This window comes from Citrobacter sp. C13, assembly GCF_014596815.2.
GTDB classification, from domain to species: Bacteria; Pseudomonadota; Gammaproteobacteria; order Enterobacterales; family Enterobacteriaceae; genus Citrobacter; species Citrobacter portucalensis.
Genome location: NZ_CP115024.1, coordinates 114,959 through 172,246 on the forward strand (window position 1 = coordinate 114,959; position 57,288 = coordinate 172,246).

Consider the following 57,288-nt stretch of genomic DNA (forward strand, 5'->3'; position numbering starts at 1 on the left):
ATAAGCCTGTTCAACGCGATCCCAACGGTTGTCGCGGTCCATCGCGTAGTAACGACCGATGATGGACGCTACGCGGCCTTTGCCCAGCGCAGCAAATTTCTCTTCGAATTTTTGCAGTGAATGTTCAGCGCTGCGTGGCGGAGTATCACGGCCATCAAGGAAAGCGTGCAGATAGATTTTCTCAGCCCCGCGTTCAGCAGCCATTTCTACCATCGCCATGATGTGATCTTCGTGGCTGTGAACACCGCCCGCAGAGAGCAGACCCATGATGTGTACCGCTTTGCCGCTATTTTTTGCCTGGTCGACCGCATTGGTCAGCACCGGGTTAGCGAAGAAAGTACGCTCTTTAATTTCTACATCCAGACGGGTCAGGTCCTGATACACGATGCGGCCCGCGCCCAGGTTGACGTGACCGACTTCGGAGTTGCCCATCTGGCGATCGGGCAGGCCAACTTCCAGGCCAGACGCATCAATCAGGGTATGCGGACGTTTTGCCCACAGGGCATCCATTACCGGGGTTTTGGCATTAAAGATGGCGTTATCCTGGCTGTCTTCGCGATAGCCATAGCCATCCAGAATCACCAGTACCATAGGTTTTTTAGAAACCGACATTGCGACAACCTCACACTTAATAGATAAAAAATAATTGCGTAATTTTACTACAGCTGAATCGATAAAGTAGCCCCGGAAGATCAAATAATCGACCAGAGCGCGCCGCAGAGGGCGTGGTTTTAGGTTTTTTTTTCCGTAGCGCCCCGCAAAAATGCAATCCAATGCACGCTCTGGCTGTATTTGCGCCAACGCGCAGGTATACTCCTTTCCTGGTTTTTTTAATCACTGAGTCGGGAGTTGTTACCCCCCATGCAAGAAATTATGCAATTTGTTAGTCGCCACCCTGTATTGAGTATCGCCTGGATTGCGTTACTGGCGGCTGTATTATTTACCACGTTTAAGAGCCTGACTTCCAAAGTGAAGGTGATTACGCGCGGAGAAGCCACACGTCTCATCAATAAAGAAGACGCCGTTGTCGTGGATTTACGTCAGCGCGACGACTTCCGCAAAGGTCATATCGCTGGCTCCACTAACCTGCTGCCGAGCGAAATCAAAGCCAACAACTTTGGCGAACTGGAAAAACACAAAAACAAACCTGTTATTGTGGTTGATGGCTCAGGCATGCAGTGCCAGGATTCAGCAACTGCGCTGATCAAAGCCGGTTTTGAGCAGGTGTCTGTACTGAAAGATGGCGTAGCGGGCTGGAGTGGTGAGAATCTGCCACTGGTTCGCGGCAAGTAATTTACCCGTCTTCTTTCATGCCGCAGGGTAAAAAGAACACTGGAGATAAGTCATGGCCAATATTGAGATCTATACCAAAGCAACCTGCCCGTTTTGCCATCGCGCAAAGGCGCTGTTAAACAGCAAGGGTGTGAGTTTCCAGGAGCTTCCGATTGACGGTGATGCCGTGAAGCGTGAAGAGATGATCAAGCGCAGTGGCCGTACTACGGTTCCGCAGATTTTTATTGATGCACAGCACATTGGTGGTTGTGACGACTTGTATGCGTTGGATGCGCGTGGTGGACTGGATCCGCTGCTGCGTTAAGGCGTACCGAAGTATTTAAAGGACAACACTAAAGGGTTTTCTCAACATGTCAGAACAAAATAACACTGAAATGGCTTTCCAGATCCAACGTATTTATACCAAGGATGTGTCTTTCGAAGCGCCAAATGCACCGCATGTTTTCCAGAAAGATTGGCAGCCAGAGGTTAAACTGGATCTTGATACCGCATCTACCCAACTGGCAGATGACGTGTATGAAGTAGTGCTGCGTGTCACCGTAACGGCTTCCCTGGGTGAAGAAACTGCGTTCCTGTGCGAAGTTCAGCAGGGCGGTATTTTCTCCATCAGTGGTATCGAAGGGACTCAAATGGCGCATTGCCTGGGCGCATACTGCCCGAACATTCTGTTCCCGTATGCCCGCGAATGCATCACCAGCCTGGTTTCACGCGGTACGTTCCCGCAACTGAACCTTGCGCCGGTCAACTTTGATGCGCTGTTCATGAACTATTTACAGCAGCAGGCTGGCGAAGGTACTGAAGAACATCAGGATGCCTGATGAACCAAAGTAATGCTTCAATGACTGTGATTGGTGCCGGCTCGTACGGCACCGCTCTTGCCATCACCCTGGCAAGAAATGGCCATCAGGTTGTCCTGTGGGGCCATGATCCTAAACATATCGCGACTCTCGAGCACGATCGCTGCAACGTCGCGTTCCTTCCTGATGTGCCTTTTCCCGACACGCTGCGCCTGGAAAGTGATTTAGCCACAGCGCTGGCCGCCAGTCGTAATATTCTGGTGGTGGTGCCGAGCCACGTCTTTGGCGAAGTGCTGCGTAACATCAAACCATTGATGCGTTCTGACGCACGACTGGTCTGGGCGACAAAAGGTCTGGAAGCGGAAACAGGGCGTCTGCTGCAGGATGTCGCGCGTGAAGCGCTGGGGGACTCAATTCCACTGGCGGTTATTTCCGGCCCGACGTTCGCCAAAGAGCTGGCTGCGGGCATGCCGACGGCGATTTCTCTGGCCTCGACGGACGACACCTTTGCTGACGATCTCCAGCAGTTGCTGCACTGCGGCAAAAGCTTCCGCGTATACAGCAACCCGGATTTCATTGGCGTACAGCTTGGCGGTGCGGTGAAAAACGTCATTGCCATTGGCGCAGGGATGTCTGACGGCATCGGTTTCGGCGCGAATGCACGAACCGCATTGATCACCCGTGGGCTGACCGAAATGTCTCGTCTTGGTGCGGCGCTGGGGGCCGATCCTGCCACCTTTATGGGGATGGCGGGTTTAGGCGATCTGGTGCTGACCTGTACCGACAACCAGTCGCGCAACCGTCGTTTTGGCATGATGCTCGGCCAGGGGATGGACGTGCAGGGTGCGCAGGACAAAATTGGCCAAGTGGTTGAAGGCTATCGCAATACGAAAGAAGTTCGTGAATTGGCGCACCGTTTTGGTGTTGAGATGCCAATAACCGAGGAAATTTATCAAGTATTGTATTGCGGAAAAAACGCGCGCGAGGCAGCATTGACGTTATTAGGCCGTGCACGCAAGGACGAGCTGAGTCGCCACTAGCTGTAAGGAACTGTTGAATATAACGACCCGATCCGCGAAGAACGGATCGGTCGTTTTGCTACCTTCTGGAGTACGCAATGCCGTGTGAAGAACTGGATATCGTCTGGAAAAACATTAAAGCGGAAGCCCGGGCACTGGCGGAATGTGAGCCAATGCTGGCCAGTTTTTACCACGCAACGCTGCTCAAGCATGAAAATCTCGGCAGTGCGCTAAGCTATATGCTGGCGAATAAACTCGCTTCTCCAATCATGCCCGCCATTGCGATTCGCGAAGTCGTAGAAGAGGCCTACGCGGCCGATCCTGAAATGATTGCCTCAGCGGCCTGCGATATTCAGGCAGTACGCACGCGTGACCCGGCTGTCGATAAATATTCCACTCCACTGCTGTATCTGAAGGGCTTTCATGCGCTTCAGGCCTACCGTATCGGTCACTGGCTGTGGCATCAGGGGCGTCAGGCGCTGGCGATATTCCTGCAAAATCAGGTGTCCGTTACCTTCCAGGTAGACATTCATCCGGCGGCAAAAATTGGTCGTGGGATTATGCTCGATCACGCCACCGGCATTGTGGTCGGTGAAACCGCGGTGATTGAAAATGACGTCTCTATTCTGCAATCCGTCACGCTGGGCGGGACCGGTAAAGCCGGCGGTGACCGCCACCCGAAAATTCGTGAAGGCGTGATGATCGGCGCGGGAGCAAAAATTCTCGGCAACATTGAAGTCGGGCGCGGCGCGAAGATTGGCGCAGGTTCGGTCGTGCTACAGCCCGTACCGCCGCATACCACCGCCGCAGGCGTACCGGCGCGCATCGTCGGCAAGCCTGACAGCGATAAACCGTCTATGGATATGGATCAGCATTTCAACGGGATACATCATACGTTCGAATACGGCGATGGAATCTGATTTCGAGCTATCTTACTTGTCATCTTGAACCCGGGCTGTGCTCGCCATCCTCACGTACTACGTGTACGCGAAGGTCGGCAAGCGCAGTCCGTGTCCAACCTGACTGCTCCGATAACGCTCGAAAAATAATGGTAAATTCTTTCGTAGGTCGGATAAGGCGTCAGCCGCCATCCGACAAAAATCAACTACGCAATACCGCGCCGGGATAACCTAACTGGCGCCAGGCCTCATACACCACCACCGACACCGCATTCGACAGGTTCATGCTGCGACTGTCCGGCATCATCGGAATACGAATTTTTTGTTCAGCTGGTAGTGCGTCGAGGATGCTGGCTGGCAGACCGCGAGTTTCCGGGCCAAACATCAGATAATCCCCATCCTGATAGCTTACCGCGCTATGCGCTGGCGTACCTTTGGTGGTCAGGGCAAACAGACGTTGCGGATTTTCTGCGGCGACGAAGGCGGCGTAATCAGGGTGGCGCCGCACGGCGGCAAATTCATGGTAATCCAGCCCCGCGCGGCGCAGGCGCTTGTCGTCCCAGGTAAAGCCCATTGGCTCAATAATATGCAGACGAAAGCCGGTGTTGGCGCAAAGACGGATAATATTGCCGGTATTTGGCGGGATTTCTGGTTCGAATAATACGATGTTTAGCATGCTGCCCCCTTAAGTACGGGGCAGCATAGCAAATTAACGTTTACGCCGCATTTCCACGTTTGGGCTGCATCGGGTAGTCAGCCACCTGTTTGCCCAGTTCTTGTACCAGTGAATCACGGCTGATTTCGCTAATCGATTTTGCACCGGTCAGGGTCATTGCCACCCTCATCTCTTTCTCGATCAGATTTAGCAGATTCGCCACCCCGGCCTGACCGTGGGTGGCCAGTGCGTACAGATAAGCACGTCCCAGCAGAACACTATCCGCGCCCAGCGCAATCATACGTACGACGTCCAGGCCGTTGCGGATCCCACTGTCTGCCAGAATGGTGATATCGCCTTTTACCGCATCGGCAATGGCGGGCAGCGCGCGAGCTGAAGACAGCACGCCGTCTAACTGGCGACCACCGTGGTTAGAGACAACAATACCATCCGCGCCAAAGCGTACGGCGTCTCGGGCATCTTCGGGATCGAGGATCCCTTTGATCACCATCGGACCATCCCAAAATTCGCGGATCCACTCGAGGTCTTTCCAGGAAATCGACGGGTCGAAGTTATTCGCCAGCCAGCCGATGTAATCCTCAAGACCGGTAGGTTTACCAAGATAAGTCGAGATATTACCTAAATCATGTGGGCGACCGTTCAGGCCAACGTCCCATGCCCACTGTGGATGGGTGACTGCCTGCCAGTAGCGGCGTAGTGCGGCATTTGGGCCGCTCATCCCGGAATGGGCGTCACGGTAGCGTGCGCCCGGTGTTGGCATATCGACGGTAAAGACCAGCGTGGAGCAACCCGCCGCTTTGGCGCGCTCCAGCGCGTTGCGCATAAAGCCGCGATCGCGCAGAACATATAGCTGAAACCACATCGGACGTTTGATGGTTGGGGCGACTTCTTCAATCGGACATACGGATACCGTGGAAAGCGTAAACGGAATGCCTTTGGCATCAGCGGCGGCGGCGGCCTGAACTTCGCCCCGGCGCGCGTACATTCCACACAGACCGACAGGTGCAAGGGCCACCGGCATGGAGAGCGTTTCGTTGAACAGCTTTGTCTCCAGGCTCAGGTCGGACATATTCTTCAGCACGCGCTGGCGCAGCGCCACCTCCGACAGGTCTGCCACGTTACGGCGCAGAGTGTGCTCTGCATACGCCCCACCGTCTATATAGTGGAACAAGAAGGGGGGTAGGATGCGCTGGGCTGCGGCGCGATAGTCGCTGGCTGCTGAAATAATCATGCGTTGTTCTCCCTGCTATTCTCACCAGGGTCACCGGGCAGGCGGGTGATACGCGCCTGGCGGGCCTGATCTTCATCAAATCGTTTAATCGTAGTGTGGACAAAACTGAGGTGCGCCATCATTGCTTTACGCGCTCCGTCGGCATCTCCGGCAACAATCGCATCCAGGACAGCCTGATGCTGCGCCGTCAGTTGCGAAAATACAGGCGGCACAAGGTACATACGCTGGCGGCTCTGTTTCACCGAAGACTGCAATACGTCGAAGAAACCGCGCATGGTCTGTAACAGCACCACGTTGTGCGAGGCTTCCGCAATGGCGAGGTGAAAGCGAACGTCTGCCTGCGAGGCGAGATCTGGATCTTCGCTTTGTGTGGCCTCGAAACAGAGTCTGATCTTCTCTTTGTCGGCAGCAGTGGCACGCATAGCTGCATGCCACGCGGTGCTGGCTTCGATGGCGTGGCGGGCTTCCAGAATATCGAAACTGTAATCAGGATCGTCCGCCAGCAGGGTTTTCAGCGGCTGAACGATGTTTTGTTCAGACCATGCTTCATGCTGCCAGCGGATAAACGTCCCGCCGCCACGACGGCTAATCAACACACCTTCACTCACCAGCTTGGCTAACGCCTCGCGCAGCGAGTTGCGCGATACGCCGAGCTGTACGGCCAGTTGGCGCTCAGCGGGCAACTTCATGCCCGCCTCCAGCTGTTGTTCTTCAATCAGCGCCCGCACACGAGATGCGACTTCGTCTGACAGGCGTCTGGGCATCACTATCATGGAATCATCCAGGTTAAGACATAGGCCTGCAGCGTGGTAATCACACCCACCATGCAGGTGAAAATCAGGCTGTGCTTCACGGTAAAGCGGAACAGATCAGACTCTTTCCCCACTAATCCCACTGCCGCACAGGCGATAGCGATAGATTGCGGAGAGATCATCTTGCCGGTCACGCCGCCGGTGGTATTTGCGGCCACCATCAGCACATCCGAAACGCCGATTTGCTGAGCGGCCGTGGCCTGCAGGGCGGCGAACAATGCGTTTGATGAGGTGTCGGACCCGGTCAGGAATACCCCCAGCCAGCCGAGGAACGGCGAGAAGAAGGTAAATGCGCTGCCGGTGTGTGCCAGGGCCAGCGCCAGGGTTGATGAAAGCCCGGAGTAGTTAGAGATAAACGCGAATGCCAGCACCATCCCGATGGAGTAGATCGGCAGCGCCAGATCTTTCAGCGTGCTGCCAAAGGTCTGCAGCGCAGCAGAGGGCTTCATCTTCAGCCAGACGATAGACAGCAGAGCGGCAAACAGGATCGCGGTACCGGTCGCAGAGAACCAGTCAAATTTGTACACCGCCGCGTAGGCTGTGGCTTCGTGTACGACCGGCGGCATACGGGCAACCAGCTTGTCGAGGAACGGAACCGGAATATTGACCACCCAGTGGTACATCGCGCCGCCGGGCGCAAACAGCGCTTTAAACGGCGGTATGCTCCACAGCGTGACGGTGGCGGTCAGGAACAGGAACGGTGACCAGGCGCGTACCACCTGCCCAGCGGTGTAGCGGGTGCGTGACAGGTCCATATCGACCTGCGAAGCGCCCATATCGCCAAAGCGGAAGATGCGTACCGGCTGCCAGCGCTTCAGGAACAGTGTCAGGCAGACCAGCGAAACCAGAGAGGAGATGATGTCCGGCAGTTCCGGCCCGATAAAGTTAGAGCTGAGGTACTGCGCGATAGCAAATGAGCCGCCGGCGACCATCACCGCAGGCCAGGTTTCTTTGACACCGCGCCAGCCATCCATAATCGCCATAATCCAGAACAGCACGATAATGGTCAGGAACGGCAGCTGACGCCCTACCATCTGGCCAATCTCGAAGCTGTCCAGTCCGGTAACCTGACCGGCAACCAGAATCGGAATGCCCATTGCGCCAAAAGCGACCGGCGCGGTATTTACGATCAGGCACAAACCTGCCGCATACAGCGGGTTAAAGCCAAGACCAACCAGCAGTGCGGCGGTAATCGCTACCGGAGCGCCAAAGCCTGCCGCTCCTTCGAGGAATGCCCCAAAGGAGAAACCAACAATCAGCATTTGCAGACGCTGGTCTGGGGTAATCGAGAGTATCGAGGAGCGGATAATGTCGAACTGCCCGGTCTTCACCGAGATTTTATAGACGAATACCGCGGCGATAATGATCCAGGCAATCGGCCACAGACCATAGAAGAAACCGTACACTACGGATGCCAGAGCGTGATCGACCGGCATTTTGTAAAACAGCAGGGCGACCGACAAAGCGATCACCACCGTCCATGACGCCGCAACATAGCCTTTGAGCTTGAGCTTAATCAGGGCGAAGAAAAAGAACAGGATAGGGAGCGATGCGATCAGACTGGAAAGCCAGATGTTACCGGCCGGGTCGTAGTTCTGTTGCCAGAGATTCATTGCAGGTCTCCTGGGGGCCGCCGACATAATGGAATGAGTCTGTGCTCATCTCCAGGTCACATTATGTGTAAAAGTGGCCCTGCCAATATTGTTGTGTAGGGGTAATGACAATGAATGGTTAATCAAATGTTATTTATTGGCAACGGTATTGTACGCACATTTTAATGAAATGTGAGGTGCTGGTAGGATCTGGTTAAAATTGGTAGGGCCAATTGCGAGGGGAAATGAAGGACCGGGCAAGCGGATGTTGCCCGGTGGGAGATTAGAACTCGCTCTTCGCGAAGCCCGTCATCTCTTTCAGGCCCATTTCACGGCCAAGCTCGGTCATCGGGTGGACGACGATCAGGCCGCGCACGCTCTTCTTCAGTTTGCCCATGTCAGCCTGCTCTTTTTTGGTGATGGCCCGACGGAACGGAAGTTTTGTCAGCTTTTGCGCTTCTTTGCTCAGCTTCTGGCTGTGAACTTCACGCAGGCGTGCGATCTCGGCTTCCAGAGTTTCTTTCTCTTTTTCCAGCTCGGCGTATTTGTCGGCGGCTTCAACCAGGGACAGGTCTGCCTGCTGGTGGCGAATAGCGTCCAGACGATCGCTCAGGCGTTTAATTTCGTTTTTTTCGACTTCTTTCATAGGATAGCTTCTGATAAAAATAGGATGAATATCCTATAGTATGCGCGCAGAGCGGGATTATTCACAACTGCTCGAAGATAAATAATCAAATACCGTAAATATTAATTAGCTAATGATAATGTTACTGCATTGATTAACAAGGAATTTTAAGCGATAAGATCGGCCGTGGTGCTTTTTATTGGCATGTTCGTGGTGAAGCACGTTTTCCTCAATATAAACACCCAACTGATCCTAAACTTAAATGATCAACCGCACAGGCTGAGCGCGGTTAATACATGGAGGAGGGAAGATTATGGCGAAAATAGGTGAGAACGTTTCGGTCCTGATTGATAAAACTGTCGATTTTATGGCTTCAAGCCAGGCTTTTCGCGAATATTTGAATAAAACACCGCCGCGCAACGTTGTCCCTTCAGAAATACCGCAGGAAAACGCGCAGCTGTATCTGCAACGTCTGGCGTACTATCGGCAGCTGTATCGACCGCAGCAGGAAGAGAAATAAGCAAACATCGTCTTATTTTTGAAAGGCTTTTTTTAAGCTGATTTTAGAAATCAGCTCGGTCAGGGAAAGGACCATGGTGGATCGTACCATCTGCTGGTAACGCTGGATCTGCATGGCATGCAAACCAGAGTCTGAGGTATCAAACTGGGGTGGCGGCGGGAGTGCCGTCACGCAGTGAAGTTCACCAAACGGTCCAAGAATTTCGTCGTCAGTAAACGCGTATTCATTGCCGTCGTGGTTTAACTCTTCCCGCAGCGCCATCAGGAGCTCTGCATCTTCGTACTCCGGGCGACTGAGTACGCCCAGACCGTAGATTAACTTCAAACGAACGGAAAGATCGCCCAGCGGCCCATCGCCGTCTAGCAGCGGTTCTACGGCGTATTTCACCGCATAGTCGTCTTTGCGAAATACCTGAAGCACAAGGATATTCACCGCCTCGGTGAGCAGTTCTACGGCGGTGATGAGGAAGCTGCGTACGGTTTTGCCAGCATTCAGACGCTCAAGCACACGATTTTCAAAGGCCTGCGTTTGTTCCATTATTGCCTGCATATCTGACAATCTATTATTCAGGCGCAGGATATCCTGCGCCAGGTCCTGCATCATTTCTTTGCGTTATACGCGTTAACAGCCTCAAGCACGACATCGCTGTTGGCATCCAGTCCGGAAACTTGCGCCAGCGCGGCCTGTGGACCTTTTTCGTCAATCAGCGCGGCCAGTTCCTGTGCCTGCGGATCTTCTTCGCTGCGATAGTGCATCGCTGCCGCAATACCGGTAACCAGATTCGCATGCGGCAAACCATATTCCAGCGTACCCAGCAGCGGTTTAATCAGGCGGTCGCCCGCGCTCAGCTTACGCAGCGGCTGACGGCCCACGCGCTCAACATCATCTTTCAGATACGGGTTTTCAAAGCGACCGAGGATTTTCTGAATGTATGCCGCATGTTTTGCTGCATCAAAGCCATAGCGTTTGATCAGTACCGCGCCGCTCTCTTCCATCGCACCTTTTACCACTGCGCGGATTTTCTCGTCGAGAATCGCGTCACGGATGGTCTGATGACCGGTCAATTTTCCGAGGTACGCGGTTATAGCATGCCCGGTGTTCAGCGTGAAGAGTTTACGTTCGACAAATGCCATCAGGTTATCAGTTAATTCCATTCCCGGGATATTTGGCAGTTCACCTTTGAACTGTGTTTTGTCGACAATCCACTCACTGAAGGTTTCTACGGTAACTTCCAGCGGATCGTTGGTTGCTGAAGCCGAAGGCGGAACAATGCGGTCCACGGCAGAATCGACAAAGCCAACATGTTCTTCAACCCAGGCTTTATCTTCATCTGCTAACGCGTTCATTACATGGCCTTTCAACTGAGTCGTTCCGCGCACCATGTTTTCACAAGCGATGATATTTAGTGGAGTAGTGATTCTCTGCGCCTTGCGTTTAACCAGCCCTTTGGCGATGGCCGGAGCGATACGCTCAAGCACGACCGGACCGACGGCGGTAGTGACTAAATCTACGTGGGCAATCAGTTCAACAACATCATCGCCGATGCTGCTCACGGCGTTGACACCGGAGACGGTATCAACCTGCTCGTTTTCACCCACGACATGAACCTGATAGCTATGACGGGCATTCAGGGCATCGAGCACGACCTGATTTACATCCGCGAACGTCAGCTGTATCCCCGCGTCCGCCAGCAGTTTGCCGATAAAGCCACGACCGATATTACCTGCGCCAAAATGTAATGCTTTCATAGTATTAACCTTCATTAATGTTTTTACCCAAGAGGGCTGGGGTGAGGCTTTTCCCTCAACCTAACCCTCTCCACAAGGGAGAGGATTTTGTAGACCCGGTAAGCGTGAGCGCCACCGGGCAATAACGCTTACTTACGACCTGCAAGCAGTTCCAGAACTTCATCCACGCTGGTGGTATGGGCCAGACGTTCGATCACGGATTCATCATCCAGAGCGTTGGTCAGGCTGGTAATCACCTGGATGTGCTCGTTGTTACGCGCTGCGATGCCAATCACCAGGCGGGCAATATCGTCTTCTTCTTCACCGAAGCGAACGCCTTCCGGGTACTGGCAGAACACCACACCGGTTTTCAGCACGCGGTCTTTGGCTTCAACCGTACCGTGCGGTACTGCGATGGACTCACCCAGGTAAGTCGGGGTCAGTTTTTCACGGTCCAGCATCGCCTCAACGTATTCTGGCTCAACGTAACCGCCTTTCACCAGTTGCTCACCAGCAAAGCGAATCGCTTCTTCTTTGTTAGCCGCTTTACGGCCAAGGAAGATGTTCTCCGCACCCAGTTTGAACAGGTGGGTATCACCCTCTTCAAAGCTGTCTTTCAGGTGGTCGCGAACTTTCTCCTCGTTCACGTTGTGGCGCTGCGCAGCGACCAGACGTTCGGTCAGGTTGGAGTACAGGCCACTGTCGAGGAAGTTGGTCAGCGAAATGTGCTGTGCCTGAGGCACCTGGCGCATCGCGCGTTCAGTCAGGTCACGGTGGGTAATGACCAGATCCACATCCGGCGGCAGATTGTTAATCGCGCTGTTAGTGACGGAAATCTGAGACAGCCCCGCATCCTGCACTTTCTTACGCAGTACGCCCGCACCCATGGCGCTGGAACCCATACCAGCATCGCAGGCAACGATGATTTTACGCACATGGCTCAGGTCGTTGGTTACATCGCCAGCCGCCAGCGGAGATGCGCCTTTGGATTCCGCTTTCATGTCGTGCATACGACGGGTTGCGGCATCAATGTCATCATCTTCTTTCACTTTGCTGGTTTTCAGCAGAATGGCTGAGACCACAAAAGAGACTGCCATAGCCGCGCAGATAGCAGCGATGTTAGCGAAGTAAGCACCCTTCGGCGTCATTGCCAGCACGGCCAGGATAGAACCCGGAGACGCCGGAGAAACCAGACCGCCGTTCAGGATAGTCAGGGTAAATACGCCAGTCATACCGCCGAGAATAACGGCCAGGATCAGGCGCGGGTTCATCAGCACGTACGGGAAGTAAATTTCGTGGATACCACCCAGGAAGTGGATGATAGCCGCGCCGCCTGCAGACTGCTTAGCGCTGCCGCGACCGAAGAACATGTACGCCAGCAGGACGCCCATACCCGGACCCGGGTTAGCTTCAATCAGGAAGAAGATGGATTTGCCCATCTCATGGGACTGCTGAATACCCAGCGGTGAGAAAATACCGTGGTTAATGGCGTTGTTGAGGAACAGGATTTTCGCCGGTTCAACGAAGATAGATGCCAGCGGCAGCATGTCATGGACAACCATGAAGTTAACGCCTGCCGCCAGAATTTTTGACAGCGCTTCAACCAATGGGCCAATGCCAAGGAATGCCAGAATGGCGAGGATCATACCGATGATGCCAGCGGAGAAGTTATTCACCAGCATCTCAAAACCGGATTTGATCTTACCGTCTACCCAGTTGTCGAAATGTTTGATAGCCCAGCCGCCCAGCGGACCTGCGATCATCGCGCCGAGGAACATTGGCATATCTGCACCGACGATAACGCCCATGGTGGTGATAGCGCCAACCACGCCGCCACGCTCGCCGCCAATCAGCTTACCACCGGTATAACCGATCAGCAGCGGCAGCAGATAGGTGATCATCGGGCCGACTAGCTTCGCCAGCGTTTCGTTCGGCAACCACCCTGTCGGAATGAATAATGCGGTGATAATACCCCACGCGATAAACGCGCCGATATTTGGCATCACCATGTTGCTGAGGAATCGACCAAAGCTTTGCACCTTGATCTTAATATCGGATGACATAAAAACACCCCTTCTTATGTTTGCTATCGCGCAGGCTGAAAGCCCGAGGTTTGTTAATGTAGCGGCAGGAGGTAGCCGGACCCTGTAGATACTGCGAAATCTGGCACTGAATCGTTCAACTGTCCAGTCGACGGCCTTTTATGTGACATTCGTCACGTAAATATAGGGTGTATGGCGTTAGTTAATGTGATTTGCATCACAAATTAACGGTACAAAAAAACATCACAGGGTTAGATTTAATGAAAAATGGGGATTAAATGTGAACTAATTCACATTTTTGGTTTTGCTGTTTGTTGAATCTTTGTGATGTGGATCGCAAAGTATTTTCATCTGGATTTGAGCAGATGTGATCTGCGGCAGATTCTACTCCTGACATTTTTATTGCAAAACAAAGCAACTTCTCGCCAGAAAAAATATTTTTTTTGTGATATGGCGAAAACCCCTAACTGCAGTTATGTTCAAAACATCAGCCAGGGTGCATACGGCTGCCGGCATAAAAAAACTCTAATTAGCGTGAATTCGAGGCAGGTATGTTTCTAAATTATTTCGCACTGGGCGTGCTGATCTTCGTTTTTCTGGTTCTGTTTTACGGAATCATCGCCATTCATGATATTCCCTATAACATGGCTAAAAAACGTAACCATCCCCATGCCGATGCCATCCATACTGCAGGATGGGTGAGCTTGTTCACTCTTCATGTTATTTGGCCGTTCCTGTGGATCTGGGCCACGCTCTACCAGCCTGAAAAGGGATGGGGAATGCAGTCACACATCACACCGACCGGAAAGGAGTCAGACCCTGAGATTGCCGCGCTGGCAGCGCGAATCACCCAGTTGGAAAAAAGACTGGATGGGGAGAAAAAAACCGATAACTCCACCTTTCCGGAGATTTAATCATGGATTTGTTGATAGTCCTGACCTATGTGGCCTTTGCCTGGGCCATCTTTAAAATATTCCGTATTCCGGTAAACCAATGGACGCTTGCTACCGCTGCATTAGGTGGGGTGTTCATTGTTGCGGGATTGATTTTATTAATGAACTATAACCACCCGTATACCTTTACGGCGCAAAAAGCGGTTATTTCAATTCCGGTCACTCCGCAAGTCACAGGAATTGTTAGTGAGGTAACGGATAAGAATAATCAGCTCATTAAAAAAGGCGATGTGCTGTTTAAGCTCGATCCGGTACGTTATCAGGCGCGTGTAGACAGACTGCAGGCCGACCTGGTAACCGCGACGCATAATATCGACAACCTAAAAGCGCAACTGTCGGAAGCGGTCGCTAATACTACCCGCGTGTCTGCGGAACGTGATCGCCTGTATAAGGATTATCAACGTTATTTGAAAGGCAGCCAGGCGAAGGTTAACCCGTTCTCTGAAAGCGATATCGATAACGCCCGGCAAAACTATCTGGCACAGGATGCGCTGGTCAAAGGCTCGGTGGCAGAACAGACGCAGATTCAGAGTCAATTAGACAGTATGGTCAACGGGGAGCAATCTCAGGTTGCATCCCTGCGTGCCCAGCTCGCCGAGGCTAAATATAATCTTGAACAGACGGTAGTTCGTGCCCCCAGCAACGGTTATGCCACGCAGATTTTAATTCGTCCGGGGACTTACGCAGCAGCATTACCTTTGCGTCCGGTAATGGTGTTTATTCCTGAACAAAAACGGCAAATCGTGGCGCAATTCCGCCAGAACTCGCTGCTGCGCCTTAAACCAGGCGATGAAGCGGAAGTGGTGTTTAACGCGCTGCCTGGCCAGGTTTTCACCGGCAAGCTAACCAGTATTCTTCCGGTCGTTCCGGGTGGTTCTTATCAGGCGCAGGGGGCGTTACAGTCCTTAACGGTGGTGCCGGGTACCGATGGCGTGCTGGCAACAATTGAGCTGGATCCGAATGCCGATGTGGATGCGCTGCCGGACGGTATCTATGCCCAGGTCGCGGTCTATTCTGACCATTTCGCCCACGTGTCGGTAATGCGTAAAGTGCTGCTGCGCATGACCAGTTGGATGCATTACCTTTATTTGGATCATTGAGACTGCCATCACCTGCCATTTTCAGTGACCTGAGCCATACTAAGCGGTGTCCCACTATCGTTGGGCACCGCTTTTTTGTTGGCAAAAAGGACCCGGCATGAAACTCATTGGCAGCTATACCAGCCCTTTTGTGCGTAAAATTTCGATTCTGTTACTGGAAAAGGGCATCACTTTCGAATTTGTGAATGAACTCCCCTACAACGCGGATAGCGGCGTGGCGCGCTATAACCCGTTAGGCAAAGTACCTGCGTTGGTCACCGATGAGGGCGAGTACTGGTTTGACTCTCCTGTCATCGCGGAATATATAGAGCTACTGGATATTGCACCAGCCATGCTGCCGCGTGATCCGCTGGCCGCACTGAAGGTACGCCAGTTGGAAGCGTTGGCAGACGGCATTATGGATGCTGGTTTAGTTTCGGTGCGCGAACAGGCTCGCCCTGCCGCGCAGCAGTCAGAAACTGAATTGTTACGTCAGCGTGAGAAGATCACCCGTAGTCTGGATGTGCTGGAAGGCTATCTGGTGGACGGTACACTGAAAACGGATACGGTTAACCTGGCAACCATTGCGATTGCCTGCGCCGTCGGTTATCTCAATTTCCGTCGGGTCGCACCTGGCTGGTGTGTGGACCGTCCGCGTCTGGTCAAACTGGTGGAAACGCTCTTTCAACGCGAAAGTTTTGCCCGTACTGAACCGCCAAAGGCTTGATACACATTTACACTTCATCCTTCAAGCTGCCTCTTTGTTGGCAGCGTTTTTTCGCCCCAGTTACGTACTATTCGTACGCTCCTGGGGACTCATTCTCTTGCCGCCTCGATGCATCTTGAATGATTTTGTGTATGTATGTCCGCCTGAGCAAAGTCACGGTACAATCCTTCCTATATCGATATCCCTCTCCACGGTGGAGAGGGCCACCAACAGCCAGGCCCTTTCATGACAACCGACATGCGTTCACTCTACAGCCAGCTTCCCGCTATCGATCGTTTATTGCGCGATAGCGCCTTCCCAGCCTTACGTGAGTCTCACGGTCATACCCGGGTGGTTGACCTGCTGCGTCACATGCTCGACGAAGCCAGAGAAGCTATTCGCGACACGCATGCGCTCCCGGCATGGTGTGAAGACTGGGCGCAAGAAGCCAGTGCCCGGTTGGAACGAGAATCACAAAGCGCACTGCGTCCAGTGATTAACCTGACCGGAACGGTGCTGCACACCAACCTTGGTCGCGCGTCGCAGGCCGAAGAAGCAATTGAGGCGGTGGTACAGGCGATGCGCACGCCGGTGACGCTGGAATACAGTCTGGATGATGCCGGTCGGGGACATCGGGATCGGGCCCTGGCGGATTTACTCTGCCGTCTGACGGGGGCGGAAGACGCCTGTATCGTCAATAACAATGCGGCAGCTGTTCTGCTTATGCTGGCTGCCACGGCGAACGGCAAAGAGGTGGTTGTGTCTCGCGGCGAGCTGGTGGAAATAGGCGGCGCGTTTCGTATTCCGGACGTTATGTGTCAGGCCGGATGCCTTCTACGCGAGGTGGGGACCACCAACCGGACGCATGCGAAAGATTACCGCCAGGCGGTGAATGAAAATACCGCTCTGCTGATGAAAGTGCATACCAGTAATTACAGCATTGAAGGCTTCACAAAGTCGGTGGATGAGGCGGAGCTGGCCGTCATTGGCCAGGAGCTGGATGTTCCGGTGGTGGCGGATTTGGGCAGCGGTTCGCTGGTCGATCTCAGCCAGTATGGCTTGCCGCAGGAGCCGATGCCGCAGCAACTGATTGCTGCTGGCGTCAGTCTGGTGAGTTTCTCCGGCGATAAACTGCTGGGCGGGCCGCAGGCCGGGATAATTGTCGGTAAAAAAGAGATGATCGCTCGTTTGCAGAGCCATCCGCTGAAACGCGCATTACGGGCAGATAAAATGACGCTGGCTGCTCTGGAAGCGACGCTACGGCTCTACCTGCACCCTGAAGCACTGGCGGCGAAGTTGCCGACGTTGCGCCAGCTCACCCGCTCACAAGAGGCAATCCACGCGCAGGCACAGCAATTACAGGCACAGCTTGCAGAACATTACGGTGATGAGTTCGCCCTGAATGTGATGCCTTGCCTGTCGCAGATTGGCAGCGGCTCACTACCTGTTGATAGGCTGCCCAGCGCGGCGCTAACCTTTACCCCACATGACGGGCGCGGGAGCCGCCTCGAAGCGTTGGCAGCCCGTTGGCGTACGCTGCCCGTGCCGATTATTGGGCGAATTTATGATGGCCGCTTATGGCTGGATCTGCGCTGCCTTGAAGACGAGACCCGGTTTATGGAGATGATGCTGAAATGATTATTGCAACCGCCGGACACGTTGACCACGGAAAAACAACGTTATTACAGGCGATTACTGGCGTAAATGCCGACCGTCTGCCGGAAGAAAAAAAGCGCGGCATGACCATCGATCTCGGTTATGCCTACTGGCCGCAGCCGGACGGGCGGGTGCTGGGGTTTATCGACGTTCCTGGACACGAAAAGTTTCTGTCCAACATGTTGGCGGGGGTCGGCGGCATCGATCACGCGTTGCTGGTGGTGGCGTGTGATGATGGCGTAATGGCGCAAACCCGTGAGCATTTGCAAATTCTGCAGCTGACGGGCAATCCGCAGATCACCGTGGCGCTCACGAAAGCCGACCGCGTAGACGAAGCAAGAATTGAAGAGGTGCGTGCGGAGATTCAGGCCACGCTGGGGAATTATGGTTTCGCGGAGTCGGTGCTTTTCGTCACTGCGGCCAGTGAAGGCCGTGGCATCGAGGAACTGCGTGACCATTTGTTGCAATTAACGTCGCGCGAGCATGCCCGCGATCACAGCTTCCGCCTGGCGATTGACCGCGCCTTTACGGTCAAAGGCGCAGGGCTGGTGGTGACCGGGACGGCGCTCAGCGGTGAAGTGAATGTCGGTGACACGCTGTGGCTCACGGGCGTCAACAAACCGATGCGCGTACGTAGCCTGCATGCACAAAATCAGGCCACCGACCGCGCGCAAGCGGGACAACGTATTGCGCTGAATATTGCCGGCGATGCGCAAAAAGAAGAACTAAACCGTGGCGACTGGCTGCTTTCCGATGCGCCGCCAGAGGCTTTTACCCGCGTGATTGTTTCTTTAGAACATGCCGCGCCGCTGATGCAGTGGCAACCGCTGCATATTCACCACGCGGCTAGCCATGTTACCGGGCGTATCTCGCTGCTTGAAGGGACACTGGCGGAACTGGTGTTTGATACACCACTCTGGCTCGCCGATAACGACCGTCTGGTGCTGCGCGATATTTCTGCCCGTACGACGCTGGCTGGCGCGCGCGTGGTCACGCTCAATCCGCCGCGTCGCGGAAAACGTAAGCCGGAGTATTTGCAGTGGCTGTCGGCGCTGGAAAACGCGCAGACTGACGGTGACGCTCTGGCGCTGCACCTGACGCGTGGGGCGGTGAATATTCCTGACTTTGCCTGGGCGCGTCAGCTCAATGGCAACGGTATGCGTCCGTTGATTGAGCAACATGGATTTATTCAGGCGGGATACAGCCTGTTGAATGCCCCCGTTGCCGCGCGCTGGCAGCGGAAAGTTCTCGATACGCTGGCGACCTACCATGAGCAGCACCGTGATGAACCAGGGCCCGGGCGCGAGCGCCTGCGCCGTATGGCTTTGCCGATGGAAGACGAAGCGCTGGTCTTGCTGCTGATTGAAAAGATGCGCGAGAGTGGCGCCATCCATAGCCATCATGGCTGGTTGCATTTGCCGGAACATAAGGCGGGTTTCAGCGATGAGCAGTTGGCACTCTGGCAAAAAGTAGAACCGCTTTTTGGCGATGAGCCGTGGTGGGTGCGCGATTTGGCAAAACAGACGGGCACGGATGAGCAGATGATGCGTGTGTCATTACGTCAGGCGGCGCAGCAAGGCATCATCACCGCGATCGTGAAAGATCGTTATTACCGTAACGATCGGATTGTGGCCTTTGCCAATATGATCCGCGAACTGGATCAGGAACGGGGATCGACCTGTGCAGCCGATTTTCGCGACAGACTTAACGTCGGGCGCAAATTGGCTATTCAGATTCTGGAATATTTTGACCGCATTGGTTTTACTCGTCGTCGGGGAAATGATCATTTATTACGCGATGCATTGCTGTTCCCTGAAAAATAATGAAACAATTAATTCATGGATTAAATGAATTAATACAAAATAGATGTTGATTGAAATAAGCACATTAGATTATGAACCTAATGTGCTTTTTAATTGTGAGTGTTATTAAAATAACAACCACGATCATATTTTGTTGGAAATTTCACTCGTATGCTTCCTACCTCTTTTGAGTAATTAAGGATCGTACAATGGCTGCTTCAACATTTTTTATTCCTTCTGTGAATGTAATTGGCGCTGGTTCATTAAAAGATGCAATGAATACAATGGCGGAATATGGTTTTCGCCGTACGCTGATTGTCACGGACGCCATGCTGGCGAAATTAGGTATGGCGAGTGAAATTCAAAAAGCGCTGCAGGAACGTGATATTTTCAGCGTAATTTATGATGGTACGCATCCTAACCCTACGACCAGTAACGTTGCTGCTGGCCTGAAAATGCTGAAAGAAAATGACTGTGATAGTGTTATTTCTCTCGGCGGCGGTTCCCCGCACGATTGTGCGAAGGGGATTGCGCTGGTGGCGGCTAACGGCGGCGATATTAGTGATTACGAAGGCGTTGACCGCTCTGCAAAACCGCAACTGCCGATGATTGCCATCAACACCACGGCGGGTACGGCATCTGAAATGACCCGCTTCTGCATCATTACCGATGAAGTACGCCACATTAAAATGGCGATTGTGGATAAGCATGTTACGCCGCTGCTGTCCGTCAATGACTCCTCGCTGATGGTCGGTATGCCGAAGTCTCTGACGGCGGCTACCGGTATGGATGCGCTGACTCACGCTATTGAAGCCTATGTTTCTATTGCCGCGACCCCTATTACCGATGCGTGCGCGCTTAAAGCCGTCACCATGATTGCGGAAAACCTGCCGGTCGCCGTGGAAGAGGGCAGCAATGCTCAGGCGCGCGAAGCCATGGCCTATGCGCAGTTCCTCGCAGGTATGGCCTTTAACAATGCCTCTCTGGGATACGTGCATGCGATGGCGCACCAGCTGGGTGGCTTCTACGATTTGCCACACGGAGTATGTAATGCCGTACTGCTGCCGCATGTACAGGTATTTAATAGCAAAGTGGCTGCCGCCCGCCTGCGCGATTGCGCCTCGGCAATGGGTGTGAACGTTGCTGGTCTGAGCGAAGAGCAAGGGGCAGAAGCCTGCATCGCGGCGATCCGCGAACTGGCGCAGAAAGTGAATATTCCAGCCGGGTTGCGTGAGCTGAACGTGAAAGAAGAAGATTTTGCCGTTCTGGCGACTAACGCCCTGAAAGATGCATGTGGTTTCACTAACCCGATTCAGGCGACACATGAAGAAATCATGGCGATTTATCGTGCTGCCATGTAATTCGTGATACCTGTCGTAAAGCAGTAAAAGGCTGGCGAATTATTCGCCAGTCCCGTCTACCCTTGTAGTACCCCTACAGCAAGGAGACGGTCATGACCAATAACCCCCCTTCAACGCGTATTTACCCCGGCGAGTATGGTTACCCTCTGAAGTTAAAAGCCCGATACGATAACTTTATCGGCGGTGACTGGGTCGCCCCGGCGGACGGTGAGTATTACCAAAACCTGACACCGGTGACCGGGCAACTACTGTGCGAAGTGGCCTCTTCCGGCAAAAAGGACATCGATCTGGCACTGGATGCCGCGCACAAAGTAAAAGACAAGTGGGCGCAGACATCCGTGCAGGACAGAGCGGCGATTCTGTTCAAAATCGCCGATCGTATGGAGCAAAACCTGGAACTGCTGGCGACGGCAGAAACCTGGGATAACGGTAAACCCATCCGTGAAACCAGCGCGGCAGATGTGCCGCTGGCGATTGACCATTTCCGCTATTTCGCGTCCTGTATTCGTGCACAGGAAGGGGGAATCAGCGAGGTTGATAGCGAAACCGTGGCTTATCACTTCCATGAACCTCTTGGCGTGGTAGGGCAAATTATCCCGTGGAACTTCCCGCTATTGATGGCCAGCTGGAAGATGGCACCCGCCCTGGCAGCCGGTAACTGCGTGGTGCTGAAACCCGCGCGCCTGACGCCACTGTCCGTACTGTTGCTGATGGAAGTCATCGGCGATCTGCTCCCGCCTGGCGTGGTGAACGTGGTCAACGGCGCAGGGGGGGAAATCGGTGAGTATCTGGCGACGTCAAAACGTATTGCGAAAGTGGCGTTTACCGGCTCAACGGAAGTCGGGCAGCAGATCATGCAGTACGCCACGCAGAACATTATCCCTGTTACGCTGGAGCTGGGCGGGAAATCACCCAATATCTTCTTCGCGGACGTGATGGATGAAGAAGATGCGTTCTTTGACAAAGCGCTGGAAGGTTTTGCATTGTTTGCCTTCAACCAGGGCGAAGTATGTACCTGTCCGAGTCGTGCGCTGGTACAAGAATCCATTTACGAACGTTTTATGGAAAGAGCCATTCGTCGGGTGGAAAGTATCCGTAGCGGCAACCCGTTAGACAGCGTGACGCAAATGGGCGCACAGGTGTCGCATGGTCAACTGGAAACCATTCTGAATTACATCGACATTGGTAAGAAAGAAGGAGCAGATGTTCTCACCGGCGGGCGGCGCAAGCAGCTGGATGGCGAGTTAAAAGAGGGGTACTACCTCGAACCGACCATTCTGTTTGGTAAGAACAACATGCGGGTTTTCCAGGAGGAGATCTTCGGGCCGGTGCTGGCCGTCACGACGTTTAAAACCATGGAAGAGGCGCTGGAAATCGCTAATGACACCCAATATGGGCTTGGCGCTGGCGTCTGGAGTCGTAATGGAAATCTGGCGTACAAAATGGGACGTGGGATTCAGGCGGGGCGAGTTTGGACCAACTGTTACCATGCTTACCCGGCACATGCGGCGTTCGGCGGCTACAAGCAGTCGGGTATCGGGCGCGAGACGCATAAGATGATGCTTGAGCATTATCAGCAAACCAAATGCCTGTTAGTGAGCTACTCTGATAAACCACTGGGGCTGTTTTAATAGAATATAAATAGGCAGTATTAATACTGCCTATTCTCTATTAGTTATATAATGCAGCTGTAGCTTGTAGCTCATTGCTGAATTTATAAATATCATCCAATGATTCAATTGGATGGCGAGTTTCATTTTTCTCTAGATCAAATATTCCAATGTATTTTTGATTTCGATTAAAATGAAGTCGACAAAGTGGTTTTCTATTATTGTCATCTATTAATATGCCAAAATAGCTTTTTGTATCTCTGTGCATTATCCTGGGAGCATCGATTACCGTCCGAGTTATCGCCTTAACAATGTGAAACCCTTCAAGTTCATCCATTGTTGTAATAATATCACTCTCATCTTTTATAATGTTAGTAGGAGTGTCAGTCTCGTTCTCCGTATTTGTTGACTCCTGAACCTGAATTATATTCCCACCGATGGCTGATTTTAACCTTTCATTTACTTGGGCATTGATATATTGAGTCGCTGCTTTTTTAGTTAGTATCGTAAACGTTTCTCTAACCTTCTGTGTCAACATGCCTTCATATATTCTTGATGCAAAGAATTTTACGAAATCCTCTTCAGGGTTATTCAATTGTGTATGAAGGTGTTTTTTTATTAAACTCACATACTTTAATTCACCAGCGGCATTCAGTATCGACTCGAGGTCAAATGCAGATTTGGTAAGTTTCTTTATTTCAGGGATGACCATTTCATCTAAATCAAGAAGGTTGATCTCGAGAAATGGTTTTTCATCCATTTTATTTGGAGCATCTAAGTCAGTGAAAAATTTATACTCCTGCCCATTTGTTAGTATTGAAATTCTGGCGTTAGTTACATGAAAGTAGCGGAAAAGTTGTGAGGCATGATTTATGTTGAGAGGTTCTCCAATTTTCTTGCACTCAATAAGAATTTGAACTTCACCATTTTTCAGAATGGCATAGTCTATTTTTTCGCCTTTTTTTGTACCTACGTCACATACGAATTCTGGAATAACTTCTGTAGGGTCAAAAACATCGTAGCCAAGTACATTATTAATAAATGGCATAACAAAAGCATTCTTTGTCGCTTCCTCAGTTTCAGTAGCTCCAGATTGCTGTTTTATTTTTGATGCTAGTTGATTTAGCTTTTCCATAAACTCAACGGACATAACAAACTCCTTGTACCTATTTGCCATAAAAAGTAGATAAAACATGGTAGAAAGGTAAGTAGTCTTATATTTGATATCATGCAAGAATATAAGTGATGAAAGTTTGAAGTTTGTCACATTATTGGTGTAAATGCAGTAAAATATGAAATTAAACATTTCAGATTCTTAATGAAAAAGAAATCACTATCTATATAAATAGTAAGGTTATATTATTGAATGTTATGTTTATGATTAAGCTATGGAGAAGGATGAATACATTTTTAATGGGAATAAAATGGAGCGATTTATATCATTTGAACTGTAAGTGAAGGGGCTATATAACACATCAAAAGAGTAAAAAATAGCAGTTATTGCAAGTAAATATAGTTAGTGTACACATCATTGCTTCAGTTAACCAACTGCAAACAATGCTAACATTTTGGTTGCAAAGTGGTTGGTTCACGTATAGAGACCAACATTTAGAGAGGTATATCCGCTGAGTAGTTCTGTGCCAAGGGTAGCTGGCCAGGTATTAACGTGCTCTATTTCTGGAAAACGTCATCATACTGTCATGCTTTAGGTGTTATATATATAAACCTATATATCGTTATATAAATAAGACAATTGCATCCAATCTGGTCATTCCAATACTATTATCAACTCTATTGTTTAAATCAAATTGCATCCGAATTCCTTAATTTAAATCCCTGAGGCAAATATGTTCCTTAATTATTTTGCATTAGGAGTGCTTATTTTTGTATTCCTGGTCATTTTTTACGGGATTATTATTCTGCATGATATTCCCTATCTAATTGCAAAGAAACGTAACCATCCTCATGCCGACGCAATACATGTTGCGGGTTGGGTTAGTTTGTTTACCTTACATGTTATTTGGCCCTTTTTATGGATCTGGGCAACGCTTTATCGCCCGGAGCGCGGATGGGGTATGCAGAGCGCGGATTCTTCCCTGATCCAGCTTCAGGCAAGGGTTGCGGATCTGGAAAAGAAACTGGGCGAGGCCAAGACCTCTCCGGCGGAGTAATATCGATGGATTTACTGATTGTTCTGACCTATGTGGCGTGTGCATGGTCAATATTTAAAATTTTTAAAATTCCTGTAAATAAATGGACAGTTCCTACCGCGGCATTAGGCGGTATATTCATTGTTTGCGGACTTATATTACTGATGAATTATAACCATCCGTATACATTTAAGGCACAAAAAGCGGTAATTTCTATTCCCGTGGTGCCGCAGGTAACGGGTGTAGTGACAGAAGTGACGGATAAGAAGAATACGCTAATCAAAAAAGGCGAGGTTCTGTTTAAGCTTAATCCAGGGCGTTATCAGGCGCGGGTCGATCGCCTGAAGGCTGATATTGTCACCGTACAGCATAAAGAGCAGGCTCTGGTTGCGCAGTTAGACGAAATGAAAGCCAACACGCAGCGGGCAAAGGCCACGCGTGACAAACTGGCAAAAGATTACCAGCGCTATGCGCAGGGGAGTCAGGCGAAGGTGAATCCTTTTTCTGAACGCGATATCGATGCGGCGCGCCAAAACTACCTGGCGCAGGAAGCCTCGGTGAAATCCTCCGTTGCAGAACAGCAGCAAATTCAGAGTCAGTTAGACAGCCTGGTACTGGGTGAGAATTCGCAAATTGCCAGCCTGAAAGCACAGCTAGCGGAAGCAGAGTTCAACCTGGACCAGACCGTGGTTCGCGCGCCCAGCGATGGTTACGTCACGCAGGTGCTGATGCGCCCAGGAACCTATGCCGCCGCACTGCCGATGCGTCCGGTAATGGTATTCATCCCGGATCAAAAAAGACAAATTATCGCCCAGTTCCGTCAAAACTCGCTGTTGCGGCTGGAGCCAGGCGATGAAGCGGAAGTGGTGTTTAACGCTCTGCCGGGTAAGGTGTTTAGCGGTAAACTGGCCGCCATTAGTCCGGCGGTACCGGGTGGTACATACCAGTCGAACGGGGCACTGCAATCTTTAAACTCTACGCCCGGTTCGGAAGGGGTGATCGCCACGATTGAGCTGAACGACAATGCGGATGTGAACGCGTTACCTGATGGGATTTACGCCCAGGTCGCCGTTTACTCTGACCACTTCGAACATGTGTCGGTCATGCGCAAGGTCTTACTACGGATGACCAGCTGGGTGCATTACCTGTATCTCGACCATTAGACGCAGGCTATTTTGCTTGCTCAGTCTGCTGCTCCAGCGACTGAGTAAGCTGCTGGCGGATCTCTGCCAGCATCTCATCAAGAATAAACTGTACCCGCCATGGCTGATATTCGCGCTTGCGGAAAATCGCCACCAAATCCAGCCACCATTCATGTTGTTCTGAGAAACATGGAACCAGCAATCCTGATTGAACGTCTTTTTGTACACTCGCATTCGGCGCAAAAACAATGCCCAGATGGTTACGTGCCAGCGCCAATGCAGACTGTGTATTGTCGCAGACATAATTTCCGGTCACCCGATAATCGTGCATTTCCTTGCTGCCAGCGGAGGTGAAGCGCCAGATATTGGCATCATCTATCATCATGGAATCAATAAGGATACAGGAATGTTCTTCCAGTTCATCCGGACTCTTAATGGGATGTTCTTTGATATATTCAGGGCTGGCAAAAGCCGTTACTGCATATTTGGTAATGAAACTAGCGACCAGTGATTCATCTTTAGGGTGTGCATAGGTGATTAAAACATCACAATCATCAGGAAAGTCGACACCCTCATAAAATGCCTTTCGTTCAAGGTTATATGTTTTAAGTGAGAGGCTAATGCCGCCGATATTTTGGATTTTTGCAATAACATGTTGCGATAAGTAAGCAATAATACCGGTTGGGGCATATACCGTTACTTTGCCACGTTTCTCGTGCTTATAATCAGCAATGAAATTATTTAACTGCTCGTTTCTGTCTAACATGTCATTGATGTAAGGAAGTAACGCTATACCAAACGGCGTGAGGGTCAGCTGCCGGGTGGTGCGGTCAAACACCTTTAATCCAACTTTTGATTCAAAATCAGCAAGATATTTACTGACATTGGCCTGCGCGATGCCGAGAACAGTAGCGGCATGACTGATATTTTCACTGGCAGCGATTACCGAAATAATCTTCAGCTCCCGGTGTTTAAGTTGTAATTTATTCATCGCCAAGCCCAATATATATAATTTTTTATATATTACTATATAAATATGAACCTTGCACCGATGAAATTGTAAGCATTATTATGCACCAGCTTTGTAGCTTATTTTAAAATGGAATGTTGGCATGTTAATTAAACACAATATTGTGGCGCTGCTCGCCTTTTCTTTTATGGCGAGTGCAACTGCCGCAGAGTTTTCTATTGGCGCTGGTGCTGTATATAATGAATCACCTTATCGCGGGTATAATGATAATGTTCACGCAGTACCGCTTGTCAGTTACGAAAGTGAATCATTTTATTTTAGGCAAACAACGCTAGGTTATATTTTGTCTAAGAGTGAAAGTAATGAATTTAGTATTACTGCCTCTTATATGCCGCTTGAGTTTGATCCCGGCGATAATGACGATCATGCGATGAAAAAGCTGGATAAGCGTGACGCAACTGCAATGGCGGGTGCCGCGTGGTATCACCATGAAAGATGGGGTAGCGTGAAAGTCTCCGCCGCTGCGGATGTGCTGGACAACAGTAATGGCTGGGTAGGGGAAGTTTCACTGTTCCGTCCAATGCCGATGGGCAAGCTGACGCTGACACCATCGATTGGCGTGCTCTACTATGACGAAAAATTCAATGAATACTACTACGGCATATCGGGTAATGAGTCCCGTCGTAGTGGCTTATCAAGCTATTCCCCAGGCGATAGTTGGACACCGTATGTTGGCCTGTCCGCTAAATACGCATTGACCACTAACCTGACGCTGCTGGCAAGCGCCAACTATAGCGCACTGCCGGATGACATTAAAAATAGCCCAATGGTTGATCGCGATGACAGCTTCACCTTTATGTCCGGTCTGACCTGGCGTTTCTGATTTAAATATGTGCCTGATGGCGCTTTGCTTATCAGGCCTACGTGGATGGGTTTTGTAGGCCGGATAAGACGTGAAGCGTCGCCATCCGGCACGGTTTAATTACTGCTCGTTTATCCAGATACGCATTTCGCCTTCACCACGGTTTGCCCAGCTAAACCACGGAATAAACGTCAATGTATGCGCCTGACGCGAAGTTGGGGAAACATCGTAGTGCCACAACGATTGTTGTGCTGCATCGGCTGTACTTTGCTTCACGCCTTCAGCCTGAATTAACATTTTATGGCTGAACAGCCCCTTACCCTCGAATACTCTGAACTCACTCTCTTTTGGCAACCACAGATTATGCAATTCCTCGCCGTTGTCGGCTTGCTCCAGGCAATACACCAGCGGTCCGCGTTGAATAGCGACCTTACCAGCAACATGGCGCACTAATGGATTTCCGTACACCCGACGCACCGGCATTGGCAGGGTCAGACTGAGCGTATCGCCTTCCTGCCAGGTTCGGCTGATGTGCAAATAGCCTTTGCGAATATCCTGCTCAACTGGCTGACCATTCAGTAAAACCTGCGGTGCGGTGCACCAGTCTGGCAGGCGCAGGGCCAGGGTGTGATATATCGACTGCGGTGATTCGATGGCGATTTTCACCTGCTCATGCCATGGATAATCCCCGCTAATGCGCAGCTTGAGCGAGCCATCCGCCACGGGGACTTCCATGCTATTGCCCACGTACATATTGATATACAGCGCGTCCTGACGTGGTGTGTAGATGTAATGACCAATTGAGGTTAACACGCGGGCGATATTCGGCGGGCAACAGGCGCAGCCAAACCAGCGCTGACGAACGGGTTTCACGTGGTCATAAATATGATTGAATTTTAATGATTTAGGATGCACTTCCAGCGGGTTCACATAGAAGAAGTGCTTGCCATCGAGCGCCATCCCGCCCAATACAGTGTTATACAGGGCGCGCTCCATCACGTCGGCATACTGGCTGTCTGCCTCCATCTCCAGCATTCTGCGGGCGAACATCATTAGACAGATTGAGGCGCAGCTTTCCGCATACACGGAGTCGTTAGGCAGATCGTAATCACTGCTAAACGCCTCGCCGCTGCTTTGTGAACCGATCCCGCCGGTAATGTACAACTGACGCTGGGCCATGTTTTTCCACAGACGCAGGCAATCCTGACGTTTGCCTTCGTCCTGGCTCAAGCGTGCCAGATGCGCCACGCCGGTCATCAGATAAACAAAACGTACTGCATGACCGATCGCCGTTTGCTGTTCTGAAATGGGCTGATGAGCCTGGCTATAGGGTTTATCCTTCACCATCCATGCCGGGCCGTAAGTATGCCAGTAAGAGGTTTGGCCACGCTTTTCGTACTCTTCATCATAGAAATGGGGTTGCGCGCCGCGCTGTTCCACAAAGTAATTTACCAGCGCCATATAGCGTGGTTGCTGGGTCACTTCGTATAAGCGCATTAACGCCAGCTCAATTTCCGGGTGTCCCGGATAGCCGCGCAGTTGATTCTCTCCAGGCCCGAAAACGTTATCGATGTGGTCTGCCAGGCGGCACACTACGTCTAAAAGACGACGTTTTCCCGTCGCCTGAAAGAACGCGACGCCTGCTTCGATCAAATGACCTGCACAGTACAACTCATGACACTCGGCGAGGTTAGTCCAGCGTTCATCTGGGGCTTTCACTGTAAAGTATGTATTGAGATAGCCGTCTTCACACTGCGCAGCGGCCACCAACTCGATGACCTCATCTGCGGTTTTCTCAAGTTCCGCATCAGATTTCTGGCACAGGGACCAGGCGACTGCCTCCAGCCATTTCGCTACGTCGCTATCCTGAAAAACCATGCCGTAAAATTCGCCATCCTGCAGTCCTGCGGCGATACGAAAGTTCTCTATTGCATGACTTGGTTCCGCCTCTGCAATGCGGTCATTGAGCGCATCCCATTGGTAGGGGATCACGACATCACGGACCAACTGTTGGTATTGTCCGAGGAACGGATCGCTGACGGTGAGCTTATGCAGGTCGACTTCCAGTACGTTCATTTCGTGCTCCTTAAGGCTGTACATGACGCTGACGCAGATCGGTGGCAATGCGCGACATCATCGGATTATTGAGTTTGCAGATGCGGACAGACAGCGCCAGCAGCAGGTGGAACAGTGCGGGCAGCAGCGTTTCCATCGCGGTAATTCCTTGCAGCGAACTGGAGGTTTGATTACCAGCGCCTGGCTGATAGGCGACAAAAATAAACAGCAGGCTGATGATCCCCGCGCTCGAGGCCCAGGCCAGCTTGATGAAAAACAGGTTGAAGGCGAAATTCATGCCGGAAGAACGCACGCCGGTTTTCCACTCGCCGTAGTCGTCGGCAAAGGCCATCAGCGAGAAGTGCAGTGGCAGCGTGAAGCCCAGAATAATGCCGTTGCCGAGGATCACCGCCAGCCATAATGTTTGATAAGCCGAACCGGTTGGCAGGAACCACATCATCACTGCCAGGGCTGCCAGCACCAGGTTGGTGTAGTAATAGAGTTTGACGGTATCTATACGGCGGGTCAGCGGGCTGACAACCACTGAACCGATGATGGACGCAAAGGTCACCATGGTGAAAAACAGCGACGTGTAAGCGGTACTGCCTTCCAGCACGTAGGTAATGAAATACATGTACCCGCCGCCACGAATATTGAAGACGTTAATCAGCAGGAAAGACATCACCAGCATCAGCAGCAACTGGTCATTTTTGCGTAGCCCACCAATGTGTTCACGCAGGGTAAATTTCCCCATCATCGCCAGCGGCACACGCTCGCGAACCCAGAAGAAGCAGCACAGGAACATCACCACCGCGATGGCGCACAGGATGCCCACGCCGAACTGATAACCCTGCGCGGCATTGCCCTGACCCAGAATATCCACCATCCACGGCAGACCAACGGAGACAAGGAATCCCGCCACGCCGCACAGCACAAAGCGCCAGGACTGACAGGCGATCACCTCGTTATGGCGGGTCGTCATGGTGTTGATCAGCGCACAATACGGTACGTTGATGGCGGTATAGCCGACAGAAAGCAGTAGATAGGTGCCGAATGCCCAGGCGATTTTTACGCTCATGCTGGCGTCAGGGACGGTAAACGTGAGTACGCCAATGATGCCAATGGGAATTGCCACCCACAGCTGCCATGGGCGAAAACGCCCCCAGCGGCTTTGCGTGCGGTCGGCAAGTATGCCCATTATCGGATCGGAAATGGCATCAAATACGCGCAGGGCAATAAACAATGTGCCGACCAGCGCGGGCGTTAACCCGAAGACATCGGTGTAGAAAAATGTCAGGAAGTTCATGATCAGACAGGTAATTACCGTCCCGCCAGCATCGCCTAACCCATAACCTATTTTTTCACGCAGGGATAATTTGTCGTCCTGGGCACGTTGTGCCAAATCAGATGTCGTAATCGGAGCCGAAGTCATAAATAACTCCCGGAGAGGATGTTCAGAAAGTATCCCGCTACGTTGCGGGTTATTTGTTTGTAATTTGCAAAGTACGTTATTTATTCTGCACGAAATGTTTGGGTCAACAAGGGAAGAGAAAAGTATAAAAAGATGACAATTCCGACTTCATTATAAAAATGTGATTTCGATCCGGCGAAAAGCAAGTTTATCGTTAATAATCAATGATAAAGATCGGTTTAAATAATGCAATAAGCGGGAATTTGAATATATATGCTCGAATTATCCATGTCTCTTCCGATTAAAGTGCAAAATGGTGGGCTATTTATTTCCCGAGGCGTGGGAAGCCATCCGGCGCGGCAATTGCAATCCTGGGAAATTATCTTTGTCGAAAAAGGGACATTAACGATTCGCGAAGGCCAGACCGTTTTTTGCGTGAATGCCGGAGAAAGTTTGCTGCTATGGCCGCAGCGTTCGCATATTGGTGTGGGACAGTTTCCGGCTGATTTGAAATTTTACTGGCTACACTTTGAGGTGACAGCAGAAAACGATGCTTCACTTACAGAACCGTTGCTTGCGATTCCTCAGCATGCCCGGGTTAGCGAGCCACAAAATATTATTTCGCTGTTTCGCCAGTTCTTACGCGAGCAGGAAAATATTCATCGCAGCGTTGCGCTGGAACTGATCCTACTGCTGATTTTGCAGCAAATCTCTGCGGCGGCTAGCGAGCAACCCGCAGATAGCCCCGGTAATGCGCTGGCATGGAAAGCGCAACAAATAATCCACACCCAGTTCCACCTGCCGATTAGTGCTTCAACTCTGGCGAAAGAACTGCATTGCAATGCCGACTATCTGGGGCGTGTATTCCGGAGCGTTTTCCGGCTGACGCTAACTGAAGCGTTGCATCGCCAGCGGGTAAGGGCGGCAGAAAAACTGTTGATCAGCGATTCGTTGTCGCTTACCGAAGTGGCGATTAAATGTGGGTTTAATGATGTGGGTTACTTTCGCAAAATCTTTCGTAAACATACCAGCCTGACGCCTGCGGCGTGGAAACGGCGCTACTGCAAAGAGCATATTAATTCGGCGTAAATGAGGATCGCCGGGTGGCGCTATGCTTACCCGGCCTACAAAATAACAGACCAGTGCAAGCACAGCGCCGCCGGACGTTAGTTTTGCCCGTAATACGCATTCACACCGTGTTTGCGCAGATAATGTTTATCCAGCAACTCAGGCTGCATATCCGGCAACTGCGGAGCCAACTGGCGCGAGAACAGCCCCATGTAGGCGCACTCTTCGAGCACCACGGCGTTATGTACGGCGTCTGCGGCATCTTTACCCCAGGCAAACGGACCGTGTGAATGTACTAACACTGCCGGAACCTGCAGCGGATTGAGATCGCGTTGCTCAAAGGTCTGAATGATCACCTCACCGGTTTGATATTCATATTCACCGTTGATCTCCTCAACGGTCATCAGCCGGGTACACGGAATTGAACCATAGAAATAATCGGCATGCGTGGTGCCCCATGCCGGGAGATCAAGACCCGCCTGTGACCAGATCGTCGCGTGGCGTGAATGGGTGTGGACGATCCCACCGATTTCAGGGTAGCGACGGTACAGCGCCAGATGAGTTGGCGTGTCAGATGAGGGTTTTTTACTGCCTTCAACCACGTCGCCGCTGGCAATATCCACCACCACCATATCGTCGGCGGTCATCACGTCATATTCCACGCCGGACGGCTTAATCACCATCAGCTTACGCGTTTCATCCACAGCGCTGACGTTACCCCAGGTAAAGGTGACTAAACCATGAGCCGGAAGCGCCAGATTGGCCGCCAGCACATCGGCTTTCAGTTGTTCTAACATGGAAATCCTCCTTCCTGCATACGTGCTTCTATCCAACGTCGTGCCTGGATAATTTCCAGTACCGGCTCTTTTGCTTTTTCAGTCCACATTTCAATCAGAAACGACCCGCGATAGTTCAGCTCATGCAGCGTTTTGAAGATACCAACAAAGTCCACGCACCCTTCGCCAAAAGGGACATCGCGAAACTGGCCCGGATGGGTTTCGGTTACCGGCAGCGTGTCTTTCAGGTGGATAGCGGCGATACGGTCGATGCCCAGCGTCAATTCGGCAGTGACGTCATTACCCCATGCGCTGAGGTTGCCCACGTCCGGATAGACGGTGAACCACGGCGATGACAGCATTTCATCCCACTTTTTCCACTTGCTAATTGAGTTCATAAAAGCGGTATCCATGATTTCTACCGCCAGCATGACCTGCGCGGCGGCGGCTTGCTCGACTGCCCATGCCAGCCCTTCGGCAAAGCGCTGCTGCGTACCTTCGTCATGTTCCTCGTAATAGACGTCGTAACCTGCCAGTTGAATAGTGCGGATACCCAAATCGCGCGCGAGACGAATGGCTTTGGTCATGATGTCGCGTGCCCGAATACGGACTGATTCATCGCGGCTGCCAAACGGAAAACGGCGGTGGGCGGACAGGCACATTGAGGGGATTGCCACGCCGGTTTCCAGCATCGCACTCACCAACGATGCACGCTGAGCAGGGCTCCAGTCGAGACGCGACAGGCGTTCATCGGTTTCATCCACCGACATCTCGACGAAATCAAAACCACAGCTTTTCGCCAGCACCAGACGCTCCGGCCAGGAGAGGTCTTTCGCCAGCGCTTTTTCATAGATACCTAACGGATGATTACGCATACTGTGCTCCCCAGATGGCGTCGATTTGCGCATGGAATTCAGCGGCAACCTGCGTTGGGTTTTGCGCCCCAGCCAGCGCGCGTCCGGCGATAAAGGCTTTAACGTTGATATCGCGAAACAGCGGCAGGTCGGCGGGCGTAATCCCGCCGGTAATCGACAACTCCAGACCGATATCGGAAAGCGCTTTCATGCGCGCCAGATCCGCTTCTCCCCATTGTTGTCCGCTGGCCTGAGCATCGCGGCCACGATGGTAAATTGCCTGGCGAACCCCAACGCGATACCAGTCACGGGCATCATCCAGCGTCCAGTTGCCGAACAGTTCCATCTGAATTTCGCCGCCGCAGGACTGCGCGACGCCATGGCCTTTCTCCACCGTCGCCAGTGGGGCAGCGCAGATGATGGTCATCCAGTTAGCGCCAGCGCCAAATGCTTGCTGTGCGAGGGTTTCACCCGCATCGGCCACCTTCCAGTCGGCAACGATGATTTTATTTGGGCACTGGGCTCGTAGCGCTTTCACGGCAGCCAGGCCTTCGGTTAAGCAGAGAATCGTCCCTGCCTCAACGATATCGACGCTCTCTTGTAGCAGTGCGACATCGTGTTGGGCCGCCTGCAGGTTGGTGTGGTCGAGCGCCAGTTGCAGTAATGGTCGACTCATCATTCGTGCTCCTTAATGCGGGCGTGATAGCCCTGTAGTGCGGTAATTAAATTCTGGTATTGGCGGTATTTACGCTGGTAGCTCGCATGCGCCGTAGCGTCTGGCAGCAGTGTGCGAACCGGGTGCTGTAAGCTACGCTGCGCGTCGCTGAAATTGTGATAAACGCCGGTGCCTACGCGGGCGGCGAGCGCAGCGCCAAAGCAGCCGGTCTCTTCAATCTGTGGCAATTCGATACGTAAACCGCTGACGTCTGCCAGCATTTGCATCCAGATGTCGGAGTGCGCCGGACCTCCGGTGACGCGCAGGGTATGCGCCTGCGTAAAACGTTCGCGCATGCGGTTCAGGTGGGTCATGTGGCTGAAAACCACGCCTTCGTAGATGGCCTGTAATAAGTGGGCGCGAGTGTGTATAGCCTGCATGCCATAAAAGCCGCTGGTCATCTCCAGCCCGGCGTTACTGCCGTACAAAAAGGGCAGGAAGAAAAGCGCGCTACCAGCTTTCGGTAAGCTGGCAACGGCCTGATTAATTTCATCAAAAGAGAGTTCACCCCACTGAGCGGTAAACCATTCCAGATTGCCGGAGGAGGTCGGACTGGCTTCGTGAACGATGTACTGCCCGTCATTCACATAGCGGCCATAAACATAGGGATGGGGCTCGTGGTCGCGCAGGCCGTGAGCGATCCCGCTGGTGACAGCCCATGTTCCCATCACCGCGTTGAGGGTGTGCTCATCTTCGATACCGGCGCAGAGTGCGGTGGAAACCACATCAAACAGTCCGCCGACGACGGGGGTACCCGCCGCCAGACCGGTTATGGCGGCTGTCTGGGCGGTGATTTCCCCGCATATTTCTGCTGAACCCACGATGGGAGGCAGGGCAGGGTCGATTTCACTGATGCCCAGCCACTGAGTCAGCCTCGGGTCGTACTGACCCGTAGTCATGTTGTAGAGGTTCGACTCGGAGATATTGCTCTCTTCGCAGCCTTTGACGCCGGTTAGGCACCAGCGCAGGTAGTCGTGACCCATCATGACGCTACCAATTTGCGCGTAGCGCTGGGGGGCGTTCTCTTTCACCCAGCGCAGGAGCGATGCCGGATGCCCGGTCCACAATGTCTGGCGGGTGACCGGGTAGAGCTGCTCAGGGATCCCATCTTGCTGCCAGCGCTGAACGATTTCCATCGCGCGTCGGTCAGAAGAGAGAATGGCATTGCCTAGCGGCTTATCTTGCTTATCGAGAAGGAACAGACCTTTTCCCTGAGCAGATATACCGACGCCTTTGATTTGCTCACCACGGACGCCTGTGCGCTTTAACAGCCCGGCAATGGTCGCGACGCACTGTTGCCACAGTTGGTGCATATCGCGTTCGGCGTAACCTGGTAATGGCGATATTGTCTGCAGCGATTGCCGGTTAATTCCCTGTTCATGACCTTTGGCATCATACAAACCTGCTTTCAGATATGTACCGCCGCAATCAATACCCAGCCAGAAGGTCGCTTTCTCACTCATCTTTGTTATCTCATTTTTGCCGGATGGCGCTGCGCTTATCCAACCTGGGACGGTTGCTAGCTGTAGGCCCGGTAAGCGAAGCGCCACCGGGCATTGTTTTAAGCTGTACGTTTATGTGGATTCAGCGTCTTTAGCGGCGCGGCGCCGGCATCGCATTTCGCTGGCAGCAGCAGCGCCATCAGCGCGGCCAGAGCCAGTGAAATGGCCAGGCAGTAAACGCCCGCATCTTTGCTGTACAGGGTGATGAGAACGCCGACTGCGTAAGGGCCGCAGAAACCACCGAGGTTGCCGAGAGCGTTGATGACCCCACGTGCGCCACCGGCCATTTCCGCACTGAACAAACGCGCTGGAATAGTCCAGAACACGCCTGCAGCCGATTGCAGGAAGAATCCGCAGCCGACCAGCGCGGCATAAGCCAGCCAGACGTTATTTTTCAGCGCCACAGAGAGGAACATGCACAAGGCGAAGCCAATCAGCGGCAGGCAGACGAACAGCTTGCGTTTACCGGTGCGGTCAGAGAGTGAAGAGAACAGGAACATCCCGGCAATTGCGCCGACGTATGGCAGAATGGCGAGCATGCCGACCTGTCCCATGCTGCTGTGCGTCAACTCTTTGAGGATGGTCGGCAGCCACAGGGTGTAACCGTAAATCCCGGTCTGATAGAAGAAGTTCAGCGCGATTAGCTGCCACATGGTTTTATCGGACAGCACTGCACTCAGAGAGGCATTTTTGACTTCGGTTCCGGCAATGGCTTTTTGCTCGGCGGCCAGCGTCTCAACGAGGTAATTTTTCTCGGCCTCAGAGATCCAGCGCGCTTCCTGTGGACGGTCGTAAACGGTATAGGCCCACAGCACCAGGACGACGACCGACAATAAACCTTCAATGATAAACAGCCAACGCCAGTCGAGAACGGTAATGATCCAACCCGAGAGCGGGGCGGTGATGATCCCGGCAATCGGCACAAACATAATCACAATCGCATTGGCGCGACCGCGTTCTGCATCGGGGAACCAGTTACTGATCATCGTCAGCACGACCGGCAGCATGCCACCTTCGGCAACGCCGAGTAAGAAGCGCAAAACCAGCAGTTGATACTGATTCGTGATTAAACCCGTCAGAACGGAAATGACCGCCCAGGCAACCAGCGACCAGCCGATAAATTTCTTGCCGCTGCCGTGAACGGCAATTTTTCCGCCGGGAACCTGTAAAAACAGATAGCCGATAAAGAAAATACCGCCGGCCAGACCGGCCATGGTGGCGGAAATACCTAATTCCTCATCCATTCCGCCGGGCATCGCGAATGCGATATTGACGCGGTCCATATAAGAAATAATACAGGCGATGAGAATAGGTGGAATAATCCGTAGCCAGCGCTGACGGGGTATGTCTTGAAGTGTAGGGCGAGAGGTCATGTTCATATTAATATTCTCGTAGAGTAGTATTTTATTTTTATAGTTTTGCTTTATTTAATGCGGCGATACCGTCGCGCAATATCGCTACACGATGGTTCACATCTGCACTGGCATTTATTTCCAGCAATTTAATGCCAGAAAATTGCAATGGCTCAACTCCTGCGCAGGCGAATAATTCGTGGGCATGCTCTGTGGTCATTAGACCTTCTGGACAGAAAGGGGCAAACGGTGCATGTAAGTCCTGCCACTCGCCGTATTCCCCCGTAAGCGTGGTGCCGGAGAACATCAGTGCGCCCAGTTTCCCAGCCCGTTTGGTCTGCTGCGTGTGGGTCAGCGGTAGAGTGGGGCTCTGCCCTTCAATAGCCGAGCGCGCCCAGTTAATGCACACGCTGATGCCATATCCGGTTATCGCGTCCAGCACGTTGTCTAACGGTAAAAAGCCTTTGCGTGGCGCGGGACCTGTCATGGCATCGCAATGTTCCAGCACCAGATCGCAGGACCAGTCCCAGCGGGTAATTTCTTTCAGTGAACGAGCAAACGCGTCGGTGGCCTGATCGACGTTCGGGTTGCCTGCTAGTGGGGCCGCATGCAGCTCCAGCGCGATTACTTTTCCGCCATTGGCTGCATTGATATGGTTGATTTTCTGCTGCAGATGGCGGTAATACGCCACGCAGGCTTTACGCTGTTCTTCGTCGCTGGAGGCCAGCCCGAAACCACCATTAGTCCCGCGACGGCGCATGGTTTCCATAATAGCCGTGACCACGATTTGCCAGTCGCCCGGCGTATGGCGTAATAACCATTCGTCGCCTAACGGATGCAGATTTTCAAGGCAGGGCTGCTCCAGTCCGCGAATATCCGGGGTATCAGAGAGTTGTCGCCAGAATTCCTTCTCTTCCTCTTCACCCTTTTGGTGAAATGAGGGTGCACAAGGGTACGCACCGATAATATAACCGGTAGTGTTAGCTTTCATTTTTGTGCTCCTTTTATAAAACTGAAATAGCAACCTTTACGACTATTTTGCGGATCGGTGTGGCGACAGTTTTATGACATGCTGGACGATGAACATCTTGTGGGAAGAATATGGCGTAACTTCCCGGAATCATTTCAATAAAAGACTCATGTTCGCTGGCGTGATAAAAAATAATATCGCGCTGTTCTAATAACGATTCACTGATTTGGTTATTCCCGGTATCAATGGCGATCCCGATTTTCTCTTCACCCCAGGCCAGAAACTGAATATCCAGATAGAGACGATGCACCTCAGGACGATTTTCGGCAACGTCACGCGTGGTTAAATCGATAATTTGCGCGAAGATATTTTTACCGTCGATCTCCACCACGCCCGGCTCCAGTTTGCGAAAATCTGCGGTGCGCAGAAAGTCGAGCGCCCTTTCAATCGCAGCAGGCAAATGGCATGGGTTAGGTTGAGCAATATGTCCGAAGATCATGGTGTTGCTCCTTACAGGGCCTGAATTTTTGCCCAGACGCTGTCGTCAACGGTGATACCGTTCCGGCGATTTTCTTCCAGTAGCTTCGTAAACTCGTGGCCCGGCAGACGGACAGGCGTGTTTTCATCTGCGCGTTCGGCGGTGGTGATGAAATCCATAATCCGCTGTAGCTTGGCATCACGGGTGGCGCCATCGATCAGCTTATCCACTTCAATGGCGATAAATATCTGTGAAACGCCATATTCATCGCTGTTATCCTGGGTGACTTCCGCAACGGAAGAGCCATCAGAAAGCAGGGTGGCAATCATATCCAGCACAATCGACAGACCTGAACCTTTCCAGTAACCCATTGGTAATATGCGGCGGTTTTTTTCGATAACGCCCGGCTCTTTGGTGAGATTGCCTTCATCATCAAAGCCACCGTCTACCGGCAGTTCGCGACCGGCCAGGCGATTCACTTCCAGCATGCCGTAGGAGAACATCGACATCGACATATCAACCATGGTGATTGGCGATGAGGGGATCGCGACGATCAGTGGGTTAGTGCCAATGCGGCACTCTTTCGAACCCCACGGCGGCATGACAGCAATCGAGTTAGTCCAGCAGATACCGATGTAACCTTTCTCCGCCGCCTGCCAGCCATAGCTGCCGCCGCGCATCCAGTGGTTGGCGTTACGCAGTGCGACCAGGCCAATACCGTGATCGGAGGCCAGCTCAATGGCTCTGTCCATCATCTTTTTCGCCGTCAGGTTGCCGATCGAACGCTGGGCATCCCATTGTTCAATCGCCCCCAGGCTGGTAATGCGTTGCGGTTTGGCCTCAGGAATGATGTCGCCGTTATCCAATTGCTGAATAAAACGAGGAAAACGATTCACACCGTGCGAATAAACGCCGGACTCGGTGGTGCGCGCAAACATTTCGGCACAGGCATCGGCGGTTTCAACGGCAATACCGCGTGCCAGCAGTACCCGATTGAACGCATCTTTCAACTGCTCAAAAGTGACTTTCATTCCTGTTTCCTTGTTTAAATTTGATCGCTTTTTTATCTCTAAATTTCACTATGCGAAATCTGATTTCAAATATAGCGATCAAATTTTGACAGATCAACGGGGTGGTCTATTTTTTAAAATCATCAAAATCAAATAGTTGTGTTTTTTCGGTTCAGATCGTGAACTGAAACACACTTTGCGCTACCATCAGAGCGCGACGAAAAGGGGAGCGGAAGCGATGGGCACAAAAGAGAGTGAAATGACGCAAGACAAAGAGAGGCCAGCCGGAAGTCAGAGCCTGTTCCGTGGTTTGATGTTGATTGAGATTCTGAGTAACTATCCGAATGGGTGCCCATTGGCCCATCTGTCTGAACTGGCCGGGCTGAACAAAAGTACTGTGCATCGACTCCTGCAAGGGCTGCAGTCCTGCGGATATGTCACGCCTGCACCTGCTGCGGGTAGCTATAGGCTGACCACCAAATTTATCGCCGTTGGGCAGAAGGCGCTGTCGTCACTGAATATCATCCATGTTGCCGCTCCGCACCTCGAAGCGTTGAATATTGCTACTGGTGAAACAATCAACTTCTCCAGCCGTGAAGATGACCACGCGATTCTGATTTATAAGCTGGAACCGACGACGGGCATGCTGCGTACTCGCGCTTATATCGGTCAACATATGCCACTGTATTGCTCCGCGATGGGTAAAATTTACATGGCGTTTGGGCATGCGGATTATGTGAAATCTTACTGGGAGAGCCATCAGGATCTTATTCAGCCGCTGACCCGCAATACCATTACCGGTTTACCGGCGATGTACGACGAATTGGCGCAGATCCGCGAAAGCAGTATGGCGATGGATCGGGAAGAGAACGAATTGGGCGTTTCCTGTATTGCCGTGCCGGTGTTTGATATTCATGGTCGGGTGCCGTACGCAGTGTCAATTTCACTCTCTACCTCGCGACTTAAGCAGATAGGGGAAAAAAATCTACTCAAGCCGCTACGGGAAACCGCGCAGGCCATTTCAAATGAGCTGGGTTTTACCGTTCGCGATTAGGCACATGCCAGGCGTCGTTCAGGCACCTGACACTATTTAACCGTTTCCCCTGTCCGATCAAAGCGTCAGGGGCGGTCTCTCTGGCACTCTGTGGTTTTCATGCAGAAGGAGGGGGCAATGAACGCGTTTATTATGGCGGATGCGGCAAAATGTATTGGGTGTCGTACCTGTGAAGTTGCCTGTGTCGTCGCGCATCAGCAAAACCAGGACTGTGCGTCGGTCTCTTCTTCTGCGTTTATCCCGCGGATTCGGGTAATCAAAGACGACGCCTTTACAACGGCGGTCGCCTGCCATCAATGCGAAGACGCTCCCTGTGCGAATGTGTGTCCAACATACGCCATTCGTCGCGAACATGGGCATATCTTCGTTGAACAAACACGTTGTATTGGCTGTAAAAGCTGTATGCTGGCCTGCCCGTTTGGGGCAATGAATGTCGTCGCCCGTTCGTCGCGGGTGCAGGCGATAAAATGCGATTTGTGCTGGCATCGCGAGACGGGGCCAGCGTGTGTCGAAGCCTGCCCGACCAGCGCGTTGCAGTGTGTTGATGCCGTCAGTATTCAGCGCCAGCGCCTGCGTTCACAGCCGCTGTGAAGTGAGCCCGACCCACACCTGGGTCGGGTTTGCGTTAGCCTTCCAGCCAGGCGCGTTCGATCTCTTCTGCCAGAATCTTCACCCCAGCTTCGATTTTCTCAGGTTCTGGTACGTAGTTCATCCGCATGCACTGATGGGTATGCGGCCAGGGTTTATCCAGACCTGGGAAGAAGTAGTCACCAGGAACCATCAGTACGCCGCGCGCTTTCAGGCGCTGATACAACAGTTCGGTGGTGATCGGTAAGTCTTTGAACCATAACCACAGGAAAATCGCGCCTTCAGGTTTATGGATAAGGCAGCGATCTTCTGACAAGTAGCGGCGAATAATCGCAATCGTCTCCTGAACGCGCTGATAGTAAAACGGCTTGATAACCGTTTCGGACAGGCGCAGCAGATCGTTACGTTTAATCATCTCACACATCATTGCCGGACCCATTCCGCCAGGAGCCAGGCTGATGATGCCGTTCATATTGGTAATCGCAGTGATGATTTTTTCATTCGCGATAATGATGCCGCAGCGGGAACCTGGCAGGCCCAGCTTGGAAAGGCTCATACACAGCACAATGTTGGGGTTCCACAGCGGGCGTGCTTCGCTAAAAATGATGCCAGGGAACGGTACCCCATAGGCGTTATCAATCACCAGTGGGATCCCATGCTGGTTGGCCAGCCGGTCCAGCTTCATCAGCTCGTCGTCGGTGATCACGTTGCCTGTCGGGTTAGTGGGGCGCGACACGCAGATCATGCCCGTTTCTTCACCGATGTGCAGGTGTTCAAAATCAACGTGATACTTAAATTGGCCTTCCGGTAGCAGCTCAATGTTCGGACGTGCTGAGACGAAGAGATCTTCTTCCAGCCCGGAATCGGCATAGCCAATGTATTCCGGCGCTAACGGGAATAACACTTTTTGCGTTGTTCCGTCAGCGCGGCGTCCGGCGAACAGATTGAATAAGTAGAAAAACGCGCTCTGACTGCCATTTGTCAGTGCAATATTTTGTGGCTCGATATCCCAACCCTGCTTCTCACGTAGCAGTTTCGCCAGTTCAGACAGTAGCTCGGTTTTCCCTTGCGGACCGTCATAATTGCAAAGCGCATCAGTGGCTTTGCCGTTTGCCAGCATATCTGTCAGCAGAGACTGGAAGTAATTTTGCATCTCTGGAATTTGCGCCGGATTACCACCGCCGAGCATGATGGCGCCTGGGGTGCGTAAACCGTCGTTGAGGTCCTCCATCAGGCGGGTGATGCCTGAATGGCGGGTAAATTTGTCGCCAAAAAGTGAGAATGTCATAGCAGGGGGTCTGTCGAACTGAGTAGTAAAGTGGCTAACCATAGCGCTACCTATGGCAGGGTGCAAATCAGGGGGAGCGGGCTGGATTGATGTTTTGTGCTACAGATGCTTTCCTGGCTGGTTTTTTATTTTGTGTTGGGCTTCCCGCTGTATGCACAGCGAGAAGCCTGTTGGGATCAGGGCTGACCGGCCCACACCACCATTACTTTATCGTCACCATGCTCACGGATAAATCCGTATCCCTGCTTTAGGGTCAGCGTGGTTTGTTTACCTGCACCGATGGCGGGATGCCTGGCCCTGAACTGGCTGATACGCTGCCAGTGTGCAACGCTGGCGGCAGATTTTCCGGTCACATCCTGCCAGTTCATTTCTGAGCGCGTACCCTGCAATGGGTCTGAACCTGTTGGTCCAAAGGGCCGGGCCGACTCGTCGCCGTAAAAGAGTTGTACCGCGCCTGGCGCCAGCAGCAATAGCTCGGCAGCTTTATCTCGACCTTCGCGAAACAGACGCGTATCGTGCGAGGATAGATAGCTCAGAACGTTGAAATCCTGCAATTTTTCAGCCATCTGTTGCCAGGTGACATCCATATTTGCCAGACAATCGACGGCCTTTGCCGCCTGCTCCTGATAGTCGAAATTGATCATCGCATCAAAGCCGTGACGGTAATAGTCGCTTTGCATCACGCCGTGACCCCAGGCCTCGCCGGTCATCCAGAAAGGTTTATCATCCAGCGCTTTATCCGGGTTCGCTTTCTTCCATTCAACCAGTGCCGCGCTGGCCTGTGTTTTTAACTGCTGCCAGGCGGGAAGTTCGACGTGTTTGGCGGTATCGACCCGAAACCCGTCAATCCCGTAATCACGCACCCACTGGCTGAGCCAGTGGGTCAGATAATCGCGGGGCTTGTAACCAGCAATAGCTTTAGCGTGCGTATCCGGTTTGTGTTGATAAAAGTTTGGTAGCCCGGAAGGCGTGGTGGATTCGGTTTTCAGATCGGGCAGGAAAGCCAGCGACATGGTCAGGTCGTCAAAACCCGGATTGTCGTAATCGCCAATATCGGTGCGGATCCAGTTTTTCCCCCACCATTTTTCCCAGCCTGCTTTATCGCTGAAGTTGATGTAATCATTAAAGCTGTGCCAGCTTTGCCCGGCGGCTGGCTTCCAGTCCGTCCAGCGTTCACCGAGCGTGTTTTTCAGTTCATCTCCCGACAAGTACAGGGTCCCAAACTGATACTCCTGCATATCCGCCAGCGTGGCGTAGCCGGTATGGTTCATGACGACATCGAACAGGATGCGAATGCCGCGCTGGTGCGCACCGTCAACCAGCGCACGCAGGTCAGCTTCATTACCCATATTCGCGTCGAGCGTGGTCCAGTCCTGAGTGTAATAGCCGTGGTAAGCATAATGGGGGAAATCACCTTTGGTGCCACCGCCGACCCAGCCGTGAATTTGCTCAAACGGCGCGCTGATCCACAGGGCGTTGATGCCTAACTGTTGTAGATAGTCGAGTTTGCTGGCCAGACCGCGCAAATCGCCCCCGTGGAAAGTGCCAATTTCCTGCATGCCGTCGTTGCGACGCCCGTAGCTGTGGTCGTTGCTTGGGTCACCATTTACAAAGCGATCCGTCAGGACGAAGTACACCGTAGCGTTATGCCAGTCGAAAGCGGCTGGGGCGTCAGTTTCCGCCCGTTCCAGCAGCAACAGTCCGTTACTGGCTGCAGCTGGCTGTAGGGTAATCGACCCATTTTTTACCGTTGCCGTTTGCTGGCTGTAGAAATCACGTACCACGGCACCTTCCGGAAAGGTCTGGCTCACATCCAGTGTTAACGGCGAACCATCCCATTTCGGGCACTGGCGAATCTGGGTCGTGACAGGGTCAGCGGCGCTTTTTACCGAGAGCATCAACGTTGGCGTTCCGGAGCGGGTATCCACTTCCAGCGTGTAATCGCCGTCTTTGAATAAGCGCCACTGTGGCGGGGCGCCTTCACACGGTTTTAGTGACAGCATCTGGTTGAGTTTTATTGCATCAGCAGGCTGCCAGCACTGTTGGTCAAAATTTAGGATTAAAGGACGCGTACCCTTCGTCAACGCTGCATGGCTGACGAATTTACCCGTACCTTCCGCTTCGAAGGTGGGGAGTCCCTGAGAAGTCCATGATGAGGCGATGGCAATGCCGGGCATGAGCGCCAGCGCAACGGCGGCAAGTTTCATAATGCTGTCCTTGGTGCTGCAATTTTCGCCAGTTTGCCAGTGAAATCAGGCCGGAAACTCCTCCTTTGAGTCGATTCCGCCAGGAGGAGAAGTGAGGGTGAGCGATCGCGCGCAAAAAATGAACTTATTTTGCGATAACCTCCACATTTTCTTCGAATTAATAGCACCCTGAACCGTTAATGCGTGACATGGTTTCAGAATTGGACTATTCCTTTGGGTGCTCTTGACGGCTATTTTTGATATGATTTGAGATTCATCTCTCATTTTTGTGAAAAATATAAGGTGTTGGAATGTATAAATCCGACCAGGAGACCTAATGATATTGACTCCCATTCGACGATATGGGGCAATGATTCTTATGTTACTCACCGTTGCATTTTCGGGTGAGGTGCTGGCAAAGACACACACGGCGACAACGAGTCACAAGCCCCAGGTAATCAAGACAAGTAATACACAGGTAAGCAGTAAACAAGAGTATTCTCGCAATAGTGCAAAGAGTAGTTCACTTCCTGATTTGCGAAAATACCCTTCCGGAACACCAAGGAAAAAAGCGTTTCTCCGGACGGTTATGCCTTATATTACCAGTCAAAATGCTGCCATTACGGCAGACCGTAACTGGCTGATTTCAAAACAGTACCAGAACCGCTGGTCACCGACTGAGCGTACGCGTATGAAAGACATCGCGAAGCGCTACAAGGTGAACTGGTCTGGCAACACGCGTAAAATTCCGTGGAATACGCTGCTTGAGCGCGTAGACATTATCCCGACCAGTATGGTGGCAACCATGGCTGCGGCTGAAAGTGGCTGGGGTACGTCGAAGCTGGCGCGTAGCAACAACAACCTGTTTGGCATGAAATGTGGCAAAGGTCGTTGTAACAATGCACCGGGTAAAGTGAAAGGCTACTCACAGTTTGAATCGGTGAAAGAGTCGGTGAATGCCTACGTCATTAACCTGAACACGCATCCGGCTTACTCTTCTTTCCGTAAGTCACGTGCGCAACTGCGTAAAGCCGATCAGGAAGTCACCGCTACCGCGATGATTCATAAGCTGAAGGGTTATTCCACTAAAGGACAGAGCTACAACAACTATCTGTTCGCAATGTATCAGGATAACCAGCGTTTAATCGCCGCGCATATGTAACTCTGTGTGCCGGATGGCGGCTTCGCCGCATCCGGCAATATTCCTCACAGCAACACTTCGCTGTTCACATCGCGATACTCTTTGGGCGTCGTGTCATACTCTTTCTTAAAGACCGAATAAAAGTATTGCAGAGACGGATAGCCGCACATCTGTGAAATTTCGTTGATTGAAAGCGTGGTAGAAATCAACAGGCTGCGCGCTTTTTCCAGCTTTTCGGCATGAATCACGGCGTGGATAGTCTCTCCGACCTCTTCTTTAAAACGCTTCTCCAGATTCGAACGAGAAATCCCCACTGAATCCAGCACTTGTTCAACCTTAATACCTTTACAGGCATGGTTGCGGATAAAGTGCATCGCCTGAATCACCGCCGGATCGGTTAATGAACGGTAGTCGGTTGAGCGGCGTTCAATGACGCGCACCGGAGGAACCAGTGTACGTTGCAGCGGCAGCTCTTCATTTGCCAGTAAACGATGTAAGAGTTTAGCGGCCTGATACCCCATCTGCCTGGCTCCCTGGGCCACGGATGACAGCGCCACCCGCGACAGATAGCGGGTCAGTTCTTCGTTGTCGATCCCAATCACACACAGCTTTTCCGGTACTGGAATATGCAGGTGCTCGCAGACTTGCAGGACGTGCCGTGCCCGCGCGTCGGTAACGGCGATAATACCGGTTTGCGGCGGTAGTGTTTGTAGCCAGTCCGCCAGACGATTTTGCGCGTGCTGCCAGTTTTCCGGTGCGGTTTCCAGCCCCTGATAGACAACGCCGCGGTACTTCTCTTTGGCAACCAGCTGGCAAAACGCATATTCACGTTCCGCGGCCCAGCGTTTGCCGCTTGAAGAAGGCAGACCATAAAACGCAAAGCGGTTAACCCCTTTCTCTTTCAGATGCAGGAAAGCGCTTTCTACCAACGCGTGGTTATCGGTGGCGATGTAATGAACTGGGGGATAATCTTGCTCCAGATGGTAGGAGCCTCCAACGCCGATAATGGGAACCTCCACATCGGCAAGTAATTGTGCAATGTCATCATCGTCATAATCAGCAATAACGCCGTCGCCTAACCAGTCTTTAATATTATCGATACGGGCGCGGAAATCTTCCTCAATGAATATATCCCACTCGGATTGCGATGCCTGTAAATATTCACCCACTCCTTCTACCACCTGGCGGTCATAGGCTTTATTGGCATTAAATAACAGAGTGATGCGGTGACGTTTATCAAACATAAGAACCTGTCCTGGAAAGGTTAACGTGGGCCTGTCGATACTAGCAAAATCGCAGGTACGACTGCTTGATGAAGCGTGACAAATTTCTTATTTGCCTGGTGCTACGCAAAATTCACATACTGCCAGTGGGATGACAATTGCCATTTTTTATCTGCGCATTACGGTTTTTTGTTTATTGGCTAACCTTCGATCGCGATCGCTTTTTTATTTCGTTTTTCAGAGCGTTTTTTTGGGAGCCAGCGCACGTTTGGGTATTCTCTTAATAGCGGTGTGAAATAACGTAATTGAGCAATAAATCAGGAAATTCCAGTATAGCTACATCGCAGTTTACTTACCGTATTACCTGATTATGGAGCTTATTATGCCGGCTTATTTTGACCAACTCGATCGTGTTCGTTTTGAAGGCACTCAATCCACCAACCCGCTCGCATTTCGCCATTACAACCCTGACGAAATCGTATTGGGCAAGCGCATGGAAGATCATCTGCGTTTTGCTGCCTGCTACTGGCATACCTTCTGCTGGAACGGGGCGGATATGTTCGGTATGGGCGCTTTCGATCGTCCATGGCAGCAGCCTGGTGAAGCTCTGGCGCTGGCGAAACGCAAAGCGGATGTGGCATTTGAGTTTTTCCACAAGCTGAACGTGCCTTACTACTGCTTCCATGACGTGGATGTTTCGCCGGAAGGTGCGTCTTTGAAAGAGTACAAAAACAACTTTGCGCAGATGGTTGATGTGCTGGCGGCAAAACAGGAACAGAGCGGCGTGAAGCTGCTGTGGGGTACAGCAAACTGCTTCACTAACCCACGCTACGGTGCGGGTGCGGCCACAAACCCAGATCCAGAAGTGTTCAGCTGGGCAGCCACGCAGGTGGTTACGGCCATGGATGCCACGCACAAGTTAGGTGGTGAAAACTACGTTCTGTGGGGCGGTCGTGAAGGTTATGAAACGCTGCTGAATACCGATCTGCGTCAGGAGCGTGAGCAGATTGGTCGTTTCATGCAATTAGTCGTGGAACACAAACACAAAACTGGTTTCCAGGGCACTTTGCTTATCGAGCCGAAACCGCAGGAACCGACCAAGCACCAGTACGACTACGATGCGGCGACCGTGTACGGATTCCTCAAGCAGTTCGGTCTGGAAAAAGAGATCAAACTGAATATTGAAGCCAACCACGCTACGCTTGCAGGCCATTCGTTCCATCACGAAATCGCCACCGCTATCGCGCTGGGTCTGTTTGGCTCTGTCGATGCCAACCGCGGCGATGCACAGCTGGGCTGGGATACCGACCAGTTCCCGAACAGCGTAGAAGAGAATGCCTTGGTGATGTACGAAATCCTGAAAGCGGGTGGCTTCACCACCGGCGGCCTGAATTTTGATGCCAAAGTACGTCGTCAGAGCACCGATAAATACGATCTGTTCTATGGTCATATTGGCGCGATGGATACCATGGCACTGTCGCTGAAAATTGCGGCCCGTATGATTGAAGACGGTGGCCTGGATCAGCGTGTGGCTAAACGTTATGCCGGTTGGAATGGTGAGCTGGGCCAGCAAATTCTGAAAGGCCAGATGACGCTGACAGAAATTGCGCAGTACGCTGAACAACACAACCTGGCGCCAGTGCACCAGAGCGGTCATCAGGAATTGCTGGAAAATCTGGTAAACCATTATTTGTTCGACAAATAACGGGTCTCTGAGAACGTCCGTAAGCCCGGTCAGCTAGCGCTACCGGGCCTTTCTTTAAGGAACGATGCCTTATGTATATCGGGATAGATCTTGGCACATCAGGCGTAAAGGCCATTCTGCTCAATGAGCAGGGCGATGTGGTGGCTTCACAAACGGAGAAACTCACCGTCTCGCGCCCGCATCCGTTATGGTCAGAACAAGACCCTGAGCAGTGGTGGCTGGCAACGGATCGCGCGGTAAAAGCACTGGGTCAGCAGCATTCACTCCGCAAGGTGAAAGCGTTGGGGATTGCCGGGCAGATGCACGGTGCGACGCTACTGGATGAACAACAGAAGGTATTGCGTCCGGCTATCTTATGGAACGACGGTCGCTGTGCTGAAGAGTGCGTGATGCTGGAGAATCAGGTTCCGCAGTCTCGAGCGATCACTGGCAACCTGATGATGCCTGGCTTTACCGCGCCAAAACTGCTGTGGGTGCAACGCCACGAGCCGGAGATTTTCAACCAGATTGATAAAGTCCTGCTGCCGAAAGATTACCTGCGTTTGCGCATGACCGGTGATTTTGCCAGCGATATGTCTGATGCGGCAGGGACAATGTGGCTGGATGTCGCGAAGCGTGACTGGAGCGATGTCATGCTGGCTGTCTGTAAACTGACTCGCGCACATATGCCTGCGCTCTATGAAGGCAGCGAGATTACCGGAACCTTATTGCCAGACGTCGCCAAAGCCTGGGGAATGGAGGAGGTTGCGGTGGTTGCCGGAGGCGGTGATAACGCGGCGGGCGCGGTTGGCGTAGGCATGATGAATGCCGGTCAGGCGATGCTTTCGCTGGGGACATCCGGCGTCTATTTTGCGGTGAGTGATGGTTTCCTAAGCAAACCGGAAAGTGCGGTTCACAGTTTTTGCCATGCTTTGCCTGAGCGATGGCATCTGATGTCTGTAATGTTAAGTGCGGCATCGTGTCTGGACTGGGCGGCAAAATTAACCGGACTGGCGAGCGTTCCTGCGTTGATTGACGCTGCGCAACAGGCGGATGAACACGCGGAGCCGGTCTGGTTTTTACCTTATTTGTCCGGCGAGCGTACGCCGCATAACAATCCGCAGGCCAAGGGCGTATTTTTCGGTCTGACGCATCAGCATGGTCCGGCAGAACTGGCACAGGCGGTGCTGGAAGGTGTGGGTTTTGCGCTGGCTGACGGTATGGACTTGGTACATGCCTGTGGCATTCAGCCCGCCAGCATTACGCTGATCGGCGGCGGGGCACGTAGCGAATACTGGCGTCAGATGCTATCTGACATCAGCGGATTGCAGCTGGATTACCGTACCGGCGGTGACGTTGGCCCTGCACTCGGCGCGGCGCGCCTGGCGCAAGTTGCCATGAATCCGCAAACGTCGTTATCAGAGTTACTGCCTCAGCTTACGCTGGAGCAGGCGCATTATCCTGACGCGGAGCGTCATGCTCGTTATCAACAGCGTCGAGAAACCTTCCGTCGTATCTATCAGCAATTACAACCGCTGATGTCCTGACCACTTTCCCCTCTGGCTAGCAGAGGGGAATTTGCCGCATGCATATATCCACAAAAATAATAAATTACACGTATGGATGTATTCTGAAAGTCCTGTGTAGTCGCTTTTTTCTGCGTTGTCTTTAGCGGGTTATTCATATTGTATCCATGATGGATAAGGAGATCCCAATGAAGACAACCAGGCTGTTGCCATGGATATTATTCCTCTCAGGCATACTGACTTACAGTATCGGTTTATGGCGCGCATGCCCGTTACTGAGCGGCAAGGGGTATTTTTTGGGGGCATTGATGACGGGGATGTTCGTTACGTATGCCTATCAACGTGCAGTAAATCTCAATCAAATTGATGAACGCTTCGCTTCCGTGTGTCAGATGGTGGTGCTCATCACGATAGGGTTGTTGCTGGTGGGGGTGTGGAATGCCCCGTTGGCGCCCTTTGAAATAGGGTTATACCCGGCAGCATTCTTCGTCTGTTTAATGGGGCAATTTTTTCTGCAGCGTTCGCGTAATCAGGCGCTGCCTGGAGACACCTAACTCACCAGCCTGCGCGTATCGATACGTTGCAACAATACGGACAGCAGCAGGCTTCCCGCCAGCGTGGCGCTGAAAATCCACAGCATATCCAGCGGTGGCCAGTTTTTGAGTTCAATTCCGTTGGTACGTAGTGCGTGAATGATCAGCGCATGAAAACCATATATGCCCAATGAATGGCGAGAAATAAGGCCCAGTAGCGGCAGAGTACGTGTGCTGAGCGTATTTTTGACCAGCGTCAGGAGCGAGGCGGCGCAAATAAATACCGCTGGGCCGCAGTAGAGGTACCAGGTGTCGGCAAAATTGCCTCGCCAGCGCAGTTCATGCAATGTGCCACGAGAAATAATAAATACTGCGGTAATAAATACCGTCGCACAGAGCCAGCTGAGCGCACGCTTTTGCGTATCCATCATGCCAATCGCCCGGCCCAGCATGCCGTACAGGATGTAATAGAAAGTATCGCCACTGATGTACAGGTTGACTGGGAGCCACTCAAAGCCGCCGATTTTTTGCGAGACGGTATTGGGATTGGCAATCACCCCAATCACAACCATGAGCGCCAGTAGCATCTTGCCGCTGATATTTTTCACCTGTATCAGCGGAGAAACCAGGTAGATGACGGCGATCGCGAAGAAAAACCACAGATGATAGAACACCGGCTTTTGCAGCAGGTTCTTCAGCGACAGCTCAGCGTTGATCGAGGTAAACAGCAGGATATAGGCCAGTGCCACGCTGCTGTAAAACAGAATGCAAAGCGCGATGCGCAGGAAATGGCGCGGTTTGGCGCTACGCTCACCAAAGAACAGATAGCCCGAAATCATAAAGAACAGCGGAACGCTGACGCGAGAGGCTGAATTGAGCACGTTAGCCAGATCCCAATTCAACGGGCTGACGCTTTGCGCATTGGTGATGTACCAGGTTGTGGTGTGGATCATCACGACCATTAAACAGGCTATCCCGCGCAGGTTATCAATCCAGAAAATTTTGGGCTGCATCAGTTCCTCTGTGTCCATTAAAAAAAGTCTGACCGATATTTTGCGAACGTAGCTCACTGGAATAATCCGAGTTCTTACGCTAAAGCTTGAGATGGTCTGATGAGATTCTCAAAATAGGATCTGTTTCCAGACACTAATAATAAGACTGACCAGCAAACCAGGCGGTAATAAAATGATGATGAAGTATTTCTTTCCCGCGATCGCTGCCCTTTTGCTGGTAGCGTGCGCTGACACACAATCGTCTGCACCTGCGCAGAAAGCGCAAAAGGTTAAGGTCAGTGCCACGCGTTCGCTGGATATGGAGTCATTGTGCAAAAATGAGGCGGCGCAACGCTACAACACTGGCGCGCAGAAAATTGATATCTCCGGCCTGGAACAATTCCAGGGCAGCTATGAGATGCGTGGTTCTACCTTCCGTAAAGAGAGTTTTGTCTGTTCTTTTGATGCAGACGGGCAGTTTTTGCACCTTTCCATGCGCTAAGTTCCCCCTTTTTCCCGTTTCGTACTGTATATCTTGCAGCCAGCGGGTATACTGATCGCTTCCTTTAAATCCACACGTATCCAGCACGAAATAATATGCAAAAGTTTGATACCAGGACCTTCCAGGGCTTGATCCTGACCTTACAGGATTACTGGGCTCGCCAGGGCTGCACCATTGTTCAACCATTGGACATGGAAGTCGGCGCGGGAACATCTCACCCAATGACCTGCCTGCGTGCGCTGGGGCCGGAACCGATGGCGACTGCTTATGTGCAGCCTTCTCGTCGTCCGACCGATGGCCGCTATGGCGAAAACCCGAACCGCTTACAGCACTACTATCAGTTCCAGGTAGTGATTAAGCCTTCTCCGGACAACATTCAGGAGCTGTACCTGGGTTCTCTGAAAGAGCTGGGTATGGACCCGACCATTCACGATATCCGTTTCGTGGAAGATAACTGGGAAAACCCGACGCTGGGTGCCTGGGGTCTGGGTTGGGAAGTGTGGCTGAACGGCATGGAAGTGACGCAGTTCACCTACTTCCAGCAGGTTGGTGGTCTGGAATGTAAACCAGTAACCGGGGAAATTACCTACGGTCTGGAACGTCTGGCCATGTACATTCAGGGCGTAGACAGCGTTTACGACTTGGTCTGGAGCGACGGCCCGCTGGGTAAAACCACGTACGGCGACGTGTTCCATCAGAACGAAGTGGAGCAATCCACCTACAACTTCGAATACGCCGACGTGGACTTCCTGTTCACCTGCTTCGAGCAGTACGAAAAAGAAGCGCAGCAGTTGCTGGCGCTGGAAAATCCGCTGCCGCTGCCTGCGTATGAACGTATTCTGAAAGCCGCCCATAGCTTCAACCTGCTGGATGCGCGTAAAGCCATCTCCGTCACCGAGCGTCAGCGCTATATCCTGCGCATTCGCACCCTGACTAAAGCAGTGGCAGAAGCTTACTACGCTTCCCGTGAAGCCCTTGGCTTCCCGATGTGCAACAAAGACAAATAAGAGGCGGCCATGTCTGAGAAAACTTTTCTGGTGGAAATCGGCACTGAAGAGCTGCCACCAAAAGCACTGCGCAGCCTGGCTGAGTCCTTTGCTGCAAACTTTACCGCGGAGCTGGATAACGCTGGCATCGCGCACGGCAACGTTGAGTGGTTCGCCGCGCCGCGTCGTCTGGCGCTGAAAGTCGCGAATCTGGCGGAATCTCAACCCGATCGCGAAGTTGAAAAACGCGGTCCGGCCATTGCCCAGGCGTTTGACGCTGAAGGCAAACCGAGCAAAGCGGCAGAAGGTTGGGCACGTGGCTGCGGCATCACGGTTGATCAGGCTGAGCGTCTGACTACCGACAAAGGCGAATGGCTGCTGTACCGTGCGCATGTAAAAGGCGAAAGCGCAGAAACGCTGCTGCCAAACATGATCGCCACGTCACTGGCGAAGCTGCCTATCCCGAAACTGATGCGCTGGGGCGCGTCTGATGTCCACTTCGTGCGTCCGGTTCACACCGTGACCCTGCTGCTGGGCGACAAAGTGATTCCGGCAACGATTCTGGGCATTCAGTCCGATCGCGTGATCCGCGGGCACCGCTTTATGGGCGAGCCGGAATTCACCATCGATTCTGCCGATCAGTACCCGGAAATCCTGCGTGAGCGCGGCAAAGTAATTGCGGATTACGCTGAGCGTAAAGCGAAAATCAAAGCCGATGCTGAAGAAGCGGCGCGTAAGATTGGCGGTAACGCTGATCTGAGCGAAAGCCTGCTGGAAGAAGTCACCTCGCTGGTGGAATGGCCGGTAGTGCTGACCGCGAAGTTCGAAGAGAAATTCCTCGCAGTTCCGTCTGAAGCGCTGGTACACACCATGAAAGGTGACCAGAAGTACTTCCCGGTTTACGCGAACGACGGCAAACTGCTGCCGAACTTTATCTTCGTTGCCAACATCGAATCGAAAGATCCGATCCAGATTATCTCCGGTAACGAGAAAGTCGTTCGTCCGCGCCTGGCGGATGCCGAGTTCTTCTTCAATACCGACCGTAAAAAACGTCTGGAAGACCATCTGCCGCGTCTGCAAACCGTGCTGTTCCAACAGCAACTGGGTACGCTGCGCGACAAGACTGACCGTATCCAGGCTCTGGCGGGCTGGATTGCTGGTCAGATTGGCGCTGATGTTAACCACGCAACGCGTGCTGGCCTGCTGTCCAAGTGTGACCTGATGACCAACATGGTCTTCGAGTTCACCGACACCCAGGGTGTGATGGGCATGCACTACGCGCGTCACGATGGCGAAGCGGAAGATGTAGCCGTGGCGCTGAACGAACAGTATCAGCCGCGTTTTGCCGGTGATGATCTGCCGTCGAACCCGGTAGCTTGTGCCGTGGCGATTGCTGACAAGATGGACACCCTGGCGGGTATCTTCGGTATTGGTCAGCATCCGAAAGGCGACAAAGACCCGTTTGCGCTGCGTCGTGCTGCGCTGGGTGTGCTGCGTATTATCGTTGAGAAGAACCTGAATCTGGATCTGCAAACGCTGACCGAAGAAGCGGTTCGTCTGTATGGTGACAAGCTGACCAACGCCAACGTGGTGGATGACGTTATCGACTTTATGCTCGGTCGCTTCCGCGCCTGGTATCAGGACGAAGGTTACACCGTCGACACCATTCAGGCCGTACTGGCACGTCGTCCGACTCGTCCGGCTGATTTTGACGCACGTATGAAGGCGGTTTCGCACTTCCGTACGCTGGAAGCCGCGTCCGCGCTGGCTGCCGCGAACAAGCGTGTATCGAACATCCTGGCGAAGTCTGAAGAGACGCTGAATGACCGCGTGAATGCGGCGACGCTGAAAGAGCCGGAAGAAATTGCGCTGGCAATGCAGGTTGTCGTGCTGCGCGATAAGCTGGAGCCTGTCTTCGCTGCCGGTCATTACCAGGAAGCGCTGGTTGAGCTATCGGCGTTACGTGAACCGGTCGATGCGTTCTTCGAGAAAGTGATGGTTAACGTGGAAGATAAAGATCTGCGTATTAATCGCCTGTCTATGCTCGAAAAACTGCGTGAGCTGTTCCTGCGCGTAGCGGATATTTCTCTGCTGCAGTAACGGCCCTGAGCTGACTTAGAAAATGCCGGATGGCGGCTTCGCCTTATCCGGCATTTTTTTATGTTATTAGCGCAACTGCAATTTTGTCAGACAGGTCTGGCTGTCTTCCATCGTCTTAATAGGATACTCCGCCGTTTTACCGTTGTAGCTCACTGCGATGGTGCCTTCCATATTGCGCGGTAGCCATACCCCGACAAAGCCATTACGGCCGCTCTTCATCGCTTTTTGTACCACCACATCACCCTTGTTATCCGTCACTTTGACATTGAATGTCTTCTCCGGCATTTCGCCCTGGCAGCCAGAAAGGCTGTGGTTGAAGCAAGGATGTGTTTGCCATTCATACGGGGCAAACGACAGATAGAACTTGTCACCGAGCGGCAGGGTATAAACCTGATCGCCCGAAGAGAGCTTCAACGCGGTGCTGGTGATGGACGCTGAGTACGGCAGCGGGCGACTCTGCGGAGACCGATCAATCGTCTCTACGATTTGTTCGACGGATTTTCCGCTGAGCCCGTGTTCGGCCAGGAAAGTGGCTTCTGGGGTAGCCGCGAACGCAGTACCGGTGGTGAGCAAACCTAAAATCAGTAGCAGTGAGGATTTCGACATAGCTTCAATTCCTTGTGAAAGTTGTGGAATATAGACTGGCTCACTATAAAGCTTGCCCTTAGGGAAAGGTCAAAGGGACGACGGGTAAAGTAATGCAAAGAAGCGTTTGGGTGGGGGGGCTTACGAAGTACAGATAAAAAAAATCCCCGCCGTTTGGCAGGGATTCAGAATTTTGAGCTTTTTAAGCTTACAGGCTGGTTACGTTGCCAGCTGCCGGGCCTTTAGCGCCGCTTTCGATGGTGAAGGAAACTTTCTGACCTTCGTCCAGAGATTTGTAGCCATCGTTCTGGATAGCAGAGAAGTGTACGAACACGTCTTTAGAGCCATCGTCAGGAGTGATGAAGCCGAAACCTTTGTCAGCGTTGAACCATTTTACGATACCAGTCATTTTACCGGACATAGTGTATTACCTTTTAAAAAATAAGTGTGCCTTTCGGCGATATGGCGTGCTTTACAGATTTTTTAACAGTAAAGGAAATGCTCACTACGAAGGGTATCAACGATAACTCTTGAAGGGACTTGCCTTACTAACTGCTGTAATGGTCTGTACGTCAAACCGTTGAGGGCATTAACTCATTTTACGCATGTGGATGCAACTACTATTTTCTTTTTTGTGGATAACCTTCGTAAAGGAACGGCCCTGTTACAGGGCCGTTCTTAAGCAAAATTGAAAAATAGTTCAATCCATCAGTTGCTTACTTAATCTTGGATCTGCCTGAATCAAGCGCATTAACTTCAATTCGGTAATGGAAGGCTTTACGCGTTTAGACTCCCATTCATGAACCATCGCGACAGTCACACCCATCACTCGGGCAAAATCATCTGTTTTTAAACCTGTCCCTCGTCGTAACTGTTCAAATTCGGTGAAAGGGTTGGTTTTTTGCGGCAGAGTGACCGTCTGCGATACATCTTTAAAAACAATCTGCTCCAGACTGCTTAGCAGTTCAAACATAGGATCTTTGTATTCCATTGAGAACTCCTACAAATCACACAGCGGGATCGTGAATTTCTTCGAAGCTCATTAAGAGTAGTCGGAAAAAATGAAGCCGGATTTAAGGTTTGTGTGATGGATTCGTTTCAGCGGATCGCAGGTGATAATCTTTTGCTGGCTAACGAACTGATAAAGGTCGGGATCTCCGAACGATCGATTCCGATTGTAAAGAT

General features: G+C 52.1%; 54 protein-coding genes (1 of these 54 running past the window's edge). 26 read left to right on the top strand and 28 right to left on the bottom strand.

Going from position 1 to position 57,288, the window contains the following annotated elements; translation table 11 throughout:
* Window positions 1–612, bottom strand: the start of a protein-coding gene (gpmM, locus tag IB222_RS00560) for a 2,3-bisphosphoglycerate-independent phosphoglycerate mutase (protein ID WP_149384373.1). It extends 933 nt beyond the left edge of the window; 612 of the gene's 1,545 nt are visible here — the first part of the coding sequence; its start codon is at window positions 610–612; its stop codon lies off the left edge, out of view.
* Window positions 613–861: 249 nt separating this feature from the next.
* Here gpmM and IB222_RS00565 point away from each other — a divergent pair, with 249 nt between their 5' ends.
* The 5 genes from IB222_RS00565 to cysE all read left to right on the top strand — a co-directional run bounded on the left by IB222_RS00565 (window position 862) and on the right by cysE (window position 4,029).
* Entirely contained in the window at window positions 862–1,293 is a 432-nt protein-coding gene (locus tag IB222_RS00565) for a rhodanese-like domain-containing protein (RefSeq protein WP_003024148.1), read from the top strand.
* A 52-nt stretch (window positions 1,294–1,345) separates the two neighbouring features.
* A complete protein-coding gene (gene grxC / locus IB222_RS00570; RefSeq protein ID WP_003024152.1) occupies window positions 1,346–1,597 on the top strand; it encodes a glutaredoxin 3 in 252 nt (83 codons plus the stop codon).
* Between the two features lie 46 nt (window positions 1,598–1,643).
* Window positions 1,644–2,111: a protein-export chaperone SecB gene (gene secB / locus IB222_RS00575; protein ID WP_003024155.1), complete on the top strand. Its 468-nt coding sequence runs from the start codon at window positions 1,644–1,646 to the stop codon at window positions 2,109–2,111.
* Window positions 2,111–3,130 (top strand): NAD(P)H-dependent glycerol-3-phosphate dehydrogenase, encoded by a 1,020-nt coding sequence (gene gpsA / locus IB222_RS00580; protein ID WP_003827328.1) that lies wholly within the window; start codon window positions 2,111–2,113, stop codon window positions 3,128–3,130. Before secB ends, gpsA begins: the two co-directional genes overlap by 1 nt.
* Before the next feature lie 77 nt (window positions 3,131–3,207).
* A complete protein-coding gene (gene cysE / locus IB222_RS00585; protein ID WP_003024160.1) occupies window positions 3,208–4,029 on the top strand; it encodes a serine O-acetyltransferase in 822 nt (273 codons plus the stop codon).
* A gap of 181 nt (window positions 4,030–4,210) precedes the next feature.
* On the opposite strand, the gene trmL is transcribed toward cysE, so the two are convergent.
* The 5 genes from trmL to IB222_RS00610 form a co-directional block, all read right to left on the bottom strand.
* On the bottom strand, window positions 4,211–4,684 hold the full coding sequence (gene trmL / locus IB222_RS00590; RefSeq protein ID WP_149384374.1) for a tRNA (uridine(34)/cytosine(34)/5-carboxymethylaminomethyluridine(34)-2'-O)-methyltransferase TrmL: 474 nt from the start codon (window positions 4,682–4,684) through the stop codon (window positions 4,211–4,213).
* 40 nt (window positions 4,685–4,724) lie between these two features.
* The gene (gene lldD, locus IB222_RS00595; RefSeq protein WP_003827330.1) at window positions 4,725–5,915 is read right to left on the bottom strand and encodes an FMN-dependent L-lactate dehydrogenase LldD; all 1,191 of its coding nucleotides are present in this window, start codon (window positions 5,913–5,915) and stop codon (window positions 4,725–4,727) included.
* Window positions 5,912–6,688 (bottom strand): transcriptional regulator LldR, encoded by a 777-nt coding sequence (gene lldR, locus IB222_RS00600; protein WP_003827331.1) that lies wholly within the window; start codon window positions 6,686–6,688, stop codon window positions 5,912–5,914. The genes lldD and lldR overlap by 4 nt, the downstream gene beginning before the upstream one ends.
* On the bottom strand, window positions 6,685–8,340 hold the full coding sequence (gene lldP, locus IB222_RS00605; protein WP_003827332.1) for an L-lactate permease: 1,656 nt from the start codon (window positions 8,338–8,340) through the stop codon (window positions 6,685–6,687). Before lldP ends, lldR begins: the two co-directional genes overlap by 4 nt.
* Window positions 8,341–8,602: 262 nt before the next feature.
* On the bottom strand, window positions 8,603–8,965 hold the full coding sequence (locus IB222_RS00610; protein WP_003827333.1) for a YibL family ribosome-associated protein: 363 nt from the start codon (window positions 8,963–8,965) through the stop codon (window positions 8,603–8,605).
* Window positions 8,966–9,257: 292 nt separating this feature from the next.
* On the opposite strand from IB222_RS00610, the gene IB222_RS00615 reads away from it, so the two are divergent.
* The gene (locus IB222_RS00615) at window positions 9,258–9,464 is read left to right on the top strand and encodes a hypothetical protein (RefSeq protein ID WP_003827334.1); all 207 of its coding nucleotides are present in this window, start codon (window positions 9,258–9,260) and stop codon (window positions 9,462–9,464) included.
* Window positions 9,465–9,476: 12 nt separating this feature from the next.
* On the opposite strand, the gene mtlR is transcribed toward IB222_RS00615, so the two are convergent.
* The 3 genes from mtlR to mtlA form a co-directional block, all read right to left on the bottom strand.
* Window positions 9,477–10,064, bottom strand: a complete 588-nt coding sequence (mtlR, locus tag IB222_RS00620) for a mannitol operon repressor MtlR (RefSeq protein ID WP_003024179.1) — start codon at window positions 10,062–10,064, stop codon at window positions 9,477–9,479.
* Complete coding sequence (gene mtlD / locus IB222_RS00625) at window positions 10,064–11,212, bottom strand: mannitol-1-phosphate 5-dehydrogenase (RefSeq protein WP_003827336.1); 1,149 nt, start codon at window positions 11,210–11,212, stop codon at window positions 10,064–10,066. The genes mtlR and mtlD overlap by 1 nt, the downstream gene beginning before the upstream one ends.
* A 128-nt stretch (window positions 11,213–11,340) precedes the next feature.
* Window positions 11,341–13,254, bottom strand: a complete 1,914-nt coding sequence (mtlA, locus tag IB222_RS00630) for a PTS mannitol transporter subunit IICBA (protein WP_126317231.1) — start codon at window positions 13,252–13,254, stop codon at window positions 11,341–11,343.
* A 530-nt stretch (window positions 13,255–13,784) separates the two neighbouring features.
* Here mtlA and IB222_RS00635 point away from each other — a divergent pair.
* The 7 genes from IB222_RS00635 (at window position 13,785) to aldB (ending at window position 22,421) form a co-directional block, all read left to right on the top strand.
* The gene (locus IB222_RS00635) at window positions 13,785–14,147 is read left to right on the top strand and encodes a DUF3302 domain-containing protein (RefSeq protein ID WP_003827338.1); all 363 of its coding nucleotides are present in this window, start codon (window positions 13,785–13,787) and stop codon (window positions 14,145–14,147) included.
* Between the two features lie 2 nt (window positions 14,148–14,149).
* Entirely contained in the window at window positions 14,150–15,286 is a 1,137-nt protein-coding gene (locus tag IB222_RS00640; RefSeq protein WP_003827339.1) for an HlyD family secretion protein, read from the top strand.
* A gap of 97 nt (window positions 15,287–15,383) precedes the next feature.
* Entirely contained in the window at window positions 15,384–15,992 is a 609-nt protein-coding gene (locus IB222_RS00645; RefSeq protein WP_126317232.1) for a glutathione S-transferase, read from the top strand.
* A gap of 225 nt (window positions 15,993–16,217) precedes the next feature.
* Window positions 16,218–17,609: an L-seryl-tRNA(Sec) selenium transferase gene (selA, locus tag IB222_RS00650; RefSeq protein ID WP_148361327.1), complete on the top strand. Its 1,392-nt coding sequence runs from the start codon at window positions 16,218–16,220 to the stop codon at window positions 17,607–17,609.
* Entirely contained in the window at window positions 17,606–19,450 is a 1,845-nt protein-coding gene (selB, locus tag IB222_RS00655) for a selenocysteine-specific translation elongation factor (protein ID WP_126317234.1), read from the top strand. The genes selA and selB overlap by 4 nt, the downstream gene beginning before the upstream one ends.
* Before the next feature lie 188 nt (window positions 19,451–19,638).
* Entirely contained in the window at window positions 19,639–20,790 is a 1,152-nt protein-coding gene (yiaY, locus tag IB222_RS00660; RefSeq protein WP_003827343.1) for an L-threonine dehydrogenase, read from the top strand.
* A 92-nt stretch (window positions 20,791–20,882) separates the two neighbouring features.
* A complete protein-coding gene (gene aldB, locus IB222_RS00665; RefSeq protein WP_003827344.1) occupies window positions 20,883–22,421 on the top strand; it encodes an aldehyde dehydrogenase AldB in 1,539 nt (512 codons plus the stop codon).
* Between the two features lie 40 nt (window positions 22,422–22,461).
* Here the strand turns inward: aldB and IB222_RS00670 are convergent, their stop codons facing one another.
* A complete protein-coding gene (locus tag IB222_RS00670) occupies window positions 22,462–23,550 on the bottom strand; it encodes a type I restriction endonuclease (RefSeq protein WP_149384375.1) in 1,089 nt (362 codons plus the stop codon).
* Window positions 23,551–24,247: 697 nt separating this feature from the next.
* Between IB222_RS00670 and IB222_RS00675 the strand changes: the two genes are divergently transcribed.
* Window positions 24,248–24,571 (top strand): DUF3302 domain-containing protein, encoded by a 324-nt coding sequence (locus IB222_RS00675; RefSeq protein ID WP_003024200.1) that lies wholly within the window; start codon window positions 24,248–24,250, stop codon window positions 24,569–24,571.
* A 5-nt stretch (window positions 24,572–24,576) separates the two neighbouring features.
* Window positions 24,577–25,713: an HlyD family secretion protein gene (locus IB222_RS00680; protein ID WP_149384376.1), complete on the top strand. Its 1,137-nt coding sequence runs from the start codon at window positions 24,577–24,579 to the stop codon at window positions 25,711–25,713.
* Window positions 25,714–25,720: 7 nt separating this feature from the next.
* On the opposite strand, the gene IB222_RS00685 is transcribed toward IB222_RS00680, so the two are convergent.
* Complete coding sequence (locus IB222_RS00685) at window positions 25,721–26,683, bottom strand: LysR family transcriptional regulator (protein ID WP_149384377.1); 963 nt, start codon at window positions 26,681–26,683, stop codon at window positions 25,721–25,723.
* Window positions 26,684–26,804: 121 nt separating this feature from the next.
* On the opposite strand from IB222_RS00685, the gene IB222_RS00690 reads away from it, so the two are divergent.
* Complete coding sequence (locus IB222_RS00690; protein ID WP_003827347.1) at window positions 26,805–27,545, top strand: MipA/OmpV family protein; 741 nt, start codon at window positions 26,805–26,807, stop codon at window positions 27,543–27,545.
* Between the two features lie 99 nt (window positions 27,546–27,644).
* On the opposite strand, the gene IB222_RS00695 is transcribed toward IB222_RS00690, so the two are convergent.
* On the bottom strand, window positions 27,645–29,600 hold the full coding sequence (locus IB222_RS00695; RefSeq protein WP_149384378.1) for a glycoside hydrolase family 127 protein: 1,956 nt from the start codon (window positions 29,598–29,600) through the stop codon (window positions 27,645–27,647).
* Between the two features lie 10 nt (window positions 29,601–29,610).
* Window positions 29,611–31,011 (bottom strand): MFS transporter, encoded by a 1,401-nt coding sequence (locus IB222_RS00700; protein WP_148361329.1) that lies wholly within the window; start codon window positions 31,009–31,011, stop codon window positions 29,611–29,613.
* Window positions 31,012–31,263: 252 nt separating this feature from the next.
* On the opposite strand from IB222_RS00700, the gene IB222_RS00705 reads away from it, so the two are divergent.
* On the top strand, window positions 31,264–32,079 hold the full coding sequence (locus IB222_RS00705; protein WP_126317239.1) for a helix-turn-helix domain-containing protein: 816 nt from the start codon (window positions 31,264–31,266) through the stop codon (window positions 32,077–32,079).
* 77 nt (window positions 32,080–32,156) lie between these two features.
* Here IB222_RS00705 and araD read toward each other — a convergent pair whose 3' ends face one another.
* The 8 genes from araD to yiaK form a co-directional block, all read right to left on the bottom strand.
* Window positions 32,157–32,855: an L-ribulose-5-phosphate 4-epimerase gene (gene araD / locus IB222_RS00710; RefSeq protein ID WP_003827351.1), complete on the bottom strand. Its 699-nt coding sequence runs from the start codon at window positions 32,853–32,855 to the stop codon at window positions 32,157–32,159.
* Window positions 32,849–33,709, bottom strand: a complete 861-nt coding sequence (locus IB222_RS00715) for an L-ribulose-5-phosphate 3-epimerase (protein ID WP_003827352.1) — start codon at window positions 33,707–33,709, stop codon at window positions 32,849–32,851. The genes araD and IB222_RS00715 overlap by 7 nt, the downstream gene beginning before the upstream one ends.
* Window positions 33,702–34,364: a 3-keto-L-gulonate-6-phosphate decarboxylase UlaD gene (gene ulaD, locus IB222_RS00720; protein ID WP_148362650.1), complete on the bottom strand. Its 663-nt coding sequence runs from the start codon at window positions 34,362–34,364 to the stop codon at window positions 33,702–33,704. The genes IB222_RS00715 and ulaD overlap by 8 nt, the downstream gene beginning before the upstream one ends.
* Window positions 34,364–35,866 carry an FGGY-family carbohydrate kinase gene (locus IB222_RS00725; RefSeq protein WP_148361330.1) on the bottom strand — a complete coding sequence of 501 codons (1,503 nt, stop codon included), beginning with the start codon at window positions 35,864–35,866 and terminating at the stop codon, window positions 34,364–34,366. The genes ulaD and IB222_RS00725 overlap by 1 nt, the downstream gene beginning before the upstream one ends.
* Before the next feature lie 98 nt (window positions 35,867–35,964).
* Window positions 35,965–37,284, bottom strand: a complete 1,320-nt coding sequence (locus IB222_RS00730) for an MFS transporter (RefSeq protein WP_003827355.1) — start codon at window positions 37,282–37,284, stop codon at window positions 35,965–35,967.
* A gap of 31 nt (window positions 37,285–37,315) precedes the next feature.
* The gene (locus IB222_RS00735) at window positions 37,316–38,248 is read right to left on the bottom strand and encodes a DUF4862 family protein (protein ID WP_149384379.1); all 933 of its coding nucleotides are present in this window, start codon (window positions 38,246–38,248) and stop codon (window positions 37,316–37,318) included.
* A gap of 13 nt (window positions 38,249–38,261) precedes the next feature.
* A complete protein-coding gene (locus IB222_RS00740) occupies window positions 38,262–38,726 on the bottom strand; it encodes a YhcH/YjgK/YiaL family protein (protein ID WP_149384380.1) in 465 nt (154 codons plus the stop codon).
* Between the two features lie 11 nt (window positions 38,727–38,737).
* Window positions 38,738–39,736, bottom strand: coding sequence for a 3-dehydro-L-gulonate 2-dehydrogenase (gene yiaK, locus IB222_RS00745; RefSeq protein WP_003827358.1), 999 nt, complete (start codon window positions 39,734–39,736; stop codon window positions 38,738–38,740).
* A gap of 217 nt (window positions 39,737–39,953) precedes the next feature.
* Between yiaK and yiaJ the strand changes: the two genes are divergently transcribed.
* Window positions 39,954–40,769 carry an IclR family transcriptional regulator YiaJ gene (yiaJ, locus tag IB222_RS00750; RefSeq protein WP_003827359.1) on the top strand — a complete coding sequence of 272 codons (816 nt, stop codon included), beginning with the start codon at window positions 39,954–39,956 and terminating at the stop codon, window positions 40,767–40,769.
* 117 nt (window positions 40,770–40,886) lie between these two features.
* On the top strand, window positions 40,887–41,360 hold the full coding sequence (locus IB222_RS00755; protein WP_149384381.1) for a 4Fe-4S dicluster domain-containing protein: 474 nt from the start codon (window positions 40,887–40,889) through the stop codon (window positions 41,358–41,360).
* Between the two features lie 34 nt (window positions 41,361–41,394).
* On the opposite strand, the gene avtA is transcribed toward IB222_RS00755, so the two are convergent.
* Together avtA and malS are read right to left on the bottom strand one after the other, a co-directional pair.
* Window positions 41,395–42,687: a valine--pyruvate transaminase gene (avtA, locus tag IB222_RS00760; RefSeq protein ID WP_003827361.1), complete on the bottom strand. Its 1,293-nt coding sequence runs from the start codon at window positions 42,685–42,687 to the stop codon at window positions 41,395–41,397.
* A gap of 134 nt (window positions 42,688–42,821) precedes the next feature.
* Entirely contained in the window at window positions 42,822–44,852 is a 2,031-nt protein-coding gene (malS, locus tag IB222_RS00765; RefSeq protein WP_149384382.1) for an alpha-amylase, read from the bottom strand.
* 316 nt (window positions 44,853–45,168) lie between these two features.
* Here malS and IB222_RS00770 point away from each other — a divergent pair, with 316 nt between their 5' ends.
* Window positions 45,169–45,993, top strand: coding sequence for a protein bax (locus tag IB222_RS00770; RefSeq protein WP_003827364.1), 825 nt, complete (start codon window positions 45,169–45,171; stop codon window positions 45,991–45,993).
* Window positions 45,994–46,037: 44 nt separating this feature from the next.
* Here the strand turns inward: IB222_RS00770 and xylR are convergent, their stop codons facing one another.
* The gene (gene xylR / locus IB222_RS00775; protein ID WP_003827365.1) at window positions 46,038–47,216 is read right to left on the bottom strand and encodes a D-xylose utilization transcriptional activator XylR; all 1,179 of its coding nucleotides are present in this window, start codon (window positions 47,214–47,216) and stop codon (window positions 46,038–46,040) included.
* 361 nt (window positions 47,217–47,577) lie between these two features.
* Between xylR and xylA the strand changes: the two genes are divergently transcribed.
* The 3 genes from xylA to yiaB all read left to right on the top strand — a co-directional run bounded on the left by xylA (window position 47,578) and on the right by yiaB (window position 50,959).
* Entirely contained in the window at window positions 47,578–48,900 is a 1,323-nt protein-coding gene (xylA, locus tag IB222_RS00780; protein WP_003024252.1) for a xylose isomerase, read from the top strand.
* A gap of 71 nt (window positions 48,901–48,971) precedes the next feature.
* The gene (xylB, locus tag IB222_RS00785; protein ID WP_149384383.1) at window positions 48,972–50,426 is read left to right on the top strand and encodes a xylulokinase; all 1,455 of its coding nucleotides are present in this window, start codon (window positions 48,972–48,974) and stop codon (window positions 50,424–50,426) included.
* 167 nt (window positions 50,427–50,593) lie between these two features.
* Window positions 50,594–50,959, top strand: coding sequence for an inner membrane protein YiaB (gene yiaB / locus IB222_RS00790; RefSeq protein ID WP_149384384.1), 366 nt, complete (start codon window positions 50,594–50,596; stop codon window positions 50,957–50,959).
* Here yiaB and IB222_RS00795 read toward each other — a convergent pair.
* Window positions 50,956–51,951 carry an acyltransferase gene (locus IB222_RS00795; protein ID WP_003827371.1) on the bottom strand — a complete coding sequence of 332 codons (996 nt, stop codon included), beginning with the start codon at window positions 51,949–51,951 and terminating at the stop codon, window positions 50,956–50,958. The two genes, yiaB and IB222_RS00795, sit on opposite strands and share 4 nt — an antisense overlap.
* Before the next feature lie 172 nt (window positions 51,952–52,123).
* Here IB222_RS00795 and IB222_RS00800 point away from each other — a divergent pair, with 172 nt between their 5' ends.
* The 3 genes from IB222_RS00800 to glyS all read left to right on the top strand — a co-directional run bounded on the left by IB222_RS00800 (window position 52,124) and on the right by glyS (window position 55,518).
* Window positions 52,124–52,432, top strand: coding sequence for a YsaB family lipoprotein (locus tag IB222_RS00800; protein ID WP_020996059.1), 309 nt, complete (start codon window positions 52,124–52,126; stop codon window positions 52,430–52,432).
* A 95-nt stretch (window positions 52,433–52,527) separates the two neighbouring features.
* Window positions 52,528–53,439 carry a glycine--tRNA ligase subunit alpha gene (gene glyQ / locus IB222_RS00805; RefSeq protein WP_001168551.1) on the top strand — a complete coding sequence of 304 codons (912 nt, stop codon included), beginning with the start codon at window positions 52,528–52,530 and terminating at the stop codon, window positions 53,437–53,439.
* A gap of 9 nt (window positions 53,440–53,448) precedes the next feature.
* The gene (gene glyS, locus IB222_RS00810; protein WP_148361336.1) at window positions 53,449–55,518 is read left to right on the top strand and encodes a glycine--tRNA ligase subunit beta; all 2,070 of its coding nucleotides are present in this window, start codon (window positions 53,449–53,451) and stop codon (window positions 55,516–55,518) included.
* Window positions 55,519–55,584: 66 nt separating this feature from the next.
* Here the strand turns inward: glyS and cueP are convergent, their stop codons facing one another.
* The 3 genes from cueP to IB222_RS00825 form a co-directional block, all read right to left on the bottom strand.
* A complete protein-coding gene (gene cueP, locus IB222_RS00815) occupies window positions 55,585–56,124 on the bottom strand; it encodes a copper-binding periplasmic metallochaperone CueP (RefSeq protein WP_148361337.1) in 540 nt (179 codons plus the stop codon).
* A 187-nt stretch (window positions 56,125–56,311) separates the two neighbouring features.
* A complete protein-coding gene (gene cspA / locus IB222_RS00820; RefSeq protein ID WP_000014594.1) occupies window positions 56,312–56,524 on the bottom strand; it encodes an RNA chaperone/antiterminator CspA in 213 nt (70 codons plus the stop codon).
* A gap of 279 nt (window positions 56,525–56,803) precedes the next feature.
* Complete coding sequence (locus IB222_RS00825) at window positions 56,804–57,094, bottom strand: HTH-type transcriptional regulator (protein ID WP_079939655.1); 291 nt, start codon at window positions 57,092–57,094, stop codon at window positions 56,804–56,806.
* Between the last annotated feature and the right edge of the window lie 194 nt (window positions 57,095–57,288).

Excerpts from the sequence above, each read along its gene's own strand:
- IB222_RS00670 (WP_149384375.1), bottom strand. The coding sequence starts at position 23,550 with ATGTCCGTTGAGTTTATGGAAAAGCTAAATCAACTAGCATCAAAAATA.
- ulaD (WP_148362650.1), bottom strand. The coding sequence starts at position 34,364 with ATGAGTCGACCATTACTGCAACTGGCGCTCGACCACACCAACCTGCAG.
- IB222_RS00705 (WP_126317239.1), top strand. The coding sequence starts at position 31,264 with ATGCTCGAATTATCCATGTCTCTTCCGATTAAAGTGCAAAATGGTGGG.
- glyQ (WP_001168551.1), top strand. The coding sequence starts at position 52,528 with ATGCAAAAGTTTGATACCAGGACCTTCCAGGGCTTGATCCTGACCTTA.
- yiaK (WP_003827358.1), bottom strand. The coding sequence starts at position 39,736 with ATGAAAGTCACTTTTGAGCAGTTGAAAGATGCGTTCAATCGGGTACTG.
- mtlA (WP_126317231.1), bottom strand. The coding sequence starts at position 13,254 with ATGTCATCCGATATTAAGATCAAGGTGCAAAGCTTTGGTCGATTCCTC.
- IB222_RS00685 (WP_149384377.1), bottom strand. The coding sequence starts at position 26,683 with ATGAATAAATTACAACTTAAACACCGGGAGCTGAAGATTATTTCGGTA.
- IB222_RS00725 (WP_148361330.1), bottom strand. The coding sequence starts at position 35,866 with ATGAGTGAGAAAGCGACCTTCTGGCTGGGTATTGATTGCGGCGGTACA.
- IB222_RS00645 (WP_126317232.1), top strand. The coding sequence starts at position 15,384 with ATGAAACTCATTGGCAGCTATACCAGCCCTTTTGTGCGTAAAATTTCG.
- gpsA (WP_003827328.1), top strand. The coding sequence starts at position 2,111 with ATGAACCAAAGTAATGCTTCAATGACTGTGATTGGTGCCGGCTCGTAC.
- lldD (WP_003827330.1), bottom strand. The coding sequence starts at position 5,915 with ATGATTATTTCAGCAGCCAGCGACTATCGCGCCGCAGCCCAGCGCATC.
- IB222_RS00690 (WP_003827347.1), top strand. The coding sequence starts at position 26,805 with ATGTTAATTAAACACAATATTGTGGCGCTGCTCGCCTTTTCTTTTATG.
- avtA (WP_003827361.1), bottom strand. The coding sequence starts at position 42,687 with ATGGTTAGCCACTTTACTACTCAGTTCGACAGACCCCCTGCTATGACA.
- IB222_RS00740 (WP_149384380.1), bottom strand. The coding sequence starts at position 38,726 with ATGATCTTCGGACATATTGCTCAACCTAACCCATGCCATTTGCCTGCT.
- IB222_RS00680 (WP_149384376.1), top strand. The coding sequence starts at position 24,577 with ATGGATTTACTGATTGTTCTGACCTATGTGGCGTGTGCATGGTCAATA.
- grxC (WP_003024152.1), top strand. The coding sequence starts at position 1,346 with ATGGCCAATATTGAGATCTATACCAAAGCAACCTGCCCGTTTTGCCAT.
- selA (WP_148361327.1), top strand. The coding sequence starts at position 16,218 with ATGACAACCGACATGCGTTCACTCTACAGCCAGCTTCCCGCTATCGAT.
- IB222_RS00755 (WP_149384381.1), top strand. The coding sequence starts at position 40,887 with ATGAACGCGTTTATTATGGCGGATGCGGCAAAATGTATTGGGTGTCGT.
- IB222_RS00800 (WP_020996059.1), top strand. The coding sequence starts at position 52,124 with ATGATGATGAAGTATTTCTTTCCCGCGATCGCTGCCCTTTTGCTGGTA.
- IB222_RS00795 (WP_003827371.1), bottom strand. The coding sequence starts at position 51,951 with ATGCAGCCCAAAATTTTCTGGATTGATAACCTGCGCGGGATAGCCTGT.
- mtlR (WP_003024179.1), bottom strand. The coding sequence starts at position 10,064 with ATGCAGGACCTGGCGCAGGATATCCTGCGCCTGAATAATAGATTGTCA.
- yiaB (WP_149384384.1), top strand. The coding sequence starts at position 50,594 with ATGAAGACAACCAGGCTGTTGCCATGGATATTATTCCTCTCAGGCATA.
- selB (WP_126317234.1), top strand. The coding sequence starts at position 17,606 with ATGATTATTGCAACCGCCGGACACGTTGACCACGGAAAAACAACGTTA.
- malS (WP_149384382.1), bottom strand. The coding sequence starts at position 44,852 with ATGAAACTTGCCGCCGTTGCGCTGGCGCTCATGCCCGGCATTGCCATC.
- IB222_RS00635 (WP_003827338.1), top strand. The coding sequence starts at position 13,785 with ATGTTTCTAAATTATTTCGCACTGGGCGTGCTGATCTTCGTTTTTCTG.
- IB222_RS00640 (WP_003827339.1), top strand. The coding sequence starts at position 14,150 with ATGGATTTGTTGATAGTCCTGACCTATGTGGCCTTTGCCTGGGCCATC.
- IB222_RS00770 (WP_003827364.1), top strand. The coding sequence starts at position 45,169 with ATGATATTGACTCCCATTCGACGATATGGGGCAATGATTCTTATGTTA.
- yiaY (WP_003827343.1), top strand. The coding sequence starts at position 19,639 with ATGGCTGCTTCAACATTTTTTATTCCTTCTGTGAATGTAATTGGCGCT.
- yiaJ (WP_003827359.1), top strand. The coding sequence starts at position 39,954 with ATGGGCACAAAAGAGAGTGAAATGACGCAAGACAAAGAGAGGCCAGCC.
- IB222_RS00615 (WP_003827334.1), top strand. The coding sequence starts at position 9,258 with ATGGCGAAAATAGGTGAGAACGTTTCGGTCCTGATTGATAAAACTGTC.
- IB222_RS00715 (WP_003827352.1), bottom strand. The coding sequence starts at position 33,709 with ATGCGTAATCATCCGTTAGGTATCTATGAAAAAGCGCTGGCGAAAGAC.
- IB222_RS00735 (WP_149384379.1), bottom strand. The coding sequence starts at position 38,248 with ATGAAAGCTAACACTACCGGTTATATTATCGGTGCGTACCCTTGTGCA.
- cysE (WP_003024160.1), top strand. The coding sequence starts at position 3,208 with ATGCCGTGTGAAGAACTGGATATCGTCTGGAAAAACATTAAAGCGGAA.
- trmL (WP_149384374.1), bottom strand. The coding sequence starts at position 4,684 with ATGCTAAACATCGTATTATTCGAACCAGAAATCCCGCCAAATACCGGC.
- cspA (WP_000014594.1), bottom strand. The coding sequence starts at position 56,524 with ATGTCCGGTAAAATGACTGGTATCGTAAAATGGTTCAACGCTGACAAA.
- IB222_RS00675 (WP_003024200.1), top strand. The coding sequence starts at position 24,248 with ATGTTCCTTAATTATTTTGCATTAGGAGTGCTTATTTTTGTATTCCTG.
- mtlD (WP_003827336.1), bottom strand. The coding sequence starts at position 11,212 with ATGAAAGCATTACATTTTGGCGCAGGTAATATCGGTCGTGGCTTTATC.
- aldB (WP_003827344.1), top strand. The coding sequence starts at position 20,883 with ATGACCAATAACCCCCCTTCAACGCGTATTTACCCCGGCGAGTATGGT.
- lldP (WP_003827332.1), bottom strand. The coding sequence starts at position 8,340 with ATGAATCTCTGGCAACAGAACTACGACCCGGCCGGTAACATCTGGCTT.
- IB222_RS00825 (WP_079939655.1), bottom strand. The coding sequence starts at position 57,094 with ATGGAATACAAAGATCCTATGTTTGAACTGCTAAGCAGTCTGGAGCAG.
- xylB (WP_149384383.1), top strand. The coding sequence starts at position 48,972 with ATGTATATCGGGATAGATCTTGGCACATCAGGCGTAAAGGCCATTCTG.
- IB222_RS00730 (WP_003827355.1), bottom strand. The coding sequence starts at position 37,284 with ATGAACATGACCTCTCGCCCTACACTTCAAGACATACCCCGTCAGCGC.
- IB222_RS00610 (WP_003827333.1), bottom strand. The coding sequence starts at position 8,965 with ATGAAAGAAGTCGAAAAAAACGAAATTAAACGCCTGAGCGATCGTCTG.
- araD (WP_003827351.1), bottom strand. The coding sequence starts at position 32,855 with ATGTTAGAACAACTGAAAGCCGATGTGCTGGCGGCCAATCTGGCGCTT.
- xylA (WP_003024252.1), top strand. The coding sequence starts at position 47,578 with ATGCCGGCTTATTTTGACCAACTCGATCGTGTTCGTTTTGAAGGCACT.
- lldR (WP_003827331.1), bottom strand. The coding sequence starts at position 6,688 with ATGATAGTGATGCCCAGACGCCTGTCAGACGAAGTCGCATCTCGTGTG.
- secB (WP_003024155.1), top strand. The coding sequence starts at position 1,644 with ATGTCAGAACAAAATAACACTGAAATGGCTTTCCAGATCCAACGTATT.
- IB222_RS00565 (WP_003024148.1), top strand. The coding sequence starts at position 862 with ATGCAAGAAATTATGCAATTTGTTAGTCGCCACCCTGTATTGAGTATC.
- cueP (WP_148361337.1), bottom strand. The coding sequence starts at position 56,124 with ATGTCGAAATCCTCACTGCTACTGATTTTAGGTTTGCTCACCACCGGT.
- xylR (WP_003827365.1), bottom strand. The coding sequence starts at position 47,216 with ATGTTTGATAAACGTCACCGCATCACTCTGTTATTTAATGCCAATAAA.
- glyS (WP_148361336.1), top strand. The coding sequence starts at position 53,449 with ATGTCTGAGAAAACTTTTCTGGTGGAAATCGGCACTGAAGAGCTGCCA.
- IB222_RS00700 (WP_148361329.1), bottom strand. The coding sequence starts at position 31,011 with ATGACTTCGGCTCCGATTACGACATCTGATTTGGCACAACGTGCCCAG.
- IB222_RS00695 (WP_149384378.1), bottom strand. The coding sequence starts at position 29,600 with ATGAACGTACTGGAAGTCGACCTGCATAAGCTCACCGTCAGCGATCCG.